The sequence below is a fragment of the Marinobacterium weihaiense genome (genome assembly GCF_019061305.1).
GTDB classification, from domain to species: Bacteria; Pseudomonadota; Gammaproteobacteria; order Pseudomonadales; family Balneatricaceae; genus Marinobacterium; species Marinobacterium weihaiense.
This window is the reverse complement of record NZ_JAHQZT010000005.1, coordinates 1-57,671: the sequence shown is the minus strand read 5'-3', so window position 1 is coordinate 57,671 and position 57,671 is coordinate 1. Positions and strand designations below refer to the sequence as shown.

The following is a 57,671-nucleotide window of genomic DNA, read 5'->3' as shown; positions in this document are numbered from 1 at the left end:
CGCTTGACCGCCGCCATGACCTCATCCCAGTCACCTTCGATATTGGTACCATAAGCGTGCAACTGATGCTCAAGACCCGCTTCTTCCAGCACCCGCTGACAGGCCGTCACGTATTCGGATACTGAAATACCCACCCCAAGCGGGACGACACAGAGATCAATCATGACATTCATGGAAACTCCTGAGGGTCAGCACTGAATAGAATAGAGAACGCATTTTACCCCCCGTGGTCGACAAACGGGCGAGCAGATGCCATACGGCGGGCAAATCCATCCGGCAGACCGGTAAACAGCCCCCTTGGATCCAACTGGCAGGTAGAGTGCACAATACGCCTACCTAGCCATAGTGAGCTTCACGATGGCAGTTGGGACAGAGCGCGATCGCATTTTCTACCGAATCCTCGCCACCTGCCGCGAGAGGAACACGATGATGGACTTCAAGATAAGGAGTGCCATCAGATTTTCTGGCAAACGGTGCCTTGGCTCCACACGCCTGACAATACCCGTTGGCTTGAGACAAAACTACCGCGACAACGTCAGGGTTTCGTGCAAACTCCCAGGATGTAACCCGCCGCTTGACCGGGATCTTTGAAGCCTGAGCCAAGCGTTGCTCTCGCTGCGCAGGCTCTTGCAAAGCTAAATGCACTTTTATGTAAAAGGGGTCAAGTGCGTAGGCATCTCGATACCACGTCTGAATATCGTTTTTCAGTGACCACACAAACCCTTCTGCTTCTTCTTGCCCGTCAAACAGACAGGGCCACCACCTCAACTGGCCATTTGCCCTTGTGTCCGGCTCATAACAGAAGAAGTTGGCCAGTTTCTTGGCAAGGCGAACAACATGAAGGTTGATCGCACCGACGGACGGATAGCCAAGCTCGTCCATCACCTGGGTCGCCGTCGCGCTCTGATCAGGCTGATGCATATAATAAGACAACAGGTCGTGATCTTCAGAATCCAGCATCATCAATCTCTGCCGATGAAAATGAGCATGCGTGTTTTCGTACGTGTTCTCTCGCAACACCTATTCCGTACTGCCTTGATATTGAATCAATCTTTGATTGATTACCAGTCACAAGCGCACATGATCCGAGGTCAACGTACACACTGTCAGTTATAGCCGCTTGATAGATCACACACAGCGATGGCGGTATGAAAGGACAGGTTGGCAGCCATTGCACCTGACGACGACCTTAGGACAGGGCTCAGTTGACCGGGCAGGAGGAAAATATAATGGGCCGATGAGCGGTAACATGTACGTTCAGGCGTTCACCCTGACTGTAGCGATGCAAGCCTTGTTCCAATACTTCCACTTCACGCCCGCTATTCAAACGCACACGGTAGAGAATCCGGCTGCCCTGAAATTCGGAGCTGAGGATTTCACCGGGCACGCCGCCTTCATGGCTCAGATAGAGGTCGCCCGGTCGCAGGAACAGCTGTACATCACAACCGGCGTCCACGCCCAGCGGCTCGGCAAACTCCAACAACCCCAGGTCGGTCTCGACCGCTTGAGCAGCGCTGATACGGCCGCGGAAGAGTTCGCCCTTGCCGACGAATGAGGCGACTTCCGGCGTGGCCGGTCGGTAGTAAAGGTCTTCCGGGCTCCCCCACTGCTGCACCTTGCCGGCCGAGAGAATGCCGATACGATCGCTGATGGTAAAAGCTTCCTGCTGGTCGTGCGTCACCATGATGGCGGCGATGCCTCGGCGCTTGAGAATGTCACGCACATCCTGTGACAGCTGGCGGCGCAGGTCGGTGTCCAAGTTAGAGAACGGTTCGTCCATCAGCAGCAGGCGCGGGTCCGGTGCCAGTGCACGTGCCAGCGCCACGCGCTGCTGCTGACCGCCAGAGAGTTCATGCGGGTAGCGGCGGCTCAGGTCCGGTAATTCGACCAGGTCCAGCACTTCCTGCACCCGGCGACGCTTTTCGGCACGGGCCAACCCATTCAGGCCGAAAGCGATGTTATCGGCAATGCTCAGGTGGGGAAACAGGGCGTAATCCTGAAACACCATGCCCATGCCTCGTTTTTCCGGCGGCACGACCTGTGCGGCACTGCTGATCACTTGTTCGCCCAGACGGATCTGGCCTGACAGCGGGCTGATGAACCCGGCAATGGCTCTCAGTACCGTTGTCTTGCCACAACCGCTGGGGCCCAGCAGACAGGCAATTTCACCCTGCTCCATCGACAGCGCCACGCCATCCAGTACCGTTTGAGACTGGTACGCACATTTGAGGCCTTCAATACTGAGCAAAGCGGTCATGCTGTCCTCGGGACGAAAGAATTTGGGAACATTATGATAATTGAAAACGATTCTCAGATCATCCAAGAGATTGGCGATAGCGCGCCCAGTCAAACGCCGGGCCCGGATCAGTCTTGCGTCCCGGCGCAATATTACTGTGGCCGGTAATACGGTCTCGGGTCAGATTTGGATAGGTCACCAGCAACGTCCGTGTCACGGCGGCCAACACCTGATACTGAGCATCGGTGTAGGGAATGTCATCGGCACCTTCCAACTCGATGCCGATGGAGAAGTCATTACAGGCTTCACGACCATCAAAACAGGAGCGCCCAGCATGCCAGGCACGACGGTCGAAGGGCACAAACTGGATCATGCTGCCATCACGCTCGATCAGCAGGTGTGCGGAAACCTCCAGCCCGTCGAGTTTGGCAAAAAACGGATGCGCCTGCGGGTCCAGGCAGTTGGTAAACAGCTCGGTAACATGCCCCCCGCCAAACTGGCCGGGCGGCAGGCTGATGTTGTGAATCACCAGCAGCGAGATTTCACCGGCTGGACGCGTGTTGCAATTGGGGGAAGGCACGAAGCATGCCGAGGTGATGCGATGCTGATTTATAACAGGTGGCGTCTGGTCCAAAGGGTGTACTCCGACAGCATACTCAGGCTGTTCCATTTCCGTTAGAATGCCTGCTCCATAGTACATCAAAGGGACAGGCCCGCCACCATGCTGACGCTGACCGAGCTCAAACCGACCATTGAAGAAAACGTGCGTACCGCCCTGCTGGAAGACGTGGGCAACGGCGACATCACCGCCGAACTGATTCCGGCCAGTGACCAGAAAAAGGCACGTGTGATTTCACGCCAGACCGCCGTGATTTGCGGCCAGGCATGGGTGGATGAAGTGTTCCGCCAGGTTGACCCGGACGTGAAGATCGAATGGCTGGTGCGCGACGGTGACCGAGTAGAACGCGATCAGGTGCTGTTTCGCCTGGAGGGCTCGGCCCGGTCACTGCTGACCGGTGAGCGGGCCGCGCTGAACTTCCTGCAGACCCTGTCAGGCACCGCCACCCTCAGTCATGACTACGCTCAGCGCGTGGCGGGCACGCCAGTAACCCTGCTGGATACCCGCAAGACCATCCCCGGCCTGCGCATGGGGCAAAAGTATGCCGTCAGCTGTGGCGGTTGCTCCAACCACCGTATCGGCCTGTATGACGCCTTCCTGATCAAGGAAAACCACATCATGGCCTGCGGCGGTATCGAGCAGGCAATCGAGACCGCACGGCGCAACCATCCGGGTAAACCGGTGGAGATCGAGGTGGAAACCGAAGCACAGCTGGAGCGCGCGCTGGTGGCCGGAGCCGATATCGTCATGCTGGACAACTTCAGCCCCAAGCGCATGGTCGCGGCCGTGGCCCAGACCGCCGGTCGTGCCAAGCTGGAAGCCTCGGGCAACATCACTGACGCGACCCTGCTCGACTACGCCAATACCGGCGTGGATTACATCTCCATCGGCGCGCTGACCAAGCATTGTCAGGCTGTCGATCTGTCGATGCGAATTATCGAAGAGTAAACCCAAGGCTGCAGACAAAAAACGGCACCTCACATGAGCGTGCCGTTTTTTATACCTGCAGGTAACAAGCCGTTGGACAGCGGTTCCGTGCGCGCCTACCACCAGGCCGAGATGGCCGCAACACCCTGAGCACCATGCTGTCGGGCCGTGGCAAGATCGTCCTCACCCAACCCGCCCAGCGCATACACCGGCAGGGTACATTGCGCGACCCATTCCGCAAACTGCGCCCAGCCCAGCACAGGCTGCCCCGGATGGGAGGCGGTCGGCTGTACCGGTGACAGGGTGATGAAATCGACACCTTTTTCCTCCGCCATGCGGATCTGCTCAGGGTCATGGCAGGACGCACTCAGCCAGCGACCATTGAACGCGGCACGTTCACTCAGACTCTGCAAACGCTCCGATGTCAGGTGCAGGTGTTCGGCCCCCAGACTGTTGGCCAACGCCACCGATGCATTTACGCCCAGTATAGCGCCCTGCTTTTGGCACAGTGGCAACAGCGCATGATACAACTCGGTAAACGCGTCATCATCAAGCGCCTTGGCCCTCAGCATGATGTGCCGGATACCTCGCGCCAGTGCTGACTGAACCCGTTCGCTGTACTCCGCTGCGCCGACAGCCGAGCCAGTCACCAGCAGGCGTTCCGGCAGCTGAGCGGCCGCAACGATAGGCGCATTCGCGGCCGGAAAGGCATACGCATCCAGCTTGTTCGGTGCAACCCAACATACCGGCTGTCCTTCTGCGCCGTGCGCCTCACCCTCGAAATCATCCACGTCCCAGACATCGAGCAACACCGATTTATCGGGATAGTGGTGAGGAATCAGGATCAACGGACGGGCAGAAGTGACGCGGATACCCAGCTCTTCCTGCAGCTCACGCGCCAGCGCATCGGCCACCGGCTCGCCAGGCTCGACCTTGCCGCCGGGGAACTCCCAGAGGCCGCCCTGGTGCTTGTCGTCAGGACGGCGGGCAATCAAAATATGACCACGGCGGTCACGAATGACGGCCGCGGCAACATGGATCAGTTTGGACATGTCAATTACGGAATCCGATCAGCTGCGATAGTCCGCATTGATGCTGACGTAGTCATGGGACAGATCGGTGGTCCAGACGCGCTCAATGACCTGACCACGGTTGAGTACCACGCGAATCAGAATTTCTTCGCCATCCATGACGGCCTGGCCAGCTTCTTCGGTGTAACTGGCGGCACGACCACCGTTTTCGACGATGCAGACATCATTGAGATAGATCTGCAGTGCATCCAGATCCAAATTGTCGATACCTGCACGGCCAACGCAGGCCAGGATACGGCCCCAGTTGGGGTCGCTGGCAAACAGCGCGGTCTTCACCAACGGCGAGTGGGCAATGGTGTAGGCCACGTCCAACGCCTCTTGGCTGGTGCCGGCCGACTCGACGCAGACTTCCACGAACTTGGTTGCCCCTTCACCATCACGCACGATCGCATGTGCCAGCTGCTGCATCACCCGTTCCAGCGCTTCGGTAAACAGGGCCGCCAGCTCATAGTCAGCGCCATCGATACGCACGCCGCTGGCACCGGTGGCCACCAGCATGCAGGAATCGTTGGTCGAGGTATCGCCGTCTACTGTGATGCGGTTGAAAGAACGATCTGCCACCTTGCTCAGCCATTGCTGCAGCAGTTGCTGCGGCACTTCGGCATCGGTCGCCACATAGCCCAGCATGGTGGCCATGTTGGGCATGATCATGCCGGAGCCCTTGGAAATACCGGTCAGCGTAATGGTCTTGCCCTGATACTCAATCTGCTCGCTGGCCGCCTTGGGGCGAGTATCGGTAGTCATGATACCCCAGGCCGCCTGCTCCCAGTTATCCTCAGACAGGTCAGCTTTGGCTGCATCCAGCGCGGCCACGATCTTGTCGACCGGCAAGGGCTCACCAATCACACCGGTCGAGAACGGCAGTACCGTTTCTACCGGCTGATCGCAGCGTTCGGCCACGGCCTGACAGCAGGTCATGGCATCGGTCATGCCCTGTTCGCCGGTACCGGCGTTGGCATTGCCGGTGTTGACCAGCAAATAGCGAGACGGGCTGGCCGCCATGTGCTGTTTGCAGATACGCACCGGTGCCGCACAGAAGGCGTTCAGGGTGAACACGCCCGCCACGGCACTGCCTTCGGCCGCCTCCATCAGTACCACGTCACGTCGGCCCGGTTTCTTGATCCCTGCCGATGCAATTCCGAGACGAAATCCACTAACCGGATGTAATTGAGGCAAAGTTGCCGGACCGACTGCCATGATGTTGCTTCCTTGATGGTTGACGAATGTTGATTAACTGAGTTTACCGTGACACTGCTTGTATTTTTTGCCGGAGCCGCACGGACAGGGGTCATTGCGGCCAACCTTGGGCGTCTGGCGCTTGAACGGCTCGGCGTTCTCGTCCTGGCCCTGCTCGGTGACCGTGGCCGAGTCCTGCTGCTCCTCCCCCAAACCACTGCTGTCGGCGTGTTCGAAGCTCATCTGCTGGCGCTCGGCCTGAGCACGCCGCTCTTCTTCCATACGCTCGACTTCTTCCGGCTGACGCACCTGAACGTGGCTCAGGATACGCACTACATCACGCTTGATATTTTCCAACAGGTCCTGGAACAGGTTGAACGCTTCACGCTTGTATTCCTGCTTGGGGTTCTTCTGTGCGTAGCCACGCAGGTGAATGCCCTGGCGCAGCAGATCCATGGTCTGCAGATGCTCTTTCCACAGCGTATCCAGTACCTGCAGCATTACCTGCTTTTCAAACATGCGCAGTGTTTCTACGCCAACCGCATCTTCCTTGGCCTGGTAGGCCGCCAGAATTTCCCCGCGAATCTTCTCGCGCAGTGAATCTTCATGCAGAGAGTCATCCTCATCCAACCACTGCTGAATCGGCAGCTTGAGTGCAAACTCGGTTTCCAATGCCTTTTCCAGTGCCGGCACATCCCACATCTCTTCGAGACTCTGCGGCGGTACATGTTCACTGATAGTGCTGTCGATCACTTCATCACGCACCGAGCGCACGGTGTCGGAAATATCATCCGATGCCATGACCTCGTTGCGTTGATCATAAATCACGCTGCGCTGATCGTTGGCCACGTCATCATATTCCAGCAGCGACTTGCGAATATCGAAGTTGCGGCCTTCCACCTTGCGCTGTGCCTTCTCGATGGCGTTGGTCACCATCTTGTGCTCGATGGCTTCACCCTTTTCCATGCCCAGCGCCTGCATGAACTGACGCACCCGCTCGGAGGCGAAGATTCGCATCAGGTCATCTTCCAGCGACAGGAAGAAACGGGACGAGCCCGGGTCACCCTGGCGACCGGCACGGCCACGCAGCTGGTTATCGATACGACGGGATTCGTGACGCTCGGTACCGATGATATGCAGACCGCCGGCCTCCAGCACGATTTCATGACGCTTGCGCCACTCTTCACGGGCCTGCTCAAGCTGGGTATCGCTGACATCGTCACCCAGCGCCGCCAGCTCGGCTTCCAGCTTGCCACCCAGCATGATGTCGGTACCACGACCGGCCATATTGGTAGCGATAGTAACCGCACCCGGACGACCGGCTTCGGCGATCACGCCGGCCTCACCCTGGTGGTTCTTGGCGTTGAGCACGTTGTGCGCAATCTTTTCCTTGTTCAGCAGTGCCGACAGCAGCTCGGATGATTCAACCGACGCCGTGCCCACCAGTACCGGACGGTTGTGTTCGCGGCAGTAGCGGATTTCCTTGACGATCGCCTGGTACTTCTCTTCCATGGTCAGGAAGATGATGTCGTTGTAGTCCTTGCGCTGAATCGGACGGTTGGTGGGGATCACCACAACATCCAGCCCATAGATCTGGCGCAGTTCGTAGGCTTCGGTATCGGCGGTGCCGGTCATGCCGGCCAGCTTTTCATACAGACGGAAGTAGTTCTGGAAAGTGGTGGACGCCAGCGTTTGGCTTTCCATCTGAATCTGTACGCCTTCTTTCGCTTCTACCGCCTGATGCAGGCCTTCGGACCAGCGACGGCCCGGCATGATACGGCCGGTGTGCTCATCGACAATGACGATTTGGCCGTTCTGGATGATGTAATCCTTATCACGCTGGAACAGGTAGTGTGCACGCAGACCGGCCAACACATGGTGCAGCAGGTTCAGGTTCTGCGGTGCGTACAGGCTCTCGCCTTCCTGCAGCATTTCATGCTCAATCAGCAGGTCTTCCACCAACTGGTGACCGGCTTCGGTCAGTTCCACCGTGCGGTTCTTTTCATCCACCACGAAGTGTTCGTCGATAACCTGTTCAGTATCCTTGGGGTCGATCTCGCCATGGAACTGCTGTAGCTGGGGAATCAGCTGATTGATCTTGTGATACGTCGCGGAGCTGTCTTCGGCCGGGCCTGATATGATCAGCGGTGTACGGGCCTCATCAATGAGGATAGAGTCCACCTCATCCACCACGGCAAAGTGGAAATCGCGTTGCACCTTGTCACTGAGACTGAATGCCATGTTGTCGCGCAGATAGTCAAAGCCGAACTCATTGTTGGTACCGTAGGTGATATCAGCTGCATAGGCCGCGCGCTTGGATTCGGGATCTTGGCCGGAAAACACCACCCCCACGGTCAAGCCGAGTGCTTCATACAGCGGCCGCATCCAGTCGGCGTCACGCTGGGCCAGGTAATCGTTCACGGTCACGACGTGAACGCCCTTGGCCGGCAGCGCATTGAGGTAGACCGCCAGGGTTGCTACCAAGGTCTTGCCTTCACCGGTTTTCATCTCGGCAACCTTGCCGTCGTTGAGCACCATGCCGCCAATGAGCTGGACGTCGAAATGACGCATGCCCATGACACGCTTGGAGGCTTCGCGGACAGCAGCAAAAGCGTCAGGCAGCAGCTTGTCCAGCGCCTCGCCCTGCTCAAGCCGTTCACGGAAAGCAACCGTCTGTCCCTTGAGGTCGGCGTCCGACAACGCCTCGAAACTCGCTTCCAGCTCGTTGATCTGCTTGACGACCTTGCCCAGTCGCTTCAGCTCACGATCGTTTTTACTTCCCAGAATCTTCTTGAACAGTGAGGTCAGCATAATTCGACTTTTAACCGGTTGAATGCAAAGGGGGCAACGTGGCTGCGCGGTCCCTTGCCTGAAAAAATGGATACCACATTCTACCTGTATTGGGGCAGATAGTAGAATGTCAATGTCGTACTATTTTGGTCGGCCCCGAGAGCGGCCATTCGGCTGGCCCTGAAACGCAAAAGCCGGCTTGAAGCCGGCTTTTGGTAGCGATATCAACCTGCGGCAACAGGCCGATGATAAGAGATGGGAGCAGTCTCGCTCTGATCTTCAAAGGTGACCTTTTCCCAGGCCCCCTCGGTGGCCAGCAACTTGCGCAACAGCATGTTGTTCAGGTAATGGCCTGACTTGTAGCCGTAGAACTCGCCAATCAGGCTCTTGCCCAACAGGTACAGATCGCCAACGGCATCCAGTACCTTGTGCTTGACGAACTCGTCATCGTAGCGCAGGCCATCTTCGTTCAGGATCTTGAAGTCGTCGACCACAATGGCGTTTTCAAAGCTGCCACCCAGGACCAGATTCTGCGAGCGCAGGTATTCGATATCACGCATGAAACCGAAGGTGCGGGCCCGGCTGACTTCCTTGACGAACGACGTACTGGAGAAGTCCAGCACCGCTTCCTGGTTGCGGTTGGCAAAAGCCGGGTGGTCAAACTCAATGCAAAAGCCGACCTTGAAGCCGTTGAACGGCTTGAACGTCGCGGTCTTGCCTTCATGGCTGACCGTCACTTCCTGCTTGATGCGAATAAACTCCTTGGGTGCATCCTGCTCGGCAATGCCGGCAGACTGGACCAGGAACACGAACGGCGCGGCACTGCCGTCCATGATCGGCACCTCTTCGGCACTTAGCTCAACGTAGGCATTGTCAATGCCCAGGCCGGCCAGTGCGGACAGCAGATGTTCGACGGTGGCTACGCGGATGCCGTCACGCGCCAGGTTGGTCGACAGGGTGGTATCCGCCACGTTGTCGGCGCGCGCTTCGATCTCGAATACGGGGTCCAGGTCCACTCGGCGGAACACGATACCGGTATTGACCGGCGCCGGTTTCAGCGTCAGGTACACCTTTTGGCCTGTATGAAGACCGACGCCGGTGGCCTTGATGCTGTTCTTGAGTGTGCGCTGTTTGATCATCCGCTATGCCAACCTGAATATTGCAAAAATATTTTAAGATTTTAACAAACACGGTGTTGATTATACAATCAACACCGTACCCTGAATGCGACTTTTTCTCAGTCAGCCTGACGGCGCAGGAATGTCGGAATATCCAACGTGCCGTAGTCGTCCTTGCTGCTGGGCGCCTCCCCGCTCATGTCCTGCTTGGGCTTTTCGACCAACGCCTCTTCACGCTGGCGACGCAGAATGGTCGGCAGTTCGATCTCGTCCAGGTTCAGCGAGCCATCCGGCTTGCGGCTGTTGTTGCCCGCGCCTTGTACCACTTCCATCTCCGGCTCACGCACGCGATCCAGGCCGGTGGCCACCACAGTCACCTTCAGGTCGTCGCCCAGTGACGGATCGATAACCGTGCCCACCACGATGGTCGCGTCCTCATCCGCGTACTGCTCGACGATGTTACCCACTTCGGTAAACTCGCCCAGGCTGAGATCTTCGCCCGCCGCAATGTTAACCAGAATGCCGCTGGCTCCTCGCAGATCGATGTCTTCCAGCAGCGGGCTGCGAATCGCCGCCTCCGCAGCCTCTTCGGCACGGCTGTCGCCGTGTGCGATCGCGGTTCCCATCATCGCCATGCCCATGGCCGACATCACGGTACGCACGTCGGCAAAGTCGACGTTGATCATGCCCGGGCGCGTGATCAGATCGGCAATGCCCTGCACCGCCCCCTTGAGCACATCGTTGGCGGCACTGAAGGCGTTCACCAGGCTGCAGTTCTTGCCCAGCACCTGCATCAGCTTCTCGTTGGGGATGATGATCAGCGAGTCAACGGCATCGCGCAGCTCGGTGATGCCCGCCTCGGCGATCTTCATGCGCTTGCGGCCTTCGAACGGGAACGGGCGCGTCACCACCGCCACCGTCAGGATGCCCAATTCACGAGCCACCTCGGCCACAATCGGTGCGGCACCGGTACCGGTCCCCCCCCCCATGCCGGCCGTAATGAAGACCATATCGGCACCGGACAGCGTCTCGGCAATGCGCTCGCGATCTTCCAGCGCCGCCTGGCGGCCGATCTCCGGGTTGGCACCGGCACCCAACCCCTTGGTCAGGTCGCCACCGATATGCAGCGCCGTACGGGCAGCATTGCGGCTCAGCGCCTGGGCATCGGTGTTGGCACAGATGAATTCAACACCCTCAACCTCACGATCCACCATGTACTGCACGGCGTTGCCGCCGCCACCGCCAACCCCGATCACTTTGATCAGGGCGCTTTGCGTTACACTCTCGACCAGTTCAAACATTTTCCCCCTCCTCTCCGGACGCCTGCCACTACCTTCCGGCGTTTCCGGCGACTAGCAAATTGTAATGAATTCTTAGAAGTTGACCTGCAACCACTCTTTTATACGTTTCAGGTAATCGGTTGCCCCCGGCCGCGGCTCGCGTTCCGTCACCGGCACCATTTCCTGTGTGTTCTCTGCCATAATCGGCGCCATCGGTACTTCGTGGTCCTGACGCGCATAGTGCAGCAGGCCAATCCCCGTGGCGTAAATCGGATTGCTCAGCTGTGTCTCCATGCCGCGAATGCCCTGCGGCTTGGCCAGGCGCACCGGCATATGGAAAATCTCTTCCGCCAGCTCGACTGCGCCTTCCATTTTCGCCGTGCCGCCGGTCAACACGATACCGGCCGCCACCAGGTCCTCAAACCCGCTGCGACGCAGTTCAGCCTGCACCAGCGTAAACAGCTCCTCATAACGGGGCTCGACCACTTCCGCCAGCGCCTGACGCGAAAGATCCCGTGCCGGACGGTCACCCACGCTGGGCACCTTGATCATCTCATCCGACTGCGCCAGCTGTGCCAGGGCGCAGGCGTACTTGATCTTGATCTGCTCGGCATGCTGCGTCGGCGTCCGCAGAGCCATGGCAATATCGTTGGTCACCTGATCACCGGCAATGGGAATCACCGCCGTGTGTCGAATCGACCCAGCCGTGAAGACCGCAATATCCGTGGTACCACCACCGATATCCACGATGCAGACGCCCAGATCCTTTTCGTCTTCAGTCAGCACGGCGTAACTGGAAGCCAACTGCTCCAAAACCACGGCATCCACTTCCAGACCACAGCGACGAATGCACTTTTCGATATTCTGCACCGCATTGGTGGCACCGGTCACCAGGTGAACCTTGGCTTCAAGGCGGACTCCGGACATGCCCAGAGGTTCCTTGATACCTTCCTGATTATCGATCAGGTACTCCTGCGGCAGGATATGCAGAATCTTCTGATCCGCCGGAATCGCAACCGCACGCGCCGCATCAATAACCCGCTCCAGGTCGTAGTCAGAGACTTCCCGGTCACGCACCGCAACAATGCCATGCGAGTTGAGACTGCTGATATGGCTGCCGGCAATGCCGACGCTCACGCCATGCACCTTGCAGCCGGCCATCAGCTCGGCCTCTTCCACCGCGCGTTGAATCGAGCTGACGGTGGATTCTATGTTTACAACCACCCCGCGCTTGAGCCCACGCGAGGGCTGGGAACCGACACCGACGATCTCGATCGTGCCCTGGGGCGTCAACTCGCCGACCAGACACACCACTTTCGAGGTGCCGATATCGAGCGCCACGATCATGTTGCCTGCCATGTCACCCTTAACCTGCATTTTTGTTTCCTGATTCTGCGCGCCAACTTACGGCCACGCCGTTGGTGTAGCGAATATCAACCTGTTCTATCTGCGCGGCACGCTCGGCCAGGCGCGCCTGATAGATACGAATAAAACGTTTCAGCCGCGGCAGCAGCTGCTCTCGCCCCGCGACCACGCGGATGCCGTTGTCCAGCTCCAGTGTCCAGGCACCGCGTGATTCCAGCATCAGCCCGGTCAAGCGCAGGCCGGATGCCGAGAACATGCGGTTCAAGTCATGGTACTGCTGCATGATCTTCACGGTTTCGTGCGCCGGCCCGGTCAGCTTCGGCAATGCGGCGTACTCGGGCTTCAACTCCGGCCAGAAAATGTCGCCTTGGTGGTTGAGCAGCCCCTTGTCCCCCCAACGCGCGACCGGCACTTCTTCTTCCAGCTGAACTTCAAGTGCCGGTGGCCACTGCAAGCGCACACGGGCGCTGTAAACCCAGGGATCTTCCACCAGCTGCTGGTGCAGCTGCTGTAGATCGATCTGCAACATAGGCTGCTCAAGCCGATTGGCCAGCGCCTGCGCCAGCGCCTGCTTGTCCAGGTGGCGGGTGGCACCGGCCACACGCACCTCGCCCACCGGCCGGTCGAGCCAATGCCAGAACTCACGCAGCAGCGAACTGCCAATCCCGACAAACACCACCAGCAATGTCAGAATGACCAGCGCACGCCAGTGGCGGTCAAATCCATTGTCGGTCACCGATGGTGTTTCGGTCATGCTCACCCCTCAGCCGTCGCCAGAATGTTGACGACCAGCTGCTCGAAATCAATGCCGGCACGCGCGGCCGCCATGGGCACCAGGCTATGATCGGTCATGCCGGGCGCCGTATTCACCTCCAGCAGCTGGAAATGGCCATCGGCATCCATCATGGCATCTACCCGCCCCCAGGCGCGACAGCCAGCCACGTCGAACGCGCGCAGTGCCAACTGCTGCAGCCGTGCGGTCTGCTCCACGTCCAACCCGGTTTCGAAGTGATAATGCGTATCACCGGCCGAGTACTTGGCATCAAAGTCATAAAAATCATGCGGCGTTTCCAGCCGAATCACCGGCAATGCCTGACCGTTCAGCAGCGCGATGGTGAACTCGGGGCCGTTGACCCACTGCTCGGCGAGCACACAGCGGTCGTACTCGCGAGCCGCAGCAAATGCCGTTTCCAGTTCGGACCGGTTACGCACCTTGCTCATGCCGATGCTGGAACCTTCGTGGGCCGGCTTGACCATCAACGGATAACCCAGTACCGCTTCCACCTCGGCCAGATCCGCATACTCATCGAGAACGGCAAATGCCGGTGTCGGCAGCCCAGCACCCTGCCAGAGCTGCTTGCAGCGCAGCTTATCCATGCCCAGCGCCGAAGCGGCCACGCCACTGCCGGTATAGGGCTTACCCATCATTTCCAGCACACCCTGAATCGTGCCGTCCTCACCACCACGACCGTGCAGGATCAAAAAGGCGCGGTCAAATTCGCTGTCCAGCAGTTGGGCGACCGGGCTGGCACCGGAGCTGCCCAAGTCAATGGCAAACGCATCCACGCCCGCACCCTGCAGCCCGTTCAGAACGGCTTCGCCACTGCGCAGTGAAATTTCACGCTCGGCGGAGGTGCCGCCCATAATGACCGCAACACGCCCGAAGGTCGCCGCATCGGTTGAGGCCGACTTATGCATGCTCACCTCCCTTGGTACCGCGCACCAGGGATTCATTGACCAGCTGGTGGGCCAGACTGGTAATATTGCCGGCCCCCTGCGTCAACAGCAGGTCACCCGGCTGAAGAAGGTTGCGCAGAATGTCGGCAACCCCCTCGGGGCCATCCACATACACCGGCTCAACGCCGCGCTGACGAATGCTGCGACACAGACTGCGCGAGTCGGCCCCGGGAATCGGCTCCTCACCGGCCGGGTAGACTTCCATCAGCAGCAGCAGGTCGACCTCCGACAGCACCTGGACGAAGTCTTCATACAGATCGCGAGTACGGGTATAGCGATGGGGCTGATGAATCATCACCAGCCGACGCTCGGGCCAGCCTTCGCGAATCGCCTTGATCACGGCCTGCACTTCGGTCGGGTGATGACCATAGTCGTCCACCAAAGTGACGTTACCGCCTTCCACCGGCAGCTGGCCAAGCACCTGAAAACGGCGTCCGACACCTTCAAAACGAACCAGGGCGCGCATAATGGCCGCATCATCAATGCCCTCATCGGTTGCCACCGCAATGCAGGCCAGCGCGTTCAGCACATTGTGACGGCCCGGCATGTTCAGGCTCACCTGCAGCGGGGCATGGCCAGCCGGACGCTCTACCCGGAAGTGGGTCTGCATGCCGGCCTGCTTCAGGTCCACGGCACGGAAATCGGCCCCCTCATGGAAGCCATAGGTCAGCACCGGACGGCTGACATCCGGCAGGATTTCACGCACCACCGGGTCATCGGTACACAGAACCGCCAGGCCATAAAACGGAAGGTTGTGCAGGAAGTTGACGAACGTCTGCTTGAGCTTGCCGAAATCGCCGCCATAGGTGTCCATATGGTCGGCATCAATATTAGTGACAATCGCCACCATCGGCTGCAGATGCAGGAAGGACGCATCACTCTCGTCCGCTTCCGCTACCAGATAGCGACTGCCGCCCAGCTGAGCATTGGTACCAGCGCTGTTGAGGCGGCCACCGATCACGAAGGTCGGGTCCAGCTCGGCCTCGGCCATGATCGAAGCCATCAGGCTGGTGGTGGTGGTCTTGCCATGGGTACCGGCTACGGCGATGCCGTGACGGTAGCGCATCAGTTCCGCCAGCATCTCGGCACGGCGCACCACCGGGATGCGCTGCTCACGGGCCGCCGTCACTTCAGGGTTATCGGCCTTGACGGCGGTGGAGGTAACAACCACGTCCGCTCGCGCCACATTGCGCTCGGCATGTCCCATGAAAATCTCGGCACCCAGCGCCTGCAAGCGATCGGTGGTGGCGGAGGGACGAAGGTCAGAGCCGGAAATAGCATAGCCCTGATTGAGCAGCACCTCGGCAATCCCGCACATGCCCACACCGCCGATGCCGACAAAATGGATGCGGCGAATACGACGCATCTCCGGCACTTCATGAACCTTTACACTGCGGTTGTCCGCTTTCACTGCATTACCTCCAGGCAGACCGCTGCTACCCTGTCGCTGGCATCCGGCCGCGCCTGCTGTCGCGCACGGATCGCCATATCCAAAAGTTGTTGTCGCTCATTCAAATCCTGCAGCAGACGGGCCAAGGTCTCGGCGTCCAGCTCGGATTGCTGAATCATCCGTGCCGCACCGACCTGCTCCATATGCCGTGCATTGGCGGTCTGGTGATCATCCACCGCGTGCGGAAACGGCACGAACACGGCTGGCAGACCGGCTATTTCAATCTCGCTCACCGTCAACGCACCGGCACGGCAGAGCACCAGATCCGCCCAGCCATAGGCCTTATCCATGCGATCGATGAACGGCACCACACTGGCCTTCACGCCCGCCTCGGCATATGCCTGCTGCGTCACGTCTAAGTGGCGCTTGCCGGTCTGATGCCAAACCTGCGGGCGCTGCTCCGGCGCCAGCTGCGCAAGCGCCTGCGGCAGCACCTGGTTGATTGCCAGCGCACCCAGGCTCCCTCCCACGACCAGCAGGCGCAGCGGACCTTCACGCCCGGCAAGGCGCTGCTCCGGCGCTGGCAACTCCAGAATCGGGCCCCGTACCGGGTTGCCCGTTGTTTCAACATCATCACGACCGGCAAACGCCTGCGGGAAGGCCCGCAGCACCCGACGCGCCAAGCGTGCCAGTGTTTTGTTGGTCAGCCCCGGAATGGCATTCTGTTCATGCACCACCACCGGCACGCGCAGCAGCCAAGCGGCCAGCCCACCCGGGCCGGATGCAAAGCCGCCCATGCCCAGCACGGCATCCGGACGCACCCGACGCAGCACGGCCAGCGCCTGGCCCAGCGCATTAGCGACACGCAAGGGTGCCAGCAGCAAGCTTAACCGCCCCTTGCCCCGTAGCCCGGTCACGGAAATACGGTGCAAAGGAATGCCGGCGCCGGGCACAATCTCGTTCTCGATCCCGACGCGGCTGCCCAACCACTCAACCTCGACCCCCTGCTGCTGCAGCTTCTCGGCCGTGGCCAGCGCCGGAAAGACATGCCCGCCAGTTCCACCGGCCATGATCAGCACCTTACGTGGACGGGTGCTCATGATGCGTTCTCCTCGATTCTCAACAGCCGCCTCAACCAGGGCATTTCCAGCGGCGGCTGTTTCAGCCGCTCGCACTTCAATTCGTAATCCACCCGCAACACGATGGCGATCATGGTGGCACACACCAGCAGACTGGAACCGCCATAACTCAACAGTGGCAGCGTCAGCCCCTTGGTCGGCAGCGCACCGACATTAACCCCGATATTAATCAGCGCCTGACCGGCAATGATAAAGCCGAAACCATAGGTCAAGTACGCCATGTAAAAGCGGTTCTGCTTCTCGGCCTGGCGGCCGATGATGAAGATGCGTGCCACCAGCAGCACGTACAGCACGATGATCAGCAGCGCGCCCACCAGCCCCAGCTCTTCAGCCAGCACCGAGTAGACAAAATCGGTATGCGCTTCGGGCAGATAAAACAGTTTCTGAACACTGTTACCTAACCCGGTGCCGAACCAGTCACCACGGCCGAAGGCGATCTGCGCCTGGGACAGCTGATACCCGGCCCCGAAGGGGTCGGCCCAGGGATCCGAAAAGCTCTTCAGGCGTTCGATACGGTAGGGCTGAGCAAGGGCCAGCATGCCCCCGACGACCAGCGCCAGCAGTACCACCACCGTCAGCTGCAGCAAACGCATGCCGCCCAGAAACACCATACCCGCCACGGTCGCTACCATGACGACCATGGCACCGTAATCCGGCTCCATCAGCAGCGCGACACCGTAAACGGCCAGCGGCAGGGCCGGCTTGACCACGCCCCACCAGCCGCTACGCACTTCATCCAGCCGACGCACCAAGTACGCACTGATGAAAATCACCATACAAGCCTTGGCAATTTCGGATGCCTGCAGGTTGATCGGCCCCAGACCGATCCAGCGCCGCGAACCGTTGACCTCGCGCCCGATGCCGGGCACCAGGACCAGCGCCAGCAGAATCAGCCCAAACACCAGCAGCGCAAAGCTGTAGCGCTCCCAGGTGCGTACCGGTATGAGGATGGCCACACTGGCCGCCACCAGCGCCATCAGCACGAACAGGCCATGGCGCAGAATGAAATGGCCGGGCGAGCCGAAGTCTCGCGCCGCCACGTCCATGGATGCCGAGGTGATCATCACCAGACCGATCAGCATCAACGCCAGCGCACAACACAACAGCAGAGGGTCGACCGGCGCCACCCCCGACGGCGGCCGTACCCGTGCCGGCAGCAATGCATCAAGCCAGTGCAGTGCGAACTTCACTGCAACGCCTCCACCGCCTCTACAAAGCGATCACCCCGTTCACCGTATCCCGAGAACATGTCGAAGCTGGCACAGGCCGGTGACAGCAGCACCAGATCTCCCGGCTGCGCCAGCGCACGGGCCCGTGCCACGGCTGTCTCCATCGATACCGCCACATGCTGCGCCGGCCCCTGAATCTCGGCTCCGATCAGGGCGGCGTCGCGCCCCATCAGAATAAGGTCACGGCTGTACTGCTGCAGCGGACCATTGAGTTCAGCAAACGACTGTTCCTTGCCCACCCCACCGGCAATCAGGATCAGCTGTTGCCCCGGCGCCAGCGTGGCACCCAGGCCCTGCAGCGCCGCCAATGTGGCGCCCACGTTGGTACCCTTGGAATCATTGAAATAACTGACGCCGTCGACCTCGGCCACCCACTGGCAGCGATGCTGCAGCCCGGCAAAGCCCTGCAGCGCTTGCAGTGCCGCATCCCTAGGCACCCCCACAGCTTCAGCCAGGGCCAGCGCCGCCAGCGCATTGGCCAGATTGTGTCGGCCGCGAATTTTCAGAGCCGATGCCGGCAACAGACACTCCAGGCCGCATGCCAGCCAGGTTTCACCTGCCTGCTCGCGCAGGCCGTACTGTTTCAGATCCGGCACGCCCAACCCGAAGCTGCGCAGGGCTGTTCCTCGGGCCAGCAGCGGCTGGGTCAGCGGGTCATCACGGTTGGACAGCGCCAGGTTTGCGTTGCGATAGATGCGGTGCTTGGTCAGGGTGTAGTCCTGCATGCTGTCATAGCGGTCAAGGTGGTCCGGACTGACATTCAGCACCGTGGCAGCAGCCGCGCGCAGCTCATGCGTGGTTTCAAGCTGAAAGCTGGACAGCTCGAGCACATACAGCTCCGCCGGCTGCAGTAACAGGTCCAGCGCAGGGGTGCCGATGTTGCCGCCGACCCCCACCCGCAGCCCGGCCTGTTCCGCCATGAGCCCGACCAGCGTGGTGACTGTACTCTTGGCGTTGGAACCGGTGATGGCGACAATCGGCGCCTCGGCCTCACGGCAGAACAGGTCGATATCACCGATCAGCGCCGCGCCGGCCGCAACCGCTTCGGCAATAGCAGGGTGGCGCTTGTCTAGGCCCGGGCTGATGACCAGCTCCTGGGCCCGCCCCAGCCAGGCACTGTCGAGCGCCCCCAGGCGCAGCTCCACCTGCGGAAATTCGGCCCGGAAGGCTTCGGCCGCGGCCGGCGCATCGCGGGTATCACACACGGCAAACGGCACTCCGCTACGCTGGAAGTAGCGTGCACAGGCCAGGCCGGTCTGCCCCAGGCCGATGATGATGCGCTGCTTGTCCGTCGTGATCAGACTCACCCTGCTCTCCTGTCAGCGAATTTTCAGTGATGCCAGGCCGATCAGCACCAGCACAACGGTAATGATCCAGAAACGCACGATCACGCGCGGCTCGGGCCAGCCCTTAAGTTCAAAATGGTGATGGATCGGCGCCATGCGGAAGATGCGGCGGCCGGTCAGCTTGAACGAGGCCACCTGCAGAATCACCGATACGGTTTCCATCACGAACACGCCACCCATGATGACCAGCACCAGCTCCTGACGCACGATGACGGCGATCACCCCCAGCGCGGCGCCCAGCGACAGCGCACCCACATCACCCATGAAGACCTGCGCCGGGTACGTGTTGAACCAGAGAAAGCCCAGCCCGGCCCCAATAATGGCGCCGCAGAAAATAATCAGCTCGCCGGAGCCCGCCACGTAGGGAATCTGCAGGTAGTTGGCAAACTGAACATGGCCGCTCAGGTAGGCAAATACGGCCAGGGCGGCCGCAACCATGACGGTCGGCATGATCGCCAGACCATCCAGTCCATCCGTCAGGTTGACCGCGTTGGAGCTGCCGACAATCACGAAATAGGTAAAGACGACAAAGAAAATGCCCAGATCGATAGCCACGTCCTTGAAAAAGGGCACGATCAGCTGTGTTTCGATCGGCGACTGCGCCGTCATGTACAGCACCACTGCGGCCCCGATACCGGCTATCGACTGCCAGAAGTATTTCCAGCGTGCCGGCAGACCACGCGGGTTCTTCTCGACCACCTTGCGCCAGTCGTCCACCCAGCCCACCGCGCCGAAAATCAACGTCACGATCAGGGTCACCCAGACATAGCGACTGCTCAGATCGCTCCACAGCAGCGTGCTGATGGCGATCGACAGCAGAATCAACGCCCCGCCCATGGTCGGGGTGCCCGCTTTGCTCAGGTGTGACTGGGGACCGTCATCACGGATCGCCTGACCAATCTGTTTTTCCTTCAGCCGCGTAATCAGCCAGGGCCCCATGAACAGGGAAATGCCCAGGGCAGTGAGTATGCCCATGATGCCGCGCAGCGTGATGTAACGAAATACCCCGAAGCCGCTGTAAAACTGGGACAGGTAATCGGCAAGAAGCAGTAGCATGGTATTAGTGTTCCCCTTTCAGCAGGGCCGCAACTACCCTGTCCATCTGAGCGCTGCGCGAGCCCTTGACCAGCAAGGTGGTCTCGGGTGCCAGCAATGTGTTCAATCGTTCCAGCAAAAGAGCCTGGTCCTTAAAGTGTTCGGCGCCCGGCCGGTGCTGTGTAAAGGCGTCAACGGCCGCTTGCATCTGCGGCCCGACCACCAGCAAACGCTCGATGCCACGCTCAGCCGCATAGTGACCAACCTCGGCATGCAGGCGCAGCGACTCTGCCCCCAGCTCAGCCATATCGCCCAGCACCAGCAGGCGCTCGCCAGGCAGTTGCGCCAGCAGTTCGGTGGCCGCCTTGATCGCATCGGCGTTGGCGTTGTAACTGTCATCAATCAACAGCGCCCCGCTGGCCAGCGGATGCGGACTGAGACGTCCGGCCACCGGCGTAAAGCGGTCCAGCACGCCGGCAATCTGCGTCAGCGGCTGACCGGCTGCTACCCAGGCGGCGGCCGCCGCTGTGGCATTGGCCACGTTATGGCGCCCCAGCACCTGCAGGCACACCGGCAGCTGGTCGGTGCCGTCATCCAGCACGAAACGCCAGCTGCCGTCGGCATTCATCTCCAACCGGCTGGCACTGATATCCGCCGCACCGTTTTCAACGCCAAAGGTGAACACCCGGCGCTTGAGTCGGTGCAGGCGCTCAATCCATACCGAGGCATGCGGCGAGTCCAGATTGACCACGCCAACACCGCCTTCGCGCAGGCCACCGAAGATTTCGCCCTTGGCACGCACAACCCCTTCAAGTCCGCCAAAACCTTCCAGGTGCGCCCCCATGGCGTTATTCAACAACGCCACATCGGGCCGCGTCATGGCCACGGTGCGGGCAATTTCGCCCTGGGCGCTGGCCCCCAGCTCGACCACCGCCGAGCGGTGTTCCGGTGCCAGTCGCAACAACGTCAGCGGCGCACCGATCTCGTTGTTGAGATTGCCGGTCGTGGCCAGCACATCACCCTTGACGGCCAGCAGCCCGGCCAGCATTTCCTTGACCGTGGTCTTGCCACCGCTGCCGGTCACGGCAAAGACCGGCGCCTGAAACAGCGACCGATTGTAGCCGCCCAGCTGTCCCAGCGCCTGTAGGGTGTCGGCGACTACCAGCTGCGGCAGTCGGGTCTCGACCTCATGGTCTACCACAACCGCTGCAGCCCCCTTCAACTCGGCAGCACCGACAAAATCGTGCCCGTCAAAGCTCGGGCCTTTCAACGCCACGAACAGGTCGCCCGGCGCCAATTGGCGGCTATCGGTCACGACCCGTTCAATGGTGCAGTTCTCCCCCCGCTGCTGCGCACCCAGCACCGGCTGGAGCTCGTTCAGCTCAAAGGCGCGCATCATACCTCAGCTCCTTCCTGCAATACATGCCAGGCCTGTTGACAATCGTCAAAAGGCTCTTTGACTCCGTTGATTTCCTGCCAACGCTCATGCCCCTTGCCGGCAATCAGCACCATGTCCGGCGCATCGGCTTCGGTCAGGGCTCGGCGAATGGCGACGGCGCGATCCACTTCCAGCTGCAGATCAACTCCGGCCGGCACACCCGCCTGAATGTGCTCGATGATCGCCGCCGGCGATTCGGAGCGCGGGTTGTCACTGGTAATCACCAGCCGGTCCGCCAACTCCGCAGCCGTGCGCCCCATCTCCGGGCGCTTACCGGTATCGCGATCACCGCCACAGCCGAATACGCAGATTAGACGACCGCCCGCGGTGCGATGCAGCCGCAATGCCTGCAGCGCCTGCGCCAGGGCATCCGGGGTATGCGCATAATCCACCACCACGGCGGGGGCATGGGGCACTGAAGGCAGAACCTGCATGCGCCCCGGTACCGGGGCCAGCTTGCCGAGCGCCACGGCAATCTCGGCGGCTGAATACCCCAACCCGTGTAGCAGAGACGCACACAGCAGCAGGTTGCTGACATTGAAACTGCCCAGCAGCGGCGCCCGCACCTCGGCGCGCTCGCCTTCCAGTACAAGCGTGAAGTGTATGCCATCCGGCCTGAATAACAGCTGCTCGGCCTGCACGTCGGCGCCGGGCTCGCTCATGGCAAACCCCAGCACCCGGGCCGGACGCGGCTGCATCTGCTGCCATAGGGTGCGGCCAAACACGTCATCGAGGTTGATTGCCTGCAGCGCCGGGGCGTACTGCAAGAACAGCCGCGCTTTGGCATCGCCGTAGCAGGCCATGTCGCCGTGATAGTCCAGGTGATCCCGGGTCAGATTGGTAAAGCCGGCAGCAGCAAAGTGCACCCCGGACACCCGCTGTTGATCCAGCGCATGACTGGATACTTCCATGACCACGTACTCGGCACCCTGCTCAAGCAGCTCGGCCAGCAGCGCCTGCAGCGCAACGGCATTCGGCGTGGTATGGGTGGCTGGCTGAAGGTTGTCCAGCAGACCATTGCCCAGCGTGCCGATGACCGCCGCACGGTGCCCCAGTTGCTCAAGCGCCTGGGCCATGTAGTGACTGCAAGACGTCTTGCCGTTGGTGCCGGTAACGCCAATCACCTTGAGGTGATGGCTGGGATTGCCATGAAAGCGGCTGGCCACTTGGCCGATCTGCGTATCCAGGTCGTCCACCTCAAGCACCGGTATCGCCAGGCTGCCGCGCTCCCCATCACGCAGCTCGCCCCGCTGCACCAGAACGGCAACGGCACCACGACGCTCGGCATCCACCATGAAATCAGCACCGCGGCTGGCCACGCCACTGCGCGCGAAAAACAGATCGCCCGACCGCACCAGACGGCTATCCAGCGCCAGTCCCGTGACGACGGGCACCTGCTCGACCGGCACGGCAATCGCCACATCGGGCAACAGAACAGACAGGGATTGAGGTTGTGGATTCATTGCATCGCCACCTGTGATGAATCGGGGGGTTCAGGCCAGCGGTCCGGCGGAACATTCAGCAACCGCAGTGCGCCAGCCGCAATGCGGGAAAAAATCGGCGCGGCCACGAGACCACCGTAATATTCCTGCCCTTTGGGGTTGTCGACCATCACGGCAATGACCAGCCGCGGATTGCTGATCGGCGCTACGCCGGTGAATACCGAGACATACTTGTCCTCGGCATAGCCACCGCCACTGGCTTTGTGCACGGTGCCGGTTTTGCCACCGACACGATAGCCCTCAACCGCCGCACGGCGCCCTGTACCGCGCGGTCCGATCACGGTCTCCAGCATTTCCAACACCTGCGGGGCCACGCCGGGCGGCATGACACGGGTACCGTCGGTCGGCTGCTCGCGCTTCAGCAGCGTCACCGGCCGCATGACACCATCGGCCGCCAGCGGAATATAGGCCTGCGCCAGCTGCAGCAGTGTCGTCGATAGGCCGTAGCCGTACGACATGGTGGCACGCTCAACCAGCTGGCGCTCATTCAGGTAGGGCAGCACGCCGGTACGCTCGCCCGGAAAGCCGGTGCCGGTATCACGGCCCAGGCCCACGTTATGCAAGAGATTGCGCACGGCATCCGGTTCCATGGCCAGCGCCAGCTTGGTCACACCGACATTGCTCGATTTGGTGATGATACTGGTCAGGCTCAGCTCACCGTAGTCTCGGTGGTCCTTGATGCTCGCACCCAGTACGCGGATGTAGCCCGGCGACGTATCCACCAGGGTGTCGCGGGTGTAGTCGCCACTCATCAATGCAGCCGCCACGGTGAACGGCTTGATGGCCGAGCCCGGCTCGAACAGGTCAGTCAAGGCTCGGTTGCGCAGCGCGCCAGTATTGAGCTCGGAACGATCATTGGGGTTGTAGGACGGCTGATTAACCAGCGCCAGCACTTCGCCGGTCTGAGCATCCAGCACCACAGCCGAGCCAGAGTCGGCCTGGTGCACCTCCACCGCCGCCTTCAATTCGCGGTAGGCCATGTACTGTACTCGCTGATCAATGCTCAACTGCAGCGATTCACCGGGGTCAGCATCCTGCAGTGAACGGATATGCTTGATGGTCCGACCGACCCGATCCTGGAGCACCAGCTTGCGACCGGGCTCGCCGCGCAGTATCTGGTTGTAGGCCAGCTCCAGGCCTTCCTGGCCCTCGCCATCCACATTGGTAAAGCCCACCAGATGTGTGCTTACTTCGCCGCTGGGGTAGTAACGCTTGTATTCGCGATCGACATGAATGCCATCGATATCGAGCGCTTCAACCGCCTCCGCCAACTCCGGCGTCACCTGACGCTTGAGGTACAAAAAACGGCGCTCATGATTCGCGGTTAATTCGTGCCGCAGCGCCTGGGGCGGCTCGCCCAGCAGCTGCGCCAGGCGGGTCAGGCCGGCATCTTGCAGATCCATCATTAACGGGTCGGCCCAGATGGTGGCGACCGGCGCACTGACGGCCAGAGGCTCGCCGTTGCGGTCGGTAATCAGTCCTCGGTGGGCCGGGATCAGCATGGTACGCAGGGCACGCTTGTCACCCTGACTGCGCAAAAAGGCCTGCTCAGCCGAATATAGAGAGAACAGCTTGGAAGAAATGCCCGCCACGATGGCGACCAGCAGCACCAGAACCAGCCAAATACGCCAGCCACGAGCGGCGAGCGCCTGGTTTTCGCTCGTTTTACTGCTGCTCATAACGCACGATCTCGATCGCTTCGGTTGCGGGTATCACCATATCCATTTCGGACGTTGCCAGTGCCTCGATGCGGTGATGTGCCGACCAGACACTCTGCTCCAGCAGATACTGCCCCCACTCCACCTGTAACTCGTCCCACTGGCGCACCAACACCTGGTGCTCGTTGAACAGGCGCCGATATTCATAAGCCGAGAAGATCACGGCCATGGCACTGCCCATGACCATCAGCGTCAGTAGCAGCACCAGCACAACCGGACCGGCCAGCTCGGATGCGCCGAGCATGTTGACCGGCACCGGGCGCGCCTTGCGCTCGGGCAGCCAGCGGCGCAGCCGCACCTTGAGCTGCTCCTGCCACGCATCAACCTGCCCGCCGATATCGGGCCACTTCAGCGCAAGGCGCACGGCCATCAAGCCAGTTTGATGGCGGCACGCATCACTGCACTGCGCGCCCGCGGATTCTTGTCAAGTTCATCCTTGCCAGCCTTGGTGGCTTTCCCTGCCGCTTTCAAACGCCGCTTGAGCATGGCATCGGTTACCGGCACGCCCGGTGGCAGATGCTCATCGCCCTTCACATGACGACGAATAAAACGTTTTACGATCCGGTCTTCCAACGAGTGAAAGCTGATCACGACCAGCTTGCCACCGGGTGCCAACACTTCCAGCGCCTGGTCGAGACAGTCTTCCACATCCGCCAGTTCGCGGTTGATGTGGATACGAATACCCTGGAAGGCGCGAGTGGCCGGATTCTTGCCCTTTTCCCAGCGCGGATTGGCCTCCGCGATAATTTTGGACAGGCGCGCGGTTGTGGTGATCGGTGCCTGCTCGCGCTCAGCCACGATGGCCCGTGCCATGCGGCGCGAAAAGCGCTCCTCGCCGTACTGATAAATGACGTCGGCAATTTCGGTTTCGGAGGCGCGATTGATCCAGTCGGCCGCACTTTCGCCGGACGTGGTATCCATACGCATGTCCAGGGGGCCGTCGTTGAGGAAGCTGAAACCGCGTTCGGGATCATCCAGCTGCGGTGAACTGACACCCAGGTCCAGCAGTACGCCGTTGACCTTGCCCATCAGGCCGCGCTTTTCCACGAAGGACTGCAGTTCGGCAAAGGAGCCATGTTCGATGCTGAAACGGGGCTCGTCGGCAAAGCGCTCGCCGGCATGGCGAATAGCTTCCGGGTCCTTGTCGATGGCCATCAGCCGGCCCTTGTCGGACAGGGATTTCAGAATGAGGGCACTGTGCCCCCCGCGTCCGAAGGTCCCGTCGATATAGAACCCGTCCGGGTCATCGACCAGCGTTTGAACCGCTTCTTCGAGCAGCACGGTAATGTGACTGAATGTCTGACTCATGATGTTCCGTTGGCTTGTCAGTTAAAGCGACAGCGACAGCAGCTCGTCGGGAATATCGTCATCCTCGTCGGCCTGCAGATACGCGTCGCGCGTGCTGTTCCAGAGCGTCTCGCTCCAGATCTCGAATTTGGTGCCCTGCCCCAGCAGAATCACCTTCTTGTCCAGACCGGCATACTCGCGCAGAGGGGCCGGCAGCAACATGCGGCCATTGCCGTCCAGCTCAAGATCGGTCGCGTGGCCGGTCAGCAATCGCTGTATCCGTCGTACGGCCCGGTTGAAACTGGGCAAGGCGTCAATACGCGCCTGGATTTCGTCCCATTCGGGCTGCGGGTAGAGCAGCAGGCACTGATCCTCGGTGTCGATCGTAACCACCATTCGCCCGTCACAATGTTCCCGCACCGAATCACGATAGCGCGCCGGCAGGGCCATGCGGCCTTTGGCATCGAGATTGATCGGATTCATCCCGCGGAACATTATGCCCACCGCTGCACCCAGAATTACCCACTTTTATCCACTTTTTCCCACAAGGCGACACTATAGGTAGTAAGCCCAGTAGATGCAAGGTGATGTAAAGCAACCGGGACAATTTTTCAGACATCGAACCGGAACGAGAACTTATCAGAATAATCCTTATTAAACAGAAACTTAACAAACATTTTCAAGAATATGAAACGAGCCAAACGGCAGCAGACCGGATGATGAGCATCATTAATGGGACACCCCCTGTTTCATGAATGAAACAGCAAGACATAAACAGTTGTTTGATTAAAAAACATGCAGTCAGAACACCTGTTGATAAATAAACATGAAAGGATTGAAAGCGGCACAATACTTATATAAGTTTTATCTTATATAAAATGATAATGACCGGCCAAATCACGGCGGCTCATATTCAGGACATCAGGGAGATACAGCATGCGTCATGTACAGGTTGCCGTTATCGGCGCCGGCAGTGCCGGCCTTACCGCCTACCGCGAAGCCAGGCGCCATTCGGACGCCGTGGTTCTGATCGATCCCGGCCCGCTAGGCACCACCTGCGCTCGTGTCGGCTGTATGCCGAGCAAGTTGCTGATCGCGGCCGCTGACACCGCCTGGCACGCACGCCATGCCGATACCTTCGGCATCCAGATACCCGATATCCGGGTCGATGGCCAGGCCGTAATGACACGGGTTCGCCAGATGCGAGACCGGTTCGTGGCCAAGGTGCTTGAAGGCATGACAAGTATACCGGCTGCGGACCGAATCGAAGCCACCGTGCACTTTGCATCCGACCATGAGTTGCACACGTCGGACGGTCAACGGTTGCATGCCGAGCGCATCGTCATTGCTACCGGCTCCCGGCCCAGCATACCCGGTTTTCTGCGGGCCGCCGGTGATCGGCTGATCGTCAATGATGACCTGTTCGAGTGGACACGTCTGCCCACGTCCGTAGCGGTGTTCGGCCCCGGCGTGATCGGGCTGGAACTGGGACAGGCCCTGAGCCGCCTGGGCGTACGCGTCCGCATGTTCGGTGTTGGGGGCGCACTGGGCCCGATCGAGGATACCGATGTGCGCAAGGCGGCTCATGACAGCTTCAGTGCCGAGTTTCCGCTGGATGCCGATGCGTCCGTCAACGCCATTCACCCATCGGGCCAACAGGTGGAGGTGACGTTCATTGGTGCAGATGGCTCCCCGATAACCGAGTGCTTCGACTACCTGCTCGCCGCCACCGGCCGCCGCCCGAATGTGGACGGACTGGCGTTGGAAAACACTACACTGAAATGCGACGCCCGGGGGCTGCCCCTGTTTGATCCCCACACGCTGCAGTGCTCCGTGCCACACATCTTCATTGCCGGCGACGCCAATAACCACCTGCCACTATTGCATGAAGCGGCCGATGAAGGTGCCATTGCCGGTCGCAACGCCGCCTGCTTGCCCGATATCACACCGGGCCACCGCACCACGCCACTGGCGATCGTGTTTACCGATCCTCAGATCGCAACGGTAGGCGCAAGGCCGGCAGATATTGAGCAGCAGTACCCGGGTCGATTCGCCGTGGCGCACTTCAGGTTCAGTGATCAGGCGCGGGCCAAAGTACTGGCTCGGGACAAGGGGCTGATGAAGGTCTGGGCTGAATGCGGCAGCGGCCGTGTGCTGGGTGCCGAACTCCTGGGGACCGATGTGGAGCACCTGGCACACCTGTTAGCCTGGTCAATCGAACAGCAACTGAGCGTTGACCAACTGCTGGCCATGCCTTATTACCATCCAGTCATTGAAGAGGGCCTGCGCAGCCTGCTGCGTAGCCTTAAAGCGAAGCTTTAACACCGCATACACCCAAAGGGGCGCCACAGCGCCCCTGAAAAGTCGGTCACATGTTGGGATAATTCGGGCCACCGGCGCCTTCCGGCACCACCCAGGTGATGTTCTGCGCCGGGTCCTTGATGTCGCAGGTCTTGCAGTGCACGCAGTTCTGACCGTTGATCTGGAACTGAGGGCCGTTCTCGCCTTCCACCACCTCATACACCCCCGCCGGGCAGAAGCGCTGGGCCGGTTCGGCAAATTTCGGCAGGTTCTGGCTGATCGGAATGCCGGCGTCCTTCAGCTGCAAGTGGCAAGGCTGATCTTCTTCGTGGTTGGTGTTGGACAGGAACACCGAGGAAGGCTTGTCGAAGGAGAGCACGCCATCCGGCTTGGGATAGTTGATCACCGGTGACTGATCCGCCGGTTTCAGCTGGGCATAGTCGTGATGACGGTCGTGCAGGGTCAGCGGAATCTTGCCGCCGAACCAGTTCTGATCCACGTAGTTGAACGCGCCACCCAGCCAGGTGCCCAGCTTGTGCATGGCAGGCCCGAAGTTACGCGAACGGTACAGCTCGTCATACAGCCAGGAGGCCTTGAACGCATCGGTGAAGCCGGACAGGTCGCGACCGCCCTCATCACCGGCCAGCAGCGCGGCGCTGATCGCTTCGGCAGCGATCATCCCGGACTTCATCGCCGTATGAGTGCCCTTGATCTTGGCGAAGTTGAGCGTACCCGCATCACAGCCGAGCAACAGCGCGCCGGGCAGGGTCATTTTCGGCAGTGCGTTGAAGCCGCCCTTGGTGATCGCACGGGCGCCGTAGGAGACGCGTTTGCCACCTTCGAGAGCCTGGCTGATCTCCGGGTGATGCTTCATGCGCTGGAACTCGTCAAAGGGGCTCAGCCAGGGGTTGTCGTAGTTGAGGTCGGTGATCAGGCCGACCACCACCTGGTTGTCATCGGTGTGATAGAGGAAAAAGCCACCCGTGGCACCGGCCTCGCTCAGCGGCCAACCGGAACCGTGTACCACCAGGCCGGGCTGGTGTTTGGCCGGATCGATATCCCAGAGCTCCTTGATACCGATGCCGTAATGCTGGGGATCGGCATCCTGATCCAGCTTGAAGCGGCTGATCAGCTGCTTGCCCAAGTGGCCGCGGCAGCCCTCGGTAAACAGGGTGTATTTGGCATGCAGTTCCATGCCTTCCATGTAGTTGGGGCCCTGCTCACCGGCGGCGGTGACGCCCATGTCGCCGGTGGCGATCCCCTTGACGCTGCCGTCGTCGTTATACAGGATTTCGGCGGCGGCAAAGCCCGGGAAGACCTCCACGCCCAGCGCCTCAGCCTGCTCGCCCAACCAGCGGCAGACATTGCCCAGGCTGACGATATAGTTGCCGTGGTTGTGCATCGGCTTGGGAATCAGCGCGTTGGGCAGAACGGTGGCCTTATCCGCATTCTTGAGCATCACCACCCGATCTTCGGTGACGGCGGTATTCAGCGGCGCCCCCCGCTCTTTCCAGTCGGGAAACAGCTCATCCAGGGCGCGGGTTTCCATCACCGCACCGGACAGAATATGAGCACCGACTTCAGAGCCCTTCTCCACCACGCAGACGGTCAGCTCCTGCTCGGCGGCCTGAGCCTGCTGCATCAGGCGACAAGCGGCGGACAACCCCGCGGGGCCGGCACCGACGATCACCACATCAAATTCCATCGATTCACGACTCATACTTCACATACCTCATCATCGACAGAGTCCGGAACAGGCTGTAACGCACTCAGACTGGCGATCACCGTATCCACAAACACGTCTGCATTGCTTGAAATCGAAAAATAGTCGGCCCGCTGCAGCCAGCTGGTGACAAAACCGTCGATCATCGCCTTGATCAGCCAGGACGCGGCTTCAGGGTCGATGTTCACCGGCAGCTGACCGCGCCGAACGGCATTACGAATCACGCTGAGCCGGCGCTGATGCTGATAATCCATGAAACGCACCACCGGGTCGGTGCCGTCACGCTCACCGACACCGGAGCCTTCGCGGATGAACATCAGCATCATGCGGCGAAAGCAGGGGTCGTGCTCGATCCGGCTCAGCAGCGTCACCAACAACTGGCGCAGCTTGCCCAGCGGATCCCGTTCCTGATCGGACAGACAGGCATCGCTGAGCACCTTGAAGGGTTGGGAGTAGTGTTCACTGATCGCCTCGAACAGGTCCCACTTATTCTTGAAATGCCAATAGATCGCCCCGCGCGTGAAGCCGGCTTCCCGGGCGATGTCACTCAGCCGGGTAGCCGCCACGCCCTGCTCGGAGAACAGCTCAAGGCCCTTCTCCATAATGGCCAGGCGGGTGACTTCGGCTTCTTCGCGGGTACGACGCATACACAATCGCCTCAGGCCGTAATGGAGCCGCCGTTGAGCGGCAGTACCTGCCCCGACATCCAGGACGCTTCGCGGGACGCCAAATAGGCCACGGCGGCACCCACGTCTTCCGGCGTACCGGTGCGACCGACGGCGGTGGCCTTGGCATACTCGGCATAGTCACCGAAGTTGTTCATGGTGCCCAGGGACACCGCGTTGGCAGTAATGCCCTTGCGGCCCACTTCATGGGCCAGATGGCGCATGAAGCCCAGCGCGGCGGATTTGGCCGCGGCATAATTGGTCAGGCCAAACTGCAGGCCGGTACGCCAAGACTCGGAGCTGATAATCACGATGCGGCCAAAGCCCTGCTCCACCATGCCGTCCATGACGCGGCGCGTCAGTCCCAGAATGGCGCGCAGGTTCAGATCCAGCTGACGCTCGAAATCGTCGTCGGTGAGGTTTTCAAAATGGCTCAGCGAGTTGGGCATGCCCGGCGGCACTCCGGCATTGTTGACCAGAATGCTGACCGGGCCGTACTCGCGCTCGGCGGTAGCGACAATGCTCTCACGCACCTCGGCATCGGTGATATCGCCCGGCGCGGCACACACCTCGAAACCCTCTTCACGCAACTGGGCCACGGCGCTTTCGGCCCGTTCCGGGTAAAAGTCATTGATCACGACCTTGGCACCCTGGGTCGCCAGCGAGCGGGCTACACCCAGCCCCATGCCCTGACCGGCTCCGGTCACCAAGGCCACCAATCCTTCGAGTTCAAACAGTTTCTGGCTCATCTTGTTGTCCTTATGGTTGAGCGTTCATTCAAGCTCGGCACCCGAGGGTGCCGAGCTTCAGGTCAGGCCATCAGCGGCGCTGTCGATCAGGGGCAAACCTCGAACAGGCCCGCTGCCCCCATGCCGCCGCCGATGCACATGGCGATGACCACATACTTGACGCCACGACGACGCCCTTCAATCAGCGCGTGACCGACCATGCGCGCACCGGACATACCGAACGGGTGGCCGATGGAGATGGCGCCGCCGTTCACGTTCAAGCGATCGTTGGGGATGCCCAGCGTGTCACGGCAGTACAGCACCTGACTGGCAAAAGCTTCGTTGATCTCCCACAGGCCCACATCGTCCACATTGAGGTTGAAGCGCTCCAGCAGCTTGGGAATGGCATACACGGGGCCGATGCCCATCTCTTCCGGCTTGCAGCCTGCCACCGCGATACCCTTGTAGATGCCCAGCGGCGCGATGCCGCGACGATCCGCTTCTTCCCGGCTCATCAACAGGGCAGCAGAGGCACCGTCGGAGAACTGGGAGGCGTTACCGGCGGTGACGTGTTTGCCTTCAGTCACCCACTGGCCGTCTTTCCACACCGGCGCCAGACCGGCCAGGCTTTCGTAAGTGGTCTGCGGACGGTTGCATTCGTCACGATCCGCCACCACTTCCTTGTGACCGGCGGGCTTGCGTTCTTCATCGAACACCAGCTTCTGCGCCGTCAGCGGCACGATCTCGTCATCGAACAGACCGGCTTCCTGCGCCGCAGCCGTGCGCTGCTGGCTCTGCAGGGCGTAACGGTCCTGCTCTTCGCGGCTGACGCCATAGCGCTCGGCGACCAGTTCGGCGGTTTCAATCATCGGAATGTAGGCACTGGGCACCACGTCCTTGACCGCTTCTGACTGGGCACGGTAAGTGTTCTTGTGCTTGGTCTGGGTCAGTGACAGCGACTCCACCCCCCCGGCGATGGCCACTTTCATCTCGCCCGCCAGGATGCTCTTGGCAGCCACACCGATGGTCATCAGACCGGAAGCACACATGCGATCCAGCGCCATGCCCGGCACGCTGTCGGGCAAACCGCCAGTGTACGCACAGAGACGGCCGATGTTGTACGCCTGGGTGCCCTGCTGAACGGCCGCGCCCATAATCACGTCTTCCACCGCTTCCGGCTCAATACCGGCACGCTCAACCACGGCGCGGACCACATGGCCCCCCAGCACCGGGGCTTCGGTATCGTTGAAGGAGCCGCGGAACGACTTGGTCAGCGCGGTACGCGCCGTGGATACAATAACTGCTTCGCTCATCTCGATTCTCCTTACTGAGCCGGGTTGAAGGTGTAGCGGCTGATGGTGTCAATGACGCAACCGGGACGGTCACTGCCTTCGATCTCGACACTGACGCGGACAGTCGCCTGCACCGACTGCTTGATCGACTCCACGGCGATCACTTCACCGCGACCGCGGATGCGGCTGCCCACCGGTACCGCCGCCGGGAAGCGCACCTTATCGCAACCGTAGTTGACGCCCATCTGCAGGTTTTTCACTTCCATCAATTGCGGCAGGAAGAGGTTCACCAGCGACAGGGTCAGGTAACCGTGGGCGATGCATGTGCCGAAAGGCCCTTCAGCGGCTTTCACCGGATCCACATGGATCCACTGGTGATCGCCGGTGGCTTCCGCGAACAGGTTGATCCGCTCCTGGGTGATCTCCAGCCACTCACTGCAGCCCAGATCCATCCCCTCGGCGGCCAGCAACGCCTCGGCGCTGCTGAACGTCTGATTAGCCATTCGCTATCTCCTTAAGCGTGCTGCGAGCTGACCGACAGTACTTCACCGGTCATGTAAGAGGCGTAGTCGCTGGCCAGGAACATCATCACGTTGGCCACTTCCCACACCTCGGCGGCACGGCCGAAAGCTTCACGGCTCGCTAATTGCGCGAGCAGCTCTTCGCTGGAGGCTTTCTTGAGGAAGTCATGCAGCGCGATCGAGGGTGATACCGCGTTGATGCGGACACCATGGTCAGCGGCTTCCAGCGCGCTGCAGCGGGTCAGCGCCATCACACCGGCCTTGGCCGCGGCATAGTGCGCCTGCTCTTTCTGCGCGCGCCAGCCCAGCACCGAGGCGTTGTTGACGATGGCACCGGCACCACGCTTCTGCATGTGCGGCAGCATGGCACGGGTCATACGGAAGGTGCCGGTCAGGGTGATGTCCAGCACCCGATGCCACTCTTCATCGCTCATCTCGACCACGGTCTTCTGACCGCCGAGACCGGCATTGTTGATCAACACATCGACACCGCCCAGCTGCTCTTCAGCGGCAGCAACCAGTGCCTGGACTTCCTCCTCCACAGTCACGTTACACAGCTGACCGTAAATCTCGTTCAGACCGGTCTCCTGTTTCAGCGCCGCCACGGCTTCTTCCAGGCGACGCGGATGGATATCGGAGATCATCAGCGCACGGCAGCCTTCTTCAGCGGCACGCTTGGCGGCCGAAAAGCCGATGCCGGCACCGGCCGCTGCGGTAATCAGCACGGACTTGCCCTTGAGCAGACCGTGACCTTCAACATACTTGGGAATAGTGCTCATGCTATTTGTCACGATAAGTGCTCCTCAGCTGCCCCAGACTTTCTGTGCCGGAACGGCGTCTTTAATCAGTTTGTGTACCACCTCACCCAACTCGGACGGTTCCCAGCGGTCACCCTTGTCCACGCCTTCAGTGGTGCGCCAGCCGTCACAGATGCAGATGCGACCGCCTTCGGACTCGAACACCTTGCCGGTGACATCGCCCGCCTCTTCGGACGCCAGCCAGGCCAGCAGCGTGGACACGTTCTCCGGCGCCCAGTAGTCGAAGCTGCCATCTTCCGGCTTGGCCATGCGGGTGGCCATGGCTTCCACCGCGGTGGTCATACCGGTACGCGCCGCCGGCGCCACCGCGTTGGCGGTGATACCGTAACGGCCCAGCTCAGCCGCCTGGTTCAGCGTCAGCGCGGCGATACCGCCCTTGGCCGCGGCGTAGTTGGACTGACCAATGGAACCCTGCAGGCCCGCACCGGAGGTGGTGTTGATGATGCGCGCCGCCACAGGCTTGCCCGCCTTGGCCTGGTCGCGCCAGTAATGCACGGCATGGGAGGAGATACAGAAATGCCCTTTCAGGTGCACCGCCATGATGGTGTCCCATTCCTGTTCGGTCATGGACGCGAACATGCGGTCACGGTTGACACCGGCGTTGTTCAGCACGATGTGCAGATCACCGAAGGCGTCGATCGCCTGCTGCACCGCATTGGCGCTGTCTTCGTAGTTGGTGATGTCGGAGGTGTTGACGATCGCCTTGCCGCCCTTGGCGGTAATCTCGTCTACCACCGCTTGAGCGGCGGCTTCGTTGATATCGTTGACGACAACGGCACAACCTTCTTCGGCGAATACCTTGGCGTGGGCGGCACCCAGACCGCCACCGGCACCGGTAATAATGGCCACACGGCCCTGCAGAATAGACATACTTCCCATCTCCTTGTTGGCAACCACCGCGGTGATCGCCGCAATTCAGTTCAAACCGGCCAGGCAGGCAAACCCACTGCCCGGCACTGGATCAGCCCAGACGCTCGATAATCGTGACATTGGCCTGGCCGCCACCTTCACACATGGTCTGCAGGCCGAAGCGACCGCCACGGCGCTCCAGCTCGTGCAGCAGACCGGTCATCAGGCGTGCACCGGTAGCCCCCAGCGGGTGGCCCAGGGCGATGGCACCGCCGTTGACGTTGGTCTTGTCATGGCTGTAACCGGTTTCCTGCAACCAGGACATCACCACCGAGGCGAAGGCTTCGTTGATCTCGACCAGATCGATCTGATCCAGGGTCATACCGGCTTTTTTCAGCGCCGCTTCGGTGGCCGGGATCGGGGCACGCAGGTGCCAGATCGGATCGTCACCGCAGACACTCAGGTGATGGATACGGGCACGCGGGGTCAGGTTGTAGCGCTTGAGCGCATCTTCCGACACCACCAGCAGCGCGGCAGAGGCGTCACAGGTCTGGCTGGACACGGCGGCAGTAATGGAGGGATACTCCGGGTCCACCGGCTCCAGCTCGGCCATTTTCTCCAGCGTGGTCTGACGCGGGGTTTCGTCACGGCTGACGCCTTCCAGCGGCACGATTTCACGGTCGAAATGCCCCGCCTCGATGGCATGCAGGGCACGGCGATGGCTTTCCAGCGCGAAGGCTTCCATGTCGGCGCGGCTGATGCCCCAGTGGTCGGCGATGCGCTGGGCAGCATAGAACTGGTTCACCGGCGCATCGCCGAAGCGTGCCTGCCAGCCCTTGCTCTCGGCGAACGGCGTGGTGAAGCCGTAGGGCTGACCGGCCAGCATGGCCGCCGAGATCGGGATCTGGGTCATGGTCTGCACGCCACCCACAGCGATCACGTCCTGAGTACCGCTCATCACCGCCTGGGCCGCGAAATGCAGCGCCTGCTGGGAGGAACCGCATTGGCGGTCCACGGTGGTGCCGGCCACGTTCAGCGGCAGGCCGGCGGCCAGCCAGCTGGTGCGAGCGATGTCACCGGCCTGAGAACCGATGGTGTCGACACAGCCGAAGATGACGTCGTCATACGCATCGGCCGGAATGGCGTTGCGCTCCACCAGCGCCTTGAGCACATGCGCGCCCAGGTCAATGGCATGCACATGGGACAAACCGCCCTTGCGGCGCCCGGTGGGCGTGCGCAGGGCATCTACGATATAAGCGTCAGCCATCATGACCTCCCGAATGTCTGATCCGGCCCCAGCGGCGCGTCGTCAGCAAAAATAACGTCACTGATGCGCGCCTTGTGGAAGCCGCGGTCGCCCCAGGAGGCTTCCAGCGCCCAGGTGCGCTTCATGAACATCTGCAGGTCCACCTCCCAGGTGTACCCCATGGCACCGTGCACCTGAATGCCGTGGCGAGCCGCCAGATGGGCCGCTTCGGCGCAGGCAATATGTGCCTGGGAGACATACAGCGCTGCATCGGCATGGCCGTGCTGCAGCGAATAGGCCGCGCGATACAGCACCGGCTTGGCAAATTCGATCTTGCCGGCCACATCCGCCAGGTGTTGCTTGACCGCCTGAAAACTGCCGATCGGCTTGCCGAACTGCTTGCGCTGAGCCACGTAGTCCACCGACAGGTCCAGCATGCGCTGGGCCAGGCCCAGCATCTGACCGGCCACGGCCAGGGCACCACGATTGAGCGCCTGATTCCAGATCGGCACGCCGGTTTCGGCATCGGCAATACGGGTGGCACTGCTCGGCTCCCACATCACCCGACACAGGCGACGGGAGGAGTCGATGCTCGGGTTGTGTTCCACGTCGATCAGCGAGCGCGGCACCGCGTGAATCTCGTTCTGGTGGTTCAGCAGTACCAGATCAGCCATATGAGCATCCGCCACCAGCGGATTGATCGGATGGCCCACGGCGATGCGGATGCTGCCTTCGGCAATCTGTTCCAGCCAGCCATTGCGGTCACCGACCGAATCCGGCAGTGCCGCGATCAGGCCGGCGGCCACGTAGGCGGTATCCGCCAGGGAGTCGGGAATGCCGTAATAACCCAGTTCCTGGGTCATCAATGACCAGACCACATCGCCCATGCCCAGGCCACCGGCCTCTTCCGGGATCGACAGCGCGGTCAGCCCCTGCTCCGCCATCTTGTTGCGCAGATCCGGCGAGCGGCCGGCATCGGTTTCCCAGATTTCGCGCAGGGCTTCCGGGGCGGCCTCGGTCATCAGGAAGCGGCTGATCGCATCCTGAAAGGCGCGTTCGTCGTCAGTAAAAGTGAAGTCCATGGCGCACCTCAGGCTTTCGGCAGACCGAGCATGCGCTCGGCGATTATGTTGCGTTGAATCTCGTTGGCTCCGGCGTAGATCGGCCCGGCCTGGGCAAAGAGGAAGCCCTCCAGCCAGCCGTGGTCATCCGTGTTCTGCGGCGCGCCCGGCATCAGCTCGCCGCGGGCACCCAGGATGCGCATCGCCGTTTCGTGGATCTTCAGATCCATTTCTGACCAGATCACCTTGTTGATGCTGGACTCGGCACCGATCTTCTCGCCACGGGCCAGACGGCCGACGGACTGGTAGGCCGACAGGGCATAAGCCTCGGCACCGGCCCAGACGTCCATCACCGCATCACGGATGCTCGGATCACGGTCGGCGGTGGTCTGATGGGCCTTGTACAGTTCGATCAGCTTGCGTACCGGCTGCTGGAAGCGGGCCGGCGAGCGCAGCAACAGGCCACGTTCGAAGCCGGCGGTCGCCATGGCCACATGCCAGCCGCTGCCCTCTTCACCGATGCGGTTCTCCACCGGCACGCGCACGTTGTCGAAGAAGATCTCGGCAAAGGCTTCCTTGCCGTTCAGCGCCTTGATCGGGCGGATGGTGACGCCTTCGGCATCCAGCGGCACCATCAGGAACGACAGGCCATGGTGACGCTTGGAGTCCACATCGGAGCGGAACAGACCAAAGGCCCAATCGGCATAAATGGCACGGGTAGACCAGGTTTTCTGACCGTTGATCACGTAGTGATCGCCATCACGAATCGCCTTGGAGGAAATCGCTGCCATATCGGAGCCGGCATTGGGCTCGGACCAGGCCTGGGCCCACATGTCATCACTGGCGGCCATGCGCGGCAGGAAGCGCTGCTTCTGCGCTTCGGTACCGAACTCCATCAACGTCGGGCCCAGCAGCAGCTGGCCGTTCTGGTTGACGCGCATGGGCGCATCGGCACCGTAGTATTCCTCTTCGAAAATCAGCCACTCGATCAGATCGCAGCCGCGACCGCCAAGTTCTTCCGGCCACATCACCATGGACAGGCGGGCTTCGAAGAGTTTGCGCTCCCATTCGCGATGCTGTTCAAAGCCTTCGCGGGAGTCGTAACTGGCCAGCTTCTGGGCCGGCAGATTGTCCTTGAGCCAGGCACGCACTTCCTGACGGAAGGCCTGCTGACGGGGGGTATAATTCAGATCCATGGCGAACCTCAGAAACTGGCGTCACGTTTTTCGACAAAGGCACGGCGGGTTTCCGCCGAATCCGGGCTGGTGTAGGCCTGCAGGGTGAAGCCCTGCTCCCAGCGGTACTTGTCTTCCAGGTTGCCGTCCTCGATACCGTTCAGCGCCTCCTTGGCGATGCGGATCATGGCCGGGCTCTTGGCCGCGATCTTGGCGGCAGTGGCCAGCGCGGTCTCACGCAGCTGCTCCTTGGGCACGATCGCTTCGATGAAGTTGTAACGATCCGCCTCCTGTGCCGTCACGGTTTCACCAGTGAAGAACATCTGACGCACCTTCTGCACCGGGAACAGACGCTGCAGATGCGCACCGCCGCCCATGGCGCCCCGGTCCACTTCCGGCAGGGCGAAGGTGGCGCACTCGGATGCAAACACGATGTCGGCGGCGCCGGTAATGCCAATGCCACCGCCCAGCACAAAGCCATGCACAGCCACGATCACCGGCACTTCACAGCGATGAATCGCCTTGAAGGTGGCATAGTTGCCGCCATTGACGGCCACGATGCGATCGGGGTGCTGATCCAGCTCCTTGATGTCCACGCCGGCACAGAAACCGCGGCCTTCGGCACGGATCAGGACCACACGGACCTCCGGGTTGCGACCCAGGGCGTCAACATTGTCGGCCAGCTCGAACCACTCGTTGCTGTCCAGCGCATTCACGGGCGGCTTGGCAATGATCAGTTCAGCAATACCGTTTTCGATTCGGGTTGTAAGCGCGTTACTCATATCAGGAAGCCTCTTCCAGTGCCTGTCGGCCGGCGCGTGAACACAGCGCCTCCAGACAGGTTTCAGCGTCACCGGCGATCGAAGCGATCAATTCCGGTGCACTGACCAATTCATTGATGGCGGCGGCCACCTGGCCGCTGGGCAGAATGCCCTCGTCAGGGAAACCCTGAACCATGGAACGTTGCAGCAGCACCGGCTGGTTGGCAGACATCACCACCTGCGAGGTTTGTGCCGGATCTTCCTTCACGGCCTTGAAGAAGGTTTTCACCATATGGCCGAAGGTCATGCCGGTTTCGCGCTGCCATTGGCGGGCACTGCTCAGCGCAATCCAGAGCTTGCGCATGGGGCTGGCCCCTTCCAACTTGTGAATGAAGGCGTTTTCCACCATGCGGTGGCGCATGCCATCCACCGCCAAGGTGACGCGAATCTTTTGGGTATCCTGCACCGCCAGATAGCGTTCCAGCGTTTGCTGCGGCGTGGGCGAGTCGGACGTCATCATGAAGCGGGTGCCCATGGCGATCCCGGCAGCCCCGGCGGCCAGCGCCGACGCCAGACCACGGCCGGTGGAGTAACCACCGGCGGCAATCACCGGCACATCGACGGCGTCCAGTACCTGCGGCAGCAGAATCGTGGTCGGTACGCCACCGGTGTGGCCGCCGCCTTCACTGCCCTGGATGGTGATCATGTCGGCACCCAGCTGCACCGCTTTCACCGCGTGCTTGAGCGCACCCACGGTTGGAATGCAGAGCACACCGGCGGCTTTCAGCCGGGCAATGGTTTCCTTGTCGGGACCACGGCCGTAGCTCACCGCTTTCAGGCGGTACTGGATCGCCAGTTCCACGCACTGCATGGCGTTTTCCTGGAACATGTGAAAGTTGAGACCGAAGTTGCTGCCGCCGGTCGCCTCGATCACCTTGAGGATCTCGCCTTCCAGCTTCGACGCCTCGATGGTGGCCCCGGCCAGAAACCCGAAACCGCCGCCGTTGGTGGTGGCGATCACCAGGTTGGCGTCCGACACCCAGCCCATGGCGGTCTGGATGATCGGATAGCGACAGCCAAGGCGGCGCGTCAGCTCGGTCTGCAACAGCGGACTGGTGCTGCTCATGCCTGTTCTCCGCTGCTGGCAGCCGCATCGGCCTTGTTCGCCTTGACCATGCCCTTGGCGTCATAGCCGCCGAGCAGGTCACCGGAGATCTGCTCGTTATGAACATGCGCAAAATGATGCCAGGCGAAAGCCGCCTCCATACCCGTGCGCTTGCCGGCCAGATCTTCCACGTGGTTGATCACCTGCTTGGTCAACGCCAGACCCATGCGCGGCTGGCGAGCGATCTTACCGGCAATGTCATAGGTGGCATCGGCCAGCTCATCACGGCTGAAGACGCGGTTGACCATGCCCATTTCGCGGGCGCGTTCGGCGCTCATGCGGTCGCCCAGGAACAGGAACTCCTTGGCAATGCGCGGGTTGAGTTCATAGGGATGCGCGAAGTACTCCACGCCCGGAATGCCCATGCGCACCACCGGGTCCTGGAAGAAGGCATCGTCGCTGGCAATGATCAGGTCACACACCCAGGCCAGCATCAGGCCACCGGCCACGCAGGCACCCTGCACCATGGCGATGGTCGGCTTGGGAATATCGCGCCAGCGGCGGCACATGCCCAGGTACACTTCCTGTTCACGGGCATAGAGGTACTCGCCGCCGGGCTTGTTGGTGTGGTCCCACCAGAGGGTGCTGCGATCAAATTCCTTGTTGATGTCACGCCCCGGGGTGCCGATGTCATGACCGGCGGAGAAATGCTTGCCCTCGCCGCGCAGCACGATCACCTTGACGCTGTCGTCATCCACCGCCTGGCGGAAAGCCGCGTCCAGGGCGTAGGTCATCTGCGAATTCTGCGCATTGTTGAAACCGGGGCGGTTCATGGTCACCGTCGCGATACCGTCGGCCACGCTGTACAGCACCGGCTGATCGGTTTCGTACTCGGCGCGGTCTTCGCGCTGAACGAATTCCTGCTGATTATTGGCTGCTGTCATGACAGGCTCCTTGTTACTGGTCGTTGGACGCGGTGCGGATACCCGGCGGGTTATCCTTGAGCTGACGGGCACGCAGGTTATGCGGGTCCAGCTGGGCGATAATCGCCAGCTGCTCAGCGGTCGGATGCGCGGTTTCGGTCATGTCCGGTGCCTTCAGCAGCTCGAAGCCGGTGTTGGCCTGAACGTCTTCGAAGGTCACGCCCGGGTGCAGAGACCGCACACGAATGGCGTGGTCTGGGCCTTCAAAATCCATCACGCACAGGTTGGTGACGATGTGACGGATCTCCATCAGATCCTGACGCATATCCTTGCCCCAGCGCGCCGGGTTGTAGCCCACGCCGGAGACCATATCCACTTCACCCTCAACGAAGGCACGGGTGTTGTGGCTGGGCACGAACAGGGAGTTGATGTGGTTGATGCTGTTGCCCGGCAGGCCGCGCACGCCCAGCATCGCCACCTTCGGCTTGTCGTAATCACCCACCACGGACAGGTTGGTCTGACCGAAGCGGTCGATCTGGGTCGGGCCGATCATGGCGTGACGCTTGCCGCCCCAGACGCATTCAAAGATGCGCTCGAACGGCATGTAACCCGAGTACTTGGGCTGGTAGTCACCGCGCGGGCCGACCGGGATCGGCTCTTCTACCAGCAGCGATTCGCTGTCGGTCATCAGCAGCTCGGGGGTATGCGTCATCTTCGCCAGGCTTGCGCCCAGACGCGGAATGATCCCCAGGCCGGAGGCAAGGATTTCACCGTCGCCGCGGAAGGCTTCGGAAGCGGCCACAATCATCAGTTCGGCCAGCGTAAATTCACAGTTGGTCGTCATTGTTGTGACTCTCCTCAGAATGTCGGCACGGGCAGCTTGCCCATAGCTTCGGCACCACCATTGGCGGCCTGGTAGGCGTCTTCGCCCCCGTTTACGAACTCGTCCAGATACACCTGCCAGCCGTTTTCAGCGCTGGCACTGGCGGCATACCGCTTGAGATGACCCACATCCCAGCCGTAGTTCGGTGCACAGATAGTCGGGTGCGCACCCAGCGGTGCGTCAACCACGCCCTGTACCAGGTAGCGTTCAAAGGTATTGAAACGGGCCGTTGCCGCACCCAGTTCCAGCTTGTCGACCACCTCCTCGGCGGAGACGATGCAACGCTCGGCGGCGCGGGCGACCAAATGATCGAAGTAGGGATCGCTGCCGGTGATCAGGGTATTGCCCAGCTTGTCGGCCTTGTTGACGTGGACAAAGGCCACATCCAGGTTCAGTGCCGGCATCGCCAGCAGCTCTTCGCCATCGTCATAGGGCGACTTGATGGTGCGCAGGTCATTGTGCGTGGTGACATCGGTCGCCAGACCACAGCGGGTCGGCAGGAACGGCACGCGCATGCCAGCGGCGCGCAGGCCCCACTGGAACATGCCTTCGTCCAGCTCCATCACCTCGATTTCACCGGCCTGACGCACCTTGCGGAACCAGGGTTCCAGCGGAATGGCATCCATGGTGGCAAACCCGAAGATCAGCTTTTTCACCTTGCCGGCCGCACACAACATGCCCACCTCAGGGCCGCCGTAGGACACAACGGTCAGATCCTTTACATCCGAACGCAGAATCTCGCGCACGATCGCCATCGGCTTGCGCCGCGGGCCCCAGCCACCAAAGCCGATGGTCATGCCATCGCGCAGCTGGGCTACCGCTTCTGCGGTTGTCATCAGTTTGTTCATCTATCGCTCCTTATTTGAAACCGACCGAGAAGTCGTGTCCCCAGACACTGACACGGGTGAATTCGAAGGCACTGTGTGCGTCCCAATCCACCTGCAGGCCGCCGAAGCCGTACTCCATGTCGAAGCCGGACGGCGTTTTCATGTAAAACGAGGTCATGCGGTCATTGAGGTGTTCCCCCAGCGTTGCAGACAGCTTGACGCCATGCGCTTCCAGACGGTCGTGGGCACGGCCAACTTCCGTCATGGAGTCCACCTCGACCATGACGTGGACACAGCCGCTGGCCACCGGAAACTCGGCAATGGCGAGGCTGTGATGGCGGGGGTTGTTGCAGTGCATGAAGTGGATGCGCAGCGGATCGGCATCCGGTGCCGGTTTGTGGTTCATGATGTCGGACAGACCGAAGCCGAGCACATTCTTGAGGAAGTCGCGGGTCTCATCGAAATTGGGCGCCGGCAGCACGGTGTGGCCCAGCCCCATTTCGCCGGTGACAAAGCGCGGCACACCCTGCGGTGACACGAACGGCTCAAACGCTGATTTATGTCCCCAGTAGAGTTCGTGACGGTTGCCGGCCGGGTCGCGTACAATGGCCAATTGCTGCACGCCACGCTGGTTGCACAGCGTTGCATCACCGGCTTCCCAGGCGACGCCCTTTTTATCCAGATCGGCGGTAGCGGCGGCAAAGGCCTCTTCCGATGCCAGTTCCCAACCGGAGGCCAGGTAGCGATTCTCGCTGCCTTCGAGGATCAACATGCGGAAGGGACGCTCGTCCATCTTGACGTACAACCCGCCCTCCGGCGCTTCGGCAGTCATCATGCCGAGCACGTTCTCGGCATAGTCCTGCCATTCCTTCAGGCTTTCGGCCTGGGCCACAAAGTAACCCAACTCGCGAATATCGATCATCACTTCCCTCCGGGGTCTTGTTCTTTTGCCCATTATCGGAAGGGAGGTACAGCATCTCATCGTCCATAGAGACTAAACAGAAATCGAAAAAATGCATGGTGGCCGCAAACCCCGTAACCATGCACCTTTGGTGCAGTGGGCGGATGTAGAGTGTGCTGTTAACATGCCCCCTGCGGCAGGGAAGCATGCGCCTGCGTTGTATAGCGCAAGATGCAATGATCGTGCATCGCATGACTGCCAAACGTGATGGCTGTATGAATTCAGGATTGTAGATTGTGAGAAACATCATTCTTTTGGGTCTGGTCGGTTTCGGCGTATGGCACTACTCGAACCAATCAGATTCCAAACCAGTAACACCCAGGGCAGCAGATTCTTTCGAGCAACCATCCTTCAATGATGCAGACAGCCGATTTCGATGTGACGGGCGTCAGCACTGCAGCCAAATGACCTCCAGGGCCGAGGCCGAATTCTTTACCCGAAACTGCCCGAATACCAAGATGGATGGCGATGGTGACGGCATCCCCTGTGAAAACGATTCCAGGTTTTAACCACGCCACCATGGCCCATTGACTGTGTGCCGGCATGACTGCCGGCAAGCATACTATTCGAGCTTATCCCCATGATCTTGATCGTTATCCTGGTTGCCTTGATATTGCTGGCCATTCCCATGTTCATTCCCACATGGAAAGGCTTCTGGATCAGCTCCGCCATCATCGGGCTGCCCTTTATCGCCCTCTGGGGACAGCATTTTCATGTGACATCTCAACCCGATTACAATGGTTCACCGGGTGACGGGCTGGGTATCGTAATTGTCGGCTTCCCAACCCTGTGTTTTTTGCTGGGCATGTTCATTCGCTATTGCATGTGGATGATTCGGATTTTAAGGACGCAGAAACACGCGAAGTCCGAGTGTTCAAAATAAGGACATGCCCAACAATCAAATCTTGAATACACACTGTACATGTAAAAGGAGAAAGGATGCTCAGGGACACCAAGAGCACGGCTCGCTGGTTAAGATATTGGCGCAACTCTCTGGCCGACACGGAAAGTCTGAAAGGCACGCACCGCGACACGGATTTCGACAAGCAACACCTGTCGGCCACACGGGAACTGCTTCAGCACGGACGCTTGGATCCAAGGCTCGTCAGCCACTTCTTCAAGGGTACCGATGCACAGACTCACGTGGTCGGCATCAGCGTTTCCCCCTGGGTGTTCACCCGTGCCCGTCATCACGGATTCCTGTCCGACGCCAGCCTGCCCGACATTATTCTGCCGGTAACAGGGCGTTTCTGGCTCCACCGCAATGGCTACTGCCTGCCCGCAGCCATGCCCCTGATTCCCCGCGACCTGCTGGCCCCCCAAACCAACGACTCCTTCACTCTGGCTGAGGTCACGCAGCTTGACCAATTCCAGAGTCGGCTCGCCCTCAACGTCTATGCAGACAGCGAAGCCGCATCACTGCTGGATACTATCGAAGACGAGGCGTTTCGCCGGCTTTGGCAGCCTTGCCAGGAGGCCATGCAAGCACTGTTCGATACCCTGGCGGACACGACACTGCAGCACTCTCAACACTATCAGGACAAGGGCTGCGCCAGCGTACAGGGCAACGACGAAATCAGCGGGGCCGTGCGCAACATTGTCAGCCTGTATGACTGGCTGGATGCGCATGCACCGGACACGCCCTTGCTTGATGGCTTCGCATTGCGTAACAACAGCACGCATACCAAATGCCTTGACCCGCTGGACGGAGTAGCCAAGCGCCTCGGGCATTCCAACTCGAAATTCCCGCTGGCAGACGCTCAACGTGCCGCACTGGCACAGACGCTGGACATGAAACCGGGTGAAATTTTGGCCGTCAACGGGCCGCCGGGGACAGGCAAGACCACCTTCGTGCTCTCGGTCGTTGCATCACTCTGGGTAGATGCGGCGCTGCGAGAAGACGAGCCCCCCTTGATTGTCGCGGCCTCGACCAACAACCAGGCCGTCACCAATATCATTGACGCCTTCGGCAAGGACTTCGAAGAAAACGAGGCAGCCGTCAGTGGCCGCTGGCTACCCGATATATCCAGCTACGGCGGCTACCTGCCATCCAAATCCAAAGAGCCCCAGGCTGCGCAACAGTATCAGACATCGGCCTTTTATCACGACAAGGAAACCTGCCGCTATGTCATCGCCGCCAGAACAGCGTTTCTGGCCCGTGCAGGTGAATACTTCGATCGTCGCTTCAATGCAGTCGAGCCGGTCAAGCAACGGCTGCATCAACAATTGACGGCGCGCTGGCACCAGCTGCAGCAGGTGCAGTCCGGCTGGGAGGAGCTGCAAGAGGTGCGGCAGCAGTGCGAACGCCTGCTGGGGCAACACCCGGAAACCGGTCTTGCACAGCTGCAGCAACGGATTGACCGGGACAAGACCCAACTGGCCCGCATGAAAGGCGAGTATCGCAAATGGCAGCAGTTTTGTGCCGAAGAATCCCTGTGGTTGGCACTGTTCAGTTTTTTACCCGCGGTCGCCCGCAAGCGTGCACTGCGCCGCCAGCTGTTCATTGATCAAACCTTTACCCCGCCGCTGCGTGAAGCCGTCCATCAGGCCAGTGAAGACACCCTGGATACCGTATGCCAGGCCCATGTACAGCAGCACGAGTCCTCTTTACAGGCACTGCTCGCGCAACTGGAACGACACCAGGCTCTACTGGCACGGCGGCAGCAGGCTGAACAGGCCTGGCAATCGCTGCTGGATACCGTCGTACCGGGGCTTGAACGGCGGGATATCGCCAGTGTTGACGCCAAACTGGATACGACCCTGCGCTTCCACCTGTTCCAATTGGCCGTGCATTACTGGGAAGCACGCTGGCTGATGGAGTGCGAAGCCCAGCTGGAGGAGCTGGAAAAGAATCGCGGCAGAACCGGGAAAAAAGCCGTACAGCCGCGCTGGCGCCGACGCATGAAACTGACCCCCTGTATCGTGTCGACGCTGCACTCGCTGCCCGGTCACATGCAATACTCGGTCTTCGAAAGCAAAAACAGCTATTCACGCCACTACCTGATCAATGAAATCGACTTGCTGATCATCGACGAGGCCGGCCAGGTTGCACCGGACGTGGCGGGTGCCTCCTTTGCACTGGCCAAGCGCGCACTGGTGATTGGCGATACTCACCAGATCAAGCCCATCAATCAGCTGCTGCCCTCGGTCGACTGCGGCAACCTGGTCGAAGCCGGTCTGGTGGATAGCGTTGATGCCTATAACGCACTGCTAGAGCGTGACGAGGGCCGTAACGCTACCACCGGCAGTGTCATGCGTGTTGCGCAACAGGCAAGTGAATATCGCTACCTGCCGAACGCCGAGCCCGGCATGTTCCTGCGTGAACACCGCCGCTGCTACGATGAAATCATTCAGTACTGTAACGACCTCTGTTACCGGGGCCTGCTGCTGCCCAAGCGGGGCAGCAGCGAGACGGACACCCCCAACAACCACGTGTCACCACCCGCCCTGGGCTTTCTGCATATCGACGGCCGCGCCGAGGTATCCGCCTCCGGCAGCCGCATCAACCGGCTGGAAGCACAAACTCTGGCGGGCTGGATAGCGGACAACCGTGACGCGCTGGAAAAGCGTTATGCCGATGAACACCTGCACTTGCACGACATTATCGGTGTGGTGACCCCTTTCCGGGCACAGGCGGACCTGATTATCGAGGAGTGTCAAAAGCTGGGGATCGAGGCCGGTCGCAGCAGCGGGGTACTGACCGTGGGTACCGTCCATGCCCTGCAGGGCGCCGAGCGCAAAGTGGTCATTTTTTCTCAGGTGTACTCGCGCCATGCCGATGGGCCGTTCATTGACAGCGACCCGGCCATGCTCAACGTGGCCGTATCACGTGCCAAGGACAGCTTCCTGGTATTCGGCGACATGGATGTGATGAATAATGCGGCGCCGGGAAGCCCCCGGCGCTTGCTGGCCGATCTCTTGGACAACCGCGTCGACAGCGAACTTCCCGGCAAGCAGGTCGTCCGCCCGGATCTGGTGCCCAGACAAACCGATACGCTGGTGTTGAATGACGCGCAAGAACATGACCGCTTCCTGTTCTCGGCACTGCAGCAGGCACAACACCAGATAGACATGGTCTCTCCCTGGGTTAGCCTGCCGTGTCTGCAGCAGAATGGCCTGCTGAACGCCATGAAGGCCGCCATTGAACGTGGCGTGACATTCAGGCTGTATACCGACAGCCGCTTCAACACCCATGAGAGCAACCGCTACAGCCAAACCAAGGCCCGTCAGTTCGATACCTGCTGCACAACCTTGTCCGCGGCAGGCATCGAAGTCCGTGTCCTGCGCGGCATCCACAGCAAGCTGCTGATGGTAGATGACAGTCACCTGTGCATCGGTTCGTTCAACTGGGCCAGCGCGGCCCGTGGGGGCCAGTTCAAGAACATGGAAACATCCGTCGTGTATCAGGGGGAGTTGAAACAGGAAATGGATACCCAGCGGGCTTTTCTGGAACAGACATGCCTGTAGTGGCACTCGGCGAGTGCGCTGAAAACACACGGGCCTGATCACTCAGGCCCGTGTTCTACCCTACTCCGCCAGTTCCTTGCGGCGGCTTGCCCAGCGACGGCGGGCAAAGCGGCGCATGTTGGGAATGGCGTCGGTTTCGTCCATGATCGACTGGCCGATGATGGTCTCCAGAATATCTTCCATGGTGACCACGCCCTGCCAACTGCCGTATTCGTCATACACCAGTGCGATGTGCTGGCGCTCCTGCATCAACCGGTTCATCACCTGCTCGACATTCTGCATGTCGGAGACAATCAGCGCCGGGGTCATCATGTCGGCGACCACCTGGTGCTCGGGCTCACGCATCAGCAGGTCACGGCGCATGATCATGCCCTGCGGCACCTCGTGCTCATCCAGCACCGGATAGCGGGAAAACTGGCTCTTGCGCAACAGCTGGTGAAAATCATCCAACGGCATGTCCGGTCGCACCGAGACACAGACGATTCGCGGCGTCATCACCTCACGCACCTTCACTTCATGCAGGTCGAGCACGTTAGCAATGACACGCTGCTCATCGGCATCGACCTTGCCCAGCTCACGGCCCAGAATGGATAGGGCCTTGATCTCCTGGCGTACGTCATGATCGTGGTCGTTGCCGCCAAACAGTTTCATGACCAGGTCCGACAGCCAGATAAACGGCTTAAGCAGCAGGATCATGGTATTCAGCAGCGGCGGCAGAAACGGCGCCAGCGAGCGCCAGTAACGGGCACCGATGGTTTTGGGCACGATCTCAGACAGCACCAGAATCAATACTGTCATGATCGCCGAGGCAATGCCCAAATAACCGTCACCAAACACCAGTGTGACTTGGGCGCCTACACCGGTCGCGCCCACGGTATGGGCAACGGTATTCAGCGTCAGGATGGCCGCCAGGGGCTGGTCGACCTGGTCCTTGAGCACTTTCAGCCGCTCATGCAGGCGTGGCCGCTCAAGTTTTTGATGCGCGATAAAGCTGGGGGTCAGCGACAGCAATGCCGCCTCCAGAATGGAACACAGAAACGAAACGCCAATGGATAAAACGGCAAACGCAATCAGCAGTGCCATGGGATAATGACTACCCTCCGTGAGGTCATGGTGTTGGCATATTAGATCAGGTTGGCAAATTTTGGTTGCATTGCAAAAAGCAAAAAACCGCCAGGCGGGTGCCGGACGGTCTTTGCTCGGAGCTGGGCCAGGGCTTCCCCCTCAGGCCAGCCAAGTTTGAATCACGCGTACCTCATTCGTCCAGCAACACACGCCCCAGCGGCACTTCGCCCTTGATAGTGGTGCGGTTGATGCGCCGGCGCACGCCCGGCGGAGTGCCGGTGGCACAGTGCATGGCACGCCAGTTATCCCAGAGCACCATGTCACCCGGCTGCCACTGGTGGAAGTAGTGGAATTTCGGGTCCCGCGTATGCGCTACCAGACGCTCCAGCAGCTCGATGGACTCGTCGCTGGAAATACCCGCCTTGTAAGGTGTCGCGACACGGTCCAGGAACTGCTCGACAATACCCAGCACCTTGATACCCGTAATCGGGTGCGTCATGGCGGCCGGATAAACCGATTCGGGGAAGTCGGGGAACCTGACGTCCGACGGCTTTTTCGGGCTGTAAGGGCCCGGCTCGTAGCCGTCCAGATCCACATAGCGCATGTGACGGCGCTGCATGTTGAAGGTATAGACCACTTCCAACGTGTCGAGCAGCGCTTTGGTGTCGTCATCAAGCGCATCATAGGCCTTGGCCAGGTCCCCAAAACCGGTCAGACCGCCCTCTCCCGCCACTTCGACGGCCGTCAGCACGGCACCATGATTGGGCTTGCCCGTGTAATGCAGATCCAAATGCCAGTCGAGGCGGCCGACAACCGTCTCGCCATGGTAATAGGCCGTGTTGGCCTTGTCCTTGTCGCCACCGTTCTCCAACTCGAACAGCTCGGGATAATCATCAGACAGCGTCGCCTTGAGCGGGTGCAGCTCCAGCTCGCCGAAGATTCGACTGAAAGCGATCTGGCGCTCGGGGCTCATCGCCTGATTGCGAAACACCAGCACGCCGTGTTCATACCAGAGGTCACGCAGCTGCTGTTGCAGCGCCTCACCCAGGGGCCGGGTGATATCAAAGCCCTGTATTTCCACGCCGATATTGTCCAGCGGTTTAACGATCAGTGTCATGCCTCGTTCCCCTCAGCTCAGTACACTCGGATCACGGCGCAGCTCGCGGCGCGCCATCGCTTCCCACAGGAACGGGAAGCCGTTCGGATCCGGCAGGCTGACCTGCTGAATCACCTCGTCGGCCAACGGCTCGGCACCACCGGCCAGACGCACCTCATAGGCACGGCGGCAGCGCCACTCCAGCGTGGCAGCTCGCAGGTGGGCCTGGCGCAGGTCACGCCCCACCACCAGCGCCCCATGGTGTGCCAGCAACGCCCACTTGGCATCGCCCAGCGCTTCCACGGCCGTCAGGCTGGTGGCCTGATTTTCAAACGTGCCCAGGTATTCGTTGTAGATCGGCAGCTCCGCGCCACAATAAGCACCGGCCTGATCGTAGATCGGGGGCGTTTCCTGCAGGTTGGCCCAGATACCGCTCCATTTGGGGTGGTTATGAATCACGACGTTGATGTCGGAACGGGCCTCATGCAGCTGCAAGTGCAGACCGATGGCCGGGGTGGTATTCCAGTGGCTATCGAGGATATTGCCCTGCTCGTCCAGGGTCACAATATCGCTGGCGGTCACTTCGTCCCAGGCCAGCTCCCAGGGATTGGTGAGGATGGTGCCGTCGGGCTGGCGCACGGTGATATGCCCGGCAATATGATCATCCCAGCCCTCGGCAAACAGCATGCGGCACATCAGCGCCACCTGGGCCTTGGGCGTCAACTCGGGCACAAGTGCCCGCTCACCCGGGCGCGGGGCAAATTTTTCAAACATCTCGACATTGAGGTGATCGGTCTTCAACACGGCGTTAATCCTTATTTTGAAGCGTGTCGAATGATGATAATCACCCCTTGTGGACAGGCCTTGGCAAATCCGGCCAATCAACAGGCCCAAGTGGCCAATAGGGTGTCAAACCAGCCGCCGGCGAAATGCCCGTGGCGTCATCCCGGTCCACTTTTTGAATGCCTTGAGAAAGCCGGAGTGATCGGCATAGCCCAATTGCAGGGCAACTTCGGTAACGGACAGGGTGGGATCGCTGAGTGCACGGCGGGCATGGATTTCACGCACACGGTCAATAATCTGCTGGTACTGCCATCCCTCCGACTGCAGCCGGCGCCTCAGCGTACGCGGGCTACAGCAGAGCACCTCGGCAGCTGCGGTCATGCCGGGTGGATTGGCCGGGTCCTCGACGATCAGTGGCCAGAGCCGCCAGGCCACATTGCCACCCTGGCGCCGGATACTCTGTTCTTCACACATGGCTTCATACAGCCGCGCACTCTGCGGGCTGGCATTGGGCAGCGGCGCATCCAGCATGGCGGCGTCAAAAAACAGCTGAATAACCGGCGCTTCAAACCGGGGCTCACACCCGAAGATGGCAAGGTAGTCCTCCGCATGGGGCGGTGGTGAATAATCACAGCGCAGCCGGGTCACCGGCAGAGGGCGCCCCAGCACCCAGCGTGTGGTCGCGATGATATTGCTGAGCAGCTCTTCAATCGCCAGCAGCCTCAGCGCACCCAGGTCCTCCTTCACATTGACCTGAAAGCAGCCCTGACCATCGATCTCACTGAACGTGGTGATGATCGACTGCCCGGAAAAGCGCCCCGGATAGTTCTGGTACTTCAGCCCCGTCTCGATCGCCTCACGCAGCGTCGAACAGCTCATCATCAGATAGGCCAGCTGGTCGTAGGTCGCCAGCGAGCGCTGATGCCCCAGCTTCAGGCCCAGGCCGCTGTCGTCGGTCAGTTGCAGGGCCTCGCCCAGCAGGGCCCGGTGGGTCGCTTGGCTGATGGACGTGTCGAGCGACTCCAGGTCTTTGAGATCATGCGCGGCACACAGCGCCCGGGTATCAACCCCTTGGCCCGCCAGAAAATCGAGTAACCAGATGATGTAGCGCGCGTCCGTATTCATGGTCGGTACTCATTGAAATCCGAGGCCTGATCATCACATCAATGCCACTTGGATGCACCCTCTGAGGCGGCCTGAGGGGCAACCTTGTCCACTCAGAGCCATTCGCCGGCGGGTGTGCGCCTTGACCGTTGAAAGTAATCAGGATCACATATTGAACTATGATGATTTCAGGTACACATTAAGCCCCTTGGCAACCCGTCCCCCGATCAACCAGGAAGCGATCATGAAACTCGCCATACTCTCCAGAGCCCCCAACGCCTACAGTACACGCCGCTTGAAAGAAGCGGCGCTGGACCGGGGGATCAACGTCAAGGTACTGGATACCTTGAAATTTGCCATCGACCTGAAGCGAGGCAACCCGGACCTGTACTTTCGCGGCAAGCAGCTCAGCGACTATGACGCCGTGCTGCCTCGCATCGGCGCCTCCGTCACCTACTACGGCACCGCCGTGGTGCGTCAGTTTCAGGAAATGGACGTCTTCTGTGCCAACACGGCCCACGGCATCGCCAACTCCCGTGACAAGCTGCGCAGCCTGCAGATTCTGGCGCGCCATCATATCGGCATTCCCGAAACCACCTTTGTGCGCGACAAACGCGACGTCCTGCCCGCCATTGAACGCGTGGGCGGCGCACCGGTCATCATCAAGCTGATCGAGGGCACCCAAGGCATCGGCGTACTGCTGGCCGATACCGTCAAGGCCGCCGAGTCGATCATTGAACTGCTGCAGAGCCAGAAGCAGAACGTACTGATTCAGAAGTTCGTCGCCGAAAGCCGCGGCCGTGATATCCGTGCGCTGGTGGTTGGTGACCGTGTCGTCGCGGCCATGCGTCGCGTGGCTCAGGGGCAGGAATTCCGCAGCAACGTCCACCGCGGTGGCGTCGCCGAGCCGGTCGACCTGCCGGACGAATATGCCGAAGCGGCCATCCGCTCGGCACAGATTCTGGGGCTGCGCGTGGCCGGGGTCGACATGCTGGAAAGCGCCACCGGCCCGCAGATCATGGAAGTGAACTCCTCACCGGGCCTGGAAGGCATCGAAACCTGCACCCAGCTGGACGTGGCCGGTGCCATCATCGACTACATCGCCGCGCAGGTCGAGTTCCCCGAAATCGATATCCGCCAGCGCCTCACCGTCAGCAAGGGCTATGGCGTCAGCGAGATTCTGATACCCGAAGGCTCCGAATACGTCGGCAAGACCATCGCGGATGTGGACCTGTCCTCCAAGGACCTGAACGTGCTGACCCTCAACCGCGGCAGCAAGGTCATCCCCAATCCGAAAGCGGAGCGTATTCTGGAGCCGGGTGACAAGCTGCTCTGCTTCGGCAAGCTCGAATCCATGCGCGGCATGGTGCCGGCCCGTGCCCAGCGCAAGCGTCAGCCCAAGGTCATGGACCTGCCGGATACCGATGTCACCAACCCCGACAGCGATGGACAGAATCGACATGACTAACATTCTAGGATGGCGTGAATGGGTCGCGCTGCCGGATCTGGACATTGCCAAGATCAAGGCCAAGGTCGATACCGGTGCCAGAACGTCTGCCCTGCACGCCTTTGATGTCCGGCTGGAAGAAACCAGCGCAGGCAAGATCGTGCATTTCAAGATTCACCCGCGCCAGCGCGACCTGGAGACCGTCATCGAATGCCAGGCCCCGCTGCTGGACGAGCGTGAAGTGCGCGATTCGGGCGGACACAGCGAGATGCGCTACGTCATCGAGACCCGCATCACCATTGGCGACACCACGCACACAGCCGAAGTCACCCTGACCAACCGCGACAGCATGGGCTTTCGCATGCTGCTTGGCCGCACCACCATGAACGGCCACTACCTGGTTGACCCAGGCAGCTCCTACCTGATGAAAAAGCGGAAAGCCTGATCCGCCACCGGCCTGTCCCCATTTTCGGGTGACAGGCCCAACCGACCTCCGCGCGTAGGCTTGAACCATTGCTCAGCATGCACTTGCTGACGCAAGCACAATCCTGATAACAACGCCAAGAGGATTCGGTGATGCAGTACCATCTCAACGGTTTCAAACCCGGCAATTACGAAATTCCCGATGCGGCCCGCGAGCCCGCTGCCATTCCCCCGCTGGTGGACCTGCCCGGCGAAGTAGACGTACTCATTGTCGGCTGCGGCCCCGCCGGTCTGGCGCTGGCACGCCAGCTGTCCGAGTTTGCCGATATCACTACCTGCATCGTGGACCAGAAGGACGGCCCGCTGCTGTTCGGCCAGGCCGATGGCATCTCCTGCCGCACCATGGAAATCATGGAAGCCTTCAACTGCAGCGAAATGATGGTGAAAGAGTGCTATCAACTGCGCCAAAACGCCTTCTGGGAACCGGACAGCGAACACCCCGAACACATTAAGCGCACCCACAGGGTCCGCGATGCGCGCCTGGGCCTGTCCGAGTTTGTGCACGGCGTCGTCAACCAGGCCCGCCTGCACGAACTGCTGCTGGAAGGAATGGAGCGCTCCGTCACCCACCTGGTGCCGCACTACAGCCGCCGCCTGATGGAGCTGAACGTCGATGAAAGCCTGACTCAGAATCTGAATGCGCACCCGATCACCGCCACCTTCGAGCGCATCGATACCAGCCACTCGGGCAAGGTCGAAACCATCAAGGCCCGCTACGTGGTCGGCTGTGACGGTGCGCGCAGTGCCGTGCGCAAGAACCTGGGCATCCAGCTCGAGGGCGACTCGGCCAACAAGGCCTGGGGCGTGATGGACATTCTGCCGGTCACCGACTTCCCCGACATTCGCGTCAAAAGCTTTATCCAGTCCAAGGACAACGGCGCGGTGATGATCGTCCCCCGTGAAGGCGGCTACCTGGTGCGTCTGTATGTCGAACTCGACCTGTTGGACAAGGATCAGCGCGCTTCACAGCTGGCGCTCACGGCCGACGACATCATCGCCAAGGCCCAGCAGATTCTGGCCCCCTACACGCTGGATGTGAAGGAAGTCGCCTGGTGGTCGATCTACGAGGTGGGCCAGCGCGTGGCCGACCGCTTTGACGACACCCCGGCGGGCAACCCTGACAACCTGATTCCGCGCGCCTTTGTCGCCGGTGACGCCTGCCACACCCACAGCCCCAAGGGCGGCTGGGGGCTGAACACCTCTCTGCCAGACACCTTCAACCTGGGCTGGAAACTGGCGGCGGTCCTTCAGGGCAAGAGCCAGCCCAAGCTGCTGCAAACCTACGCAGACGAGCGCCGCAAAGTCGCCTTCATGCTGATCAATGCCGACCGTGAAATGTCGAAGCTGGTCGCCACCCGCCCCACGGCCGATCAGAAGGGCCAAGCGCCGAAAAAAAGCACCGCCGATATCGAAAAGTTCATCGCCCGCCAGAACGGTTTCATCGCCGGCACCTCCATCGGCTACGATGCATCCTATCTCTGCACCGGCCATGAGCATCAGGCACTGGCCACCGGCTTCCCCATTGGCCAGCGCTTCCACTCCGCTGAAGCGGTGCGCGTAGGCGATGGCTGCCCGGTGCATCTGGGACATCTGGTAAAAGCCGACGGCCGCTGGCGCATCTTTATCTTTGGCGATGTGCACAGCCCGCTGGACGCCAACTCGAAATCCGGCCAACTGATCGACTTCCTGGCTAATGCGGACACTTCGCCGGTGAAGCGCTACACGCCTGCAGGCGCCGATATCGACTCTGTCATCGATACCTATGCGGTATTCCAGCAGCAGGAGCTGGCCATCGAGCAACTGCCGGATTACCTCTGGCCCGCCAAGGGCAAATACGGCCTGCGGGATTACGAAAAGGTGTTCCAGACCGAGGAAGGCATGGATATTTTCGAGCAGCGCGGGGTTGATCGTGAACAGGGCTGCATGGTCGTGGTGCGACCCGACCAGCATATTGCTACCCTCCTGCCGCTGGATGCGCATGAGGAACTGAGTGCGTTTTTTGGTGAATTTATGGTTTGATTAAAACGCTTTGAAAAGAGAGCGCCCCTTGAAACAAGTAATGCGTTTCAAAAGGCGCTCGGTCTCTGATTTGGGCTGGTTTTGGCCCGAGGCAGACATTAACGCTGATGGTAACCGGCGCCGGAGCGCAGCGGAGGAAATCAAAAGCGGCCACGCTTTTGGCGTCCGGTTGACCGACTGGTTAGTGGCGTATAGCGACGCTGCCTAAACTTAACTCATCCTTCGAATTCGATTAACGCACCAATGCTAATCGACCTCTGGATTTCTCCTCTAACAGCTGACCAAGCTCCTCAAGCTTTTCTTTACTAAAACTTCCAAATCCATGAAAACCCATCATGAAGCGTAAGCCATCCAATGTCTTTACCTCTAAAATATAGTTCATTGCACTATTACCACCTGATGCAACGACCCGCACAACTGTTATTTTGCCTTTAGAAGAAAATTTACTATTTCGCTTTCCAAACCAATGTTTTCCCTTCAAAACAAATATAGAACCACCATCTTCCAACGTAATTCTTTTATCTGGAATGAAGATATATAAAAGCCCGTAGACCATTAATCCTAAAGCTATGCTCGAAAACCAAAACCAAGCTTCAAGTCTCGGTTTATCCCAGAGAAAAACTGTAAGAAAAGCTGCTAGTATGCCAATCACTCCAAAAATAATCGCATTGGGTAAAACCGGACGGTCGAAGCACACGCTGTCACTGTTCGATCTGACCATTTTGTACATATCGGTCGAAAACATGTATTTAGACCTTTTTAGAGCTTTAAGGACAGAGGCTCGCCGCCACTAACATTTTAATACTGCGCATGCGTGTTTTTACTCAAGTGACAGGCACTGAGAGAAGGACTAACTTACTGTATTGATTTGATAAATGATGAATCACAGCCATTCTCCTCCGTTGAAAACGTGCATGCGCATTTGTGCGAGAATTTCTGCGCAGT

52 protein-coding genes and 1 pseudogene (1 of these 53 running past the window's edge) are annotated in these 57,671 nt (G+C 60.4%); 9 read left to right on the top strand and 44 right to left on the bottom strand.

The genetic code is table 11. From position 1 onward, the window contains the following. The 4 genes from KTN04_RS05100 to ampD form a co-directional block, all read right to left on the bottom strand. Positions 1-173, bottom strand: the 5' portion of a protein-coding gene (locus KTN04_RS05100) for an MTH1187 family thiamine-binding protein (RefSeq protein ID WP_217334138.1). Its footprint begins 133 nt before the window's first position; 173 of the gene's 306 nt are visible here — the first part of the coding sequence; its start codon is at positions 171-173; its stop codon lies off the left edge, out of view. A gap of 163 nt (positions 174-336) precedes the next feature. Beyond that, complete coding sequence (locus KTN04_RS05095) at positions 337-963, bottom strand: HNH endonuclease (RefSeq protein ID WP_217334137.1); 627 nt, start codon at positions 961-963, stop codon at positions 337-339. Between the two features lie 238 nt (positions 964-1,201). Further along, positions 1,202-2,257, bottom strand: coding sequence for an ABC transporter ATP-binding protein (locus tag KTN04_RS05090; protein WP_217334136.1), 1,056 nt, complete (start codon positions 2,255-2,257; stop codon positions 1,202-1,204). Positions 2,258-2,315: 58 nt separating this feature from the next. Continuing rightward, complete coding sequence (ampD, locus tag KTN04_RS05085) at positions 2,316-2,906, bottom strand: 1,6-anhydro-N-acetylmuramyl-L-alanine amidase AmpD (protein WP_217334135.1); 591 nt, start codon at positions 2,904-2,906, stop codon at positions 2,316-2,318. A gap of 51 nt (positions 2,907-2,957) precedes the next feature. Between ampD and nadC the strand changes: the two genes are divergently transcribed. Continuing rightward, positions 2,958-3,803, top strand: a complete 846-nt coding sequence (gene nadC / locus KTN04_RS05080; RefSeq protein WP_217334134.1) for a carboxylating nicotinate-nucleotide diphosphorylase — start codon at positions 2,958-2,960, stop codon at positions 3,801-3,803. A 95-nt stretch (positions 3,804-3,898) separates the two neighbouring features. On the opposite strand, the gene KTN04_RS05075 is transcribed toward nadC, so the two are convergent. The 19 genes from KTN04_RS05075 to mraZ all read right to left on the bottom strand — a co-directional run bounded on the left by KTN04_RS05075 (position 3,899) and on the right by mraZ (position 26,918). After that, positions 3,899-4,834 carry a Nudix family hydrolase gene (locus tag KTN04_RS05075; protein WP_217334133.1) on the bottom strand — a complete coding sequence of 312 codons (936 nt, stop codon included), beginning with the start codon at positions 4,832-4,834 and terminating at the stop codon, positions 3,899-3,901. Positions 4,835-4,852: 18 nt separating this feature from the next. Then, positions 4,853-6,070, bottom strand: a complete 1,218-nt coding sequence (gene argJ, locus KTN04_RS05070; protein WP_217334132.1) for a bifunctional glutamate N-acetyltransferase/amino-acid acetyltransferase ArgJ — start codon at positions 6,068-6,070, stop codon at positions 4,853-4,855. 33 nt (positions 6,071-6,103) lie between these two features. Further along, the gene (secA, locus tag KTN04_RS05065) at positions 6,104-8,860 is read right to left on the bottom strand and encodes a preprotein translocase subunit SecA (RefSeq protein WP_217334131.1); all 2,757 of its coding nucleotides are present in this window, start codon (positions 8,858-8,860) and stop codon (positions 6,104-6,106) included. 203 nt (positions 8,861-9,063) lie between these two features. Then, entirely contained in the window at positions 9,064-9,978 is a 915-nt protein-coding gene (gene lpxC, locus KTN04_RS05060) for a UDP-3-O-acyl-N-acetylglucosamine deacetylase (RefSeq protein ID WP_217334130.1), read from the bottom strand. 98 nt (positions 9,979-10,076) lie between these two features. Then, the gene (ftsZ, locus tag KTN04_RS05055) at positions 10,077-11,258 is read right to left on the bottom strand and encodes a cell division protein FtsZ (protein WP_217334129.1); all 1,182 of its coding nucleotides are present in this window, start codon (positions 11,256-11,258) and stop codon (positions 10,077-10,079) included. Between the two features lie 72 nt (positions 11,259-11,330). Next, entirely contained in the window at positions 11,331-12,614 is a 1,284-nt protein-coding gene (gene ftsA / locus KTN04_RS05050) for a cell division protein FtsA (protein WP_254262386.1), read from the bottom strand. Further along, entirely contained in the window at positions 12,604-13,356 is a 753-nt protein-coding gene (locus KTN04_RS05045; RefSeq protein ID WP_217334128.1) for a cell division protein FtsQ/DivIB, read from the bottom strand. The genes ftsA and KTN04_RS05045 overlap by 11 nt, the downstream gene beginning before the upstream one ends. A gap of 2 nt (positions 13,357-13,358) precedes the next feature. Then, positions 13,359-14,300, bottom strand: coding sequence for a D-alanine--D-alanine ligase (locus KTN04_RS05040; RefSeq protein WP_217334127.1), 942 nt, complete (start codon positions 14,298-14,300; stop codon positions 13,359-13,361). Then, complete coding sequence (murC, locus tag KTN04_RS05035; RefSeq protein ID WP_217334270.1) at positions 14,293-15,705, bottom strand: UDP-N-acetylmuramate--L-alanine ligase; 1,413 nt, start codon at positions 15,703-15,705, stop codon at positions 14,293-14,295. Before murC ends, KTN04_RS05040 begins: the two co-directional genes overlap by 8 nt. A gap of 41 nt (positions 15,706-15,746) precedes the next feature. After that, complete coding sequence (gene murG / locus KTN04_RS05030) at positions 15,747-16,829, bottom strand: undecaprenyldiphospho-muramoylpentapeptide beta-N-acetylglucosaminyltransferase (RefSeq protein WP_217334126.1); 1,083 nt, start codon at positions 16,827-16,829, stop codon at positions 15,747-15,749. Then, positions 16,826-18,058, bottom strand: coding sequence for a putative lipid II flippase FtsW (gene ftsW, locus KTN04_RS05025; RefSeq protein ID WP_217334125.1), 1,233 nt, complete (start codon positions 18,056-18,058; stop codon positions 16,826-16,828). The genes murG and ftsW overlap by 4 nt, the downstream gene beginning before the upstream one ends. Next, complete coding sequence (murD, locus tag KTN04_RS05020) at positions 18,055-19,404, bottom strand: UDP-N-acetylmuramoyl-L-alanine--D-glutamate ligase (protein ID WP_217334124.1); 1,350 nt, start codon at positions 19,402-19,404, stop codon at positions 18,055-18,057. The genes ftsW and murD overlap by 4 nt, the downstream gene beginning before the upstream one ends. A gap of 12 nt (positions 19,405-19,416) precedes the next feature. Beyond that, positions 19,417-20,499 carry a phospho-N-acetylmuramoyl-pentapeptide-transferase gene (mraY, locus tag KTN04_RS05015; RefSeq protein ID WP_217334123.1) on the bottom strand — a complete coding sequence of 361 codons (1,083 nt, stop codon included), beginning with the start codon at positions 20,497-20,499 and terminating at the stop codon, positions 19,417-19,419. A gap of 4 nt (positions 20,500-20,503) precedes the next feature. Then, positions 20,504-21,877, bottom strand: a complete 1,374-nt coding sequence (locus tag KTN04_RS05010) for a UDP-N-acetylmuramoyl-tripeptide--D-alanyl-D-alanine ligase (RefSeq protein WP_217334122.1) — start codon at positions 21,875-21,877, stop codon at positions 20,504-20,506. Next, on the bottom strand, positions 21,874-23,379 hold the full coding sequence (locus KTN04_RS05005) for a UDP-N-acetylmuramoyl-L-alanyl-D-glutamate--2,6-diaminopimelate ligase (RefSeq protein ID WP_217334121.1): 1,506 nt from the start codon (positions 23,377-23,379) through the stop codon (positions 21,874-21,876). The genes KTN04_RS05010 and KTN04_RS05005 overlap by 4 nt, the downstream gene beginning before the upstream one ends. Further along, a complete protein-coding gene (locus KTN04_RS05000; protein ID WP_217334120.1) occupies positions 23,376-25,097 on the bottom strand; it encodes a peptidoglycan D,D-transpeptidase FtsI family protein in 1,722 nt (573 codons plus the stop codon). Before KTN04_RS05000 ends, KTN04_RS05005 begins: the two co-directional genes overlap by 4 nt. Beyond that, the gene (ftsL, locus tag KTN04_RS04995; protein ID WP_217334119.1) at positions 25,084-25,506 is read right to left on the bottom strand and encodes a cell division protein FtsL; all 423 of its coding nucleotides are present in this window, start codon (positions 25,504-25,506) and stop codon (positions 25,084-25,086) included. The genes KTN04_RS05000 and ftsL overlap by 14 nt, the downstream gene beginning before the upstream one ends. Further along, on the bottom strand, positions 25,506-26,444 hold the full coding sequence (gene rsmH, locus KTN04_RS04990; protein WP_217334118.1) for a 16S rRNA (cytosine(1402)-N(4))-methyltransferase RsmH: 939 nt from the start codon (positions 26,442-26,444) through the stop codon (positions 25,506-25,508). Before rsmH ends, ftsL begins: the two co-directional genes overlap by 1 nt. A gap of 21 nt (positions 26,445-26,465) precedes the next feature. Then, positions 26,466-26,918: a division/cell wall cluster transcriptional repressor MraZ gene (gene mraZ, locus KTN04_RS04985; RefSeq protein WP_217334117.1), complete on the bottom strand. Its 453-nt coding sequence runs from the start codon at positions 26,916-26,918 to the stop codon at positions 26,466-26,468. Positions 26,919-27,359: 441 nt separating this feature from the next. On the opposite strand from mraZ, the gene KTN04_RS04980 reads away from it, so the two are divergent. Continuing rightward, positions 27,360-28,745 (top strand): dihydrolipoyl dehydrogenase, encoded by a 1,386-nt coding sequence (locus tag KTN04_RS04980; protein ID WP_217334116.1) that lies wholly within the window; start codon positions 27,360-27,362, stop codon positions 28,743-28,745. Between the two features lie 46 nt (positions 28,746-28,791). Here the strand turns inward: KTN04_RS04980 and KTN04_RS04975 are convergent, their stop codons facing one another. The 16 genes from KTN04_RS04975 to KTN04_RS04900 form a co-directional block, all read right to left on the bottom strand. Next, positions 28,792-30,444: an electron transfer flavoprotein-ubiquinone oxidoreductase gene (locus tag KTN04_RS04975; RefSeq protein ID WP_217334115.1), complete on the bottom strand. Its 1,653-nt coding sequence runs from the start codon at positions 30,442-30,444 to the stop codon at positions 28,792-28,794. Further along, positions 30,441-31,094: a TetR family transcriptional regulator gene (locus KTN04_RS04970; RefSeq protein ID WP_217334114.1), complete on the bottom strand. Its 654-nt coding sequence runs from the start codon at positions 31,092-31,094 to the stop codon at positions 30,441-30,443. Before KTN04_RS04970 ends, KTN04_RS04975 begins: the two co-directional genes overlap by 4 nt. An 11-nt stretch (positions 31,095-31,105) precedes the next feature. Continuing rightward, positions 31,106-31,861, bottom strand: coding sequence for an SDR family NAD(P)-dependent oxidoreductase (locus tag KTN04_RS04965; RefSeq protein ID WP_217334113.1), 756 nt, complete (start codon positions 31,859-31,861; stop codon positions 31,106-31,108). Between the two features lie 86 nt (positions 31,862-31,947). After that, on the bottom strand, positions 31,948-33,153 hold the full coding sequence (locus KTN04_RS04960) for an acetyl-CoA C-acyltransferase (protein ID WP_217334112.1): 1,206 nt from the start codon (positions 33,151-33,153) through the stop codon (positions 31,948-31,950). Between the two features lie 11 nt (positions 33,154-33,164). Next, positions 33,165-33,635 (bottom strand): MaoC family dehydratase, encoded by a 471-nt coding sequence (locus KTN04_RS04955; RefSeq protein WP_217334111.1) that lies wholly within the window; start codon positions 33,633-33,635, stop codon positions 33,165-33,167. Positions 33,636-33,646: 11 nt separating this feature from the next. Further along, on the bottom strand, positions 33,647-34,432 hold the full coding sequence (locus KTN04_RS04950) for an SDR family oxidoreductase (protein WP_217334110.1): 786 nt from the start codon (positions 34,430-34,432) through the stop codon (positions 33,647-33,649). A 24-nt stretch (positions 34,433-34,456) separates the two neighbouring features. Then, positions 34,457-35,341 (bottom strand): SDR family oxidoreductase, encoded by an 885-nt coding sequence (locus KTN04_RS04945; protein ID WP_217334109.1) that lies wholly within the window; start codon positions 35,339-35,341, stop codon positions 34,457-34,459. A 91-nt stretch (positions 35,342-35,432) separates the two neighbouring features. Further along, a complete protein-coding gene (locus KTN04_RS04940; RefSeq protein ID WP_217334108.1) occupies positions 35,433-36,587 on the bottom strand; it encodes an acetyl-CoA C-acetyltransferase in 1,155 nt (384 codons plus the stop codon). Further along, positions 36,587-37,648, bottom strand: coding sequence for an acyl-CoA dehydrogenase family protein (locus tag KTN04_RS04935; protein WP_217334107.1), 1,062 nt, complete (start codon positions 37,646-37,648; stop codon positions 36,587-36,589). The genes KTN04_RS04940 and KTN04_RS04935 overlap by 1 nt, the downstream gene beginning before the upstream one ends. An 8-nt stretch (positions 37,649-37,656) precedes the next feature. Further along, entirely contained in the window at positions 37,657-38,823 is a 1,167-nt protein-coding gene (locus KTN04_RS04930; protein WP_217334106.1) for an acyl-CoA dehydrogenase family protein, read from the bottom strand. Positions 38,824-38,831: 8 nt separating this feature from the next. Continuing rightward, positions 38,832-39,584, bottom strand: coding sequence for an enoyl-CoA hydratase family protein (locus KTN04_RS04925; RefSeq protein ID WP_217334105.1), 753 nt, complete (start codon positions 39,582-39,584; stop codon positions 38,832-38,834). A 1-nt stretch (position 39,585) separates the two neighbouring features. Beyond that, positions 39,586-40,689 carry an NAD(P)H-dependent flavin oxidoreductase gene (locus KTN04_RS04920; protein WP_217334104.1) on the bottom strand — a complete coding sequence of 368 codons (1,104 nt, stop codon included), beginning with the start codon at positions 40,687-40,689 and terminating at the stop codon, positions 39,586-39,588. Then, positions 40,686-41,612 carry an enoyl-CoA hydratase gene (locus tag KTN04_RS04915; RefSeq protein ID WP_217334103.1) on the bottom strand — a complete coding sequence of 309 codons (927 nt, stop codon included), beginning with the start codon at positions 41,610-41,612 and terminating at the stop codon, positions 40,686-40,688. The genes KTN04_RS04920 and KTN04_RS04915 overlap by 4 nt, the downstream gene beginning before the upstream one ends. 13 nt (positions 41,613-41,625) lie before the next feature. Next, a complete protein-coding gene (locus KTN04_RS04910; RefSeq protein WP_217334102.1) occupies positions 41,626-42,435 on the bottom strand; it encodes a CoA-transferase subunit beta in 810 nt (269 codons plus the stop codon). A 14-nt stretch (positions 42,436-42,449) separates the two neighbouring features. After that, positions 42,450-43,322, bottom strand: a complete 873-nt coding sequence (locus KTN04_RS04905) for a CoA transferase subunit A (RefSeq protein ID WP_217334101.1) — start codon at positions 43,320-43,322, stop codon at positions 42,450-42,452. 10 nt (positions 43,323-43,332) lie between these two features. Then, complete coding sequence (locus KTN04_RS04900) at positions 43,333-44,223, bottom strand: VOC family protein (protein WP_217334100.1); 891 nt, start codon at positions 44,221-44,223, stop codon at positions 43,333-43,335. Between the two features lie 275 nt (positions 44,224-44,498). Here KTN04_RS04900 and KTN04_RS17030 point away from each other — a divergent pair, with 275 nt between their 5' ends. The 3 genes from KTN04_RS17030 to KTN04_RS04885 all read left to right on the top strand — a co-directional run bounded on the left by KTN04_RS17030 (position 44,499) and on the right by KTN04_RS04885 (position 48,729). Beyond that, on the top strand, positions 44,499-44,771 hold the full coding sequence (locus tag KTN04_RS17030; RefSeq protein WP_217334099.1) for an excalibur calcium-binding domain-containing protein: 273 nt from the start codon (positions 44,499-44,501) through the stop codon (positions 44,769-44,771). Between the two features lie 71 nt (positions 44,772-44,842). Continuing rightward, a complete protein-coding gene (locus KTN04_RS04890; protein ID WP_217334098.1) occupies positions 44,843-45,145 on the top strand; it encodes a hypothetical protein in 303 nt (100 codons plus the stop codon). A gap of 56 nt (positions 45,146-45,201) precedes the next feature. Next, the gene (locus KTN04_RS04885; protein ID WP_217334097.1) at positions 45,202-48,729 is read left to right on the top strand and encodes an AAA domain-containing protein; all 3,528 of its coding nucleotides are present in this window, start codon (positions 45,202-45,204) and stop codon (positions 48,727-48,729) included. Between the two features lie 60 nt (positions 48,730-48,789). Here KTN04_RS04885 and KTN04_RS04880 read toward each other — a convergent pair whose 3' ends face one another. From KTN04_RS04880 to KTN04_RS04865, 4 genes are all read right to left on the bottom strand, one after another. Further along, positions 48,790-49,812 carry a CNNM domain-containing protein gene (locus KTN04_RS04880; protein ID WP_217334096.1) on the bottom strand — a complete coding sequence of 341 codons (1,023 nt, stop codon included), beginning with the start codon at positions 49,810-49,812 and terminating at the stop codon, positions 48,790-48,792. Between the two features lie 172 nt (positions 49,813-49,984). Further along, positions 49,985-50,911, bottom strand: coding sequence for a TauD/TfdA dioxygenase family protein (locus KTN04_RS04875; RefSeq protein ID WP_217334095.1), 927 nt, complete (start codon positions 50,909-50,911; stop codon positions 49,985-49,987). 12 nt (positions 50,912-50,923) lie between these two features. Continuing rightward, positions 50,924-51,694 (bottom strand): class II aldolase/adducin family protein, encoded by a 771-nt coding sequence (locus KTN04_RS04870; RefSeq protein WP_217334094.1) that lies wholly within the window; start codon positions 51,692-51,694, stop codon positions 50,924-50,926. Positions 51,695-51,799: 105 nt separating this feature from the next. Then, complete coding sequence (locus KTN04_RS04865) at positions 51,800-52,798, bottom strand: AraC family transcriptional regulator (RefSeq protein ID WP_217334093.1); 999 nt, start codon at positions 52,796-52,798, stop codon at positions 51,800-51,802. A 223-nt stretch (positions 52,799-53,021) separates the two neighbouring features. Between KTN04_RS04865 and KTN04_RS04860 the strand changes: the two are divergent. The 4 genes and pseudogenes from KTN04_RS04860 to KTN04_RS04850 form a co-directional block, all read left to right on the top strand. Beyond that, positions 53,022-53,900, top strand: a pseudogene (locus KTN04_RS04860) (ATP-grasp domain-containing protein); the annotation flags it as partial. Continuing rightward, entirely contained in the window at positions 53,877-54,245 is a 369-nt protein-coding gene (locus KTN04_RS16790; protein ID WP_456085647.1) for a cation:proton antiporter regulatory subunit, read from the top strand. The pseudogene KTN04_RS04860 and the gene KTN04_RS16790, both read left to right, overlap by 24 nt. Then, on the top strand, positions 54,238-54,669 hold the full coding sequence (locus tag KTN04_RS04855; protein WP_217334091.1) for an ATP-dependent zinc protease family protein: 432 nt from the start codon (positions 54,238-54,240) through the stop codon (positions 54,667-54,669). Before KTN04_RS16790 ends, KTN04_RS04855 begins: the two co-directional genes overlap by 8 nt. A 131-nt stretch (positions 54,670-54,800) precedes the next feature. Beyond that, a complete protein-coding gene (locus tag KTN04_RS04850; RefSeq protein WP_217334090.1) occupies positions 54,801-56,726 on the top strand; it encodes an FAD-dependent monooxygenase in 1,926 nt (641 codons plus the stop codon). Positions 56,727-56,958: 232 nt separating this feature from the next. On the opposite strand, the gene KTN04_RS04845 is transcribed toward KTN04_RS04850, so the two are convergent. Continuing rightward, complete coding sequence (locus tag KTN04_RS04845) at positions 56,959-57,471, bottom strand: hypothetical protein (protein ID WP_217334089.1); 513 nt, start codon at positions 57,469-57,471, stop codon at positions 56,959-56,961. Positions 57,472-57,671 lie beyond the last annotated feature (200 nt).

Excerpts from the sequence above, each read along its gene's own strand:
- KTN04_RS05090 (WP_217334136.1), bottom strand. The coding sequence starts at position 2,257 with ATGACCGCTTTGCTCAGTATTGAAGGCCTCAAATGTGCGTACCAGTCT.
- argJ (WP_217334132.1), bottom strand. The coding sequence starts at position 6,070 with ATGGCAGTCGGTCCGGCAACTTTGCCTCAATTACATCCGGTTAGTGGA.
- KTN04_RS04890 (WP_217334098.1), top strand. The coding sequence starts at position 44,843 with ATGATCTTGATCGTTATCCTGGTTGCCTTGATATTGCTGGCCATTCCC.
- KTN04_RS04965 (WP_217334113.1), bottom strand. The coding sequence starts at position 31,861 with ATGAGCCAGAAACTGTTTGAACTCGAAGGATTGGTGGCCTTGGTGACC.
- KTN04_RS04910 (WP_217334102.1), bottom strand. The coding sequence starts at position 42,435 with ATGACGACCAACTGTGAATTTACGCTGGCCGAACTGATGATTGTGGCC.
- mraY (WP_217334123.1), bottom strand. The coding sequence starts at position 20,499 with ATGCTACTGCTTCTTGCCGATTACCTGTCCCAGTTTTACAGCGGCTTC.
- KTN04_RS04865 (WP_217334093.1), bottom strand. The coding sequence starts at position 52,798 with ATGAATACGGACGCGCGCTACATCATCTGGTTACTCGATTTTCTGGCG.
- KTN04_RS05010 (WP_217334122.1), bottom strand. The coding sequence starts at position 21,877 with ATGATGCGCGCCTTTGAGCTGAACGAGCTCCAGCCGGTGCTGGGTGCG.
- ftsA (WP_254262386.1), bottom strand. The coding sequence starts at position 12,614 with ATGCAGGTTAAGGGTGACATGGCAGGCAACATGATCGTGGCGCTCGAT.
- KTN04_RS04950 (WP_217334110.1), bottom strand. The coding sequence starts at position 34,432 with ATGAGCACTATTCCCAAGTATGTTGAAGGTCACGGTCTGCTCAAGGGC.
- KTN04_RS04945 (WP_217334109.1), bottom strand. The coding sequence starts at position 35,341 with ATGTCTATTCTGCAGGGCCGTGTGGCCATTATTACCGGTGCCGGTGGC.
- murC (WP_217334270.1), bottom strand. The coding sequence starts at position 15,705 with ATGCGTCGTATTCGCCGCATCCATTTTGTCGGCATCGGCGGTGTGGGC.
- lpxC (WP_217334130.1), bottom strand. The coding sequence starts at position 9,978 with ATGATCAAACAGCGCACACTCAAGAACAGCATCAAGGCCACCGGCGTC.
- KTN04_RS04850 (WP_217334090.1), top strand. The coding sequence starts at position 54,801 with ATGCAGTACCATCTCAACGGTTTCAAACCCGGCAATTACGAAATTCCC.
- KTN04_RS04855 (WP_217334091.1), top strand. The coding sequence starts at position 54,238 with ATGACTAACATTCTAGGATGGCGTGAATGGGTCGCGCTGCCGGATCTG.
- KTN04_RS05045 (WP_217334128.1), bottom strand. The coding sequence starts at position 13,356 with ATGACCGAAACACCATCGGTGACCGACAATGGATTTGACCGCCACTGG.
- KTN04_RS05040 (WP_217334127.1), bottom strand. The coding sequence starts at position 14,300 with ATGCATAAGTCGGCCTCAACCGATGCGGCGACCTTCGGGCGTGTTGCG.
- KTN04_RS04925 (WP_217334105.1), bottom strand. The coding sequence starts at position 39,584 with ATGAGTAACGCGCTTACAACCCGAATCGAAAACGGTATTGCTGAACTG.
- KTN04_RS04940 (WP_217334108.1), bottom strand. The coding sequence starts at position 36,587 with ATGGCTGACGCTTATATCGTAGATGCCCTGCGCACGCCCACCGGGCGC.
- KTN04_RS05005 (WP_217334121.1), bottom strand. The coding sequence starts at position 23,379 with ATGAATCCACAACCTCAATCCCTGTCTGTTCTGTTGCCCGATGTGGCG.
- KTN04_RS04935 (WP_217334107.1), bottom strand. The coding sequence starts at position 37,648 with ATGGACTTCACTTTTACTGACGACGAACGCGCCTTTCAGGATGCGATC.
- KTN04_RS04845 (WP_217334089.1), bottom strand. The coding sequence starts at position 57,471 with ATGTTTTCGACCGATATGTACAAAATGGTCAGATCGAACAGTGACAGC.
- KTN04_RS05095 (WP_217334137.1), bottom strand. The coding sequence starts at position 963 with ATGATGCTGGATTCTGAAGATCACGACCTGTTGTCTTATTATATGCAT.
- KTN04_RS04905 (WP_217334101.1), bottom strand. The coding sequence starts at position 43,322 with ATGAACAAACTGATGACAACCGCAGAAGCGGTAGCCCAGCTGCGCGAT.
- KTN04_RS04880 (WP_217334096.1), bottom strand. The coding sequence starts at position 49,812 with ATGGCACTGCTGATTGCGTTTGCCGTTTTATCCATTGGCGTTTCGTTT.
- rsmH (WP_217334118.1), bottom strand. The coding sequence starts at position 26,444 with ATGAGTCAGACATTCAGTCACATTACCGTGCTGCTCGAAGAAGCGGTT.
- KTN04_RS04875 (WP_217334095.1), bottom strand. The coding sequence starts at position 50,911 with ATGACACTGATCGTTAAACCGCTGGACAATATCGGCGTGGAAATACAG.
- mraZ (WP_217334117.1), bottom strand. The coding sequence starts at position 26,918 with ATGTTCCGCGGGATGAATCCGATCAATCTCGATGCCAAAGGCCGCATG.
- KTN04_RS04930 (WP_217334106.1), bottom strand. The coding sequence starts at position 38,823 with ATGGATCTGAATTATACCCCCCGTCAGCAGGCCTTCCGTCAGGAAGTG.
- KTN04_RS05000 (WP_217334120.1), bottom strand. The coding sequence starts at position 25,097 with ATGAGCAGCAGTAAAACGAGCGAAAACCAGGCGCTCGCCGCTCGTGGC.
- KTN04_RS05075 (WP_217334133.1), bottom strand. The coding sequence starts at position 4,834 with ATGTCCAAACTGATCCATGTTGCCGCGGCCGTCATTCGTGACCGCCGT.
- KTN04_RS04915 (WP_217334103.1), bottom strand. The coding sequence starts at position 41,612 with ATGACAGCAGCCAATAATCAGCAGGAATTCGTTCAGCGCGAAGACCGC.
- ampD (WP_217334135.1), bottom strand. The coding sequence starts at position 2,906 with ATGGAACAGCCTGAGTATGCTGTCGGAGTACACCCTTTGGACCAGACG.
- KTN04_RS04970 (WP_217334114.1), bottom strand. The coding sequence starts at position 31,094 with ATGCGTCGTACCCGCGAAGAAGCCGAAGTCACCCGCCTGGCCATTATG.
- KTN04_RS04885 (WP_217334097.1), top strand. The coding sequence starts at position 45,202 with ATGCTCAGGGACACCAAGAGCACGGCTCGCTGGTTAAGATATTGGCGC.
- KTN04_RS04920 (WP_217334104.1), bottom strand. The coding sequence starts at position 40,689 with ATGAGCAGCACCAGTCCGCTGTTGCAGACCGAGCTGACGCGCCGCCTT.
- ftsL (WP_217334119.1), bottom strand. The coding sequence starts at position 25,506 with ATGGCCGTGCGCCTTGCGCTGAAGTGGCCCGATATCGGCGGGCAGGTT.
- KTN04_RS04900 (WP_217334100.1), bottom strand. The coding sequence starts at position 44,223 with ATGATCGATATTCGCGAGTTGGGTTACTTTGTGGCCCAGGCCGAAAGC.
- KTN04_RS04980 (WP_217334116.1), top strand. The coding sequence starts at position 27,360 with ATGCGTCATGTACAGGTTGCCGTTATCGGCGCCGGCAGTGCCGGCCTT.
- nadC (WP_217334134.1), top strand. The coding sequence starts at position 2,958 with ATGCTGACGCTGACCGAGCTCAAACCGACCATTGAAGAAAACGTGCGT.
- KTN04_RS04955 (WP_217334111.1), bottom strand. The coding sequence starts at position 33,635 with ATGGCTAATCAGACGTTCAGCAGCGCCGAGGCGTTGCTGGCCGCCGAG.
- ftsZ (WP_217334129.1), bottom strand. The coding sequence starts at position 11,258 with ATGTTTGAACTGGTCGAGAGTGTAACGCAAAGCGCCCTGATCAAAGTG.
- secA (WP_217334131.1), bottom strand. The coding sequence starts at position 8,860 with ATGCTGACCTCACTGTTCAAGAAGATTCTGGGAAGTAAAAACGATCGT.
- KTN04_RS04975 (WP_217334115.1), bottom strand. The coding sequence starts at position 30,444 with ATGAGTCGTGAATCGATGGAATTTGATGTGGTGATCGTCGGTGCCGGC.
- murG (WP_217334126.1), bottom strand. The coding sequence starts at position 16,829 with ATGAGCACCCGTCCACGTAAGGTGCTGATCATGGCCGGTGGAACTGGC.
- KTN04_RS04960 (WP_217334112.1), bottom strand. The coding sequence starts at position 33,153 with ATGAGCGAAGCAGTTATTGTATCCACGGCGCGTACCGCGCTGACCAAG.